This is a genomic window from Streptomyces sp. 12E (assembly GCF_055633275.1).
In genome coordinates this window covers 2,989,004-3,046,674 of the sequence record NZ_JBVNCJ010000001.1, presented here as the reverse complement: position 1 = coordinate 3,046,674, position 57,671 = coordinate 2,989,004, and the positions used below count along the sequence as shown (strand labels likewise).

The following is a 57,671-nucleotide window of genomic DNA, read 5'->3' as shown; positions in this document are numbered from 1 at the left end:
AGGCTTCGTACCGGCGGAGGACGAGACGGGGCGGGGGCCGCCCTTAACCTGGCTTTACGCCGCTGGGGGGCGGCGCGGTGCACCTGCGGGGGTGGGGTTTTCCCCAGTACAAGACTGCGCTGAACACCAGGGCGCGGGACCCCTGCCGGACGCCAGACTGAATCCCGTCGCACGAACACGCACGAAGCGGCCGCCGGGCACGCCGGGCGGGCGCCGGAACACCGCTTTCATCTGCTGACCGACATAGGAGACTTACCGTGACATCGGCTGTGACCATTCCCAGGCACGGGGGCGCTGGAGAAAGTACGGCCGTTGCCGCGCGGGCGCGGCAGGTCGTGAAGGCCTACGGGTCGGGCGAGACCCGTGTCGTCGCCCTCGACCACGTCGACGTGGACATCGCCCGCGGTCGGTTCACCGCGATCATGGGCCCCTCGGGGTCCGGCAAGTCCACGCTGATGCACTGCCTCGCCGGGCTCGACACCGTGACGTCCGGTCAGATCTACCTGGACGAGACCGAGATCACCGGTCTGAAGGACAAGAAGCTCACGCGGCTGCGCCGCGACCGGATCGGCTTCATCTTCCAGGCGTTCAACCTGCTGCCGACGCTGAACGCGATCGAGAACATCACGCTGCCCATGGACATCGCCGGCCGCAAGCCCGACAAGGAGTGGCTGGACCGGGTGGTGGAGACCGTCGGCCTCGCGGAGCGGCTGAAGCACCGGCCGACGCAGCTGTCCGGCGGCCAGCAGCAGCGGGTCGCGGTGGCGCGGGCGCTGGCGGCCCGGCCGGAGATCATCTTCGGTGACGAGCCGACCGGGAACCTCGACTCCCGCGCCGGCGCCGAGGTGCTCGGCTTCCTGCGCCGCTCGGTGGACGAGCTGGGCCAGACCATCGTGATGGTCACCCACGATCCCGTGGCCGCCTCCTACGCCGACCGGGTGCTGTACCTCGCCGACGGCCGCATCGTCGACGAGATGCACCAGCCGACCGCCGAGCAGGTCCTGGACCGCATGAAGGACTTCGACGCCCGGGGGCGCACGTCATGACCGTCCTGAAGACATCCCTGCGCAACTTCTTCGCGCACAAGGGGCGGATGGCGCTGTCCGCGGTGGCGGTGCTGCTGTCCGTGGCGTTCGTGTGCGGGACGCTGGTGTTCACGGACACCATGAACACGACGTTCGACAAGCTGTTCGCGGCCACCTCCTCGGACGTCACGGTCAGCTCCAAGGACGCCTCCGACAGCGGCGAGACGACCTCGGACAGCGGCAAGCCGCCGGTGATACCGGCCTCCGTCCTGGACGAGGTCAAGGGCGTGGACGGCGTGAAGTCGGCCGAGGGCACGGTGCACTCCACCTCGGTCACCGTCGTCGACGGCGACAAGGACAACCTCTCGCCGACCAGCGGCGGCCCGACCATCGTCGGCAGCTGGAACGACAACGACGCCCGCACCATGGAGATCACCTCCGGCGCCGCGCCCGAGAGCGCCGGCCAGGTCATGGTCGACGCCGACACCGCCGACAAGCACGAGCTGAAGCTCGGTGACGAGATCGCCGTCATCAGCGCGCTCGGCACGCACACCGCGAAGATCTCCGGCATCGCCGACTTCACCGTCACCAACCCCGGCGCCGCGCTGTTCTACCTGGACGTCAAGACCGCGCAGCAGACCCTGGTCGGCGAGGGCGGCGTCTACACCAACGTCAACGTCACCGCCGCGGCCGGCGTCAGCGACGCACAGCTGAAGAAGAACGTCGCGGCCGAACTCGGCGGCGACTACAAGGTGCTGACCGCAGAGGAGACCGCCGAGGCCAACCAGAAGAGCGTCGGCGAGTTCATGAACGTCATGAAGTACGCGATGCTCGGCTTCGCCGGGATCGCCTTCCTCGTCGGCATCTTCCTGATCATCAACACCTTCTCCATGCTGGTCGCCCAGCGCACCCGGGAGATCGGCCTGATGCGGGCGATCGGCTCGTCCCGCAAGCAGGTCAACCGCTCGGTGCTGGTCGAGGCGCTGCTGCTCGGCGTCTTCGGCTCGGTCCTCGGAGTGGGCGCGGGCGTCGGACTCGCGGTCGGCCTGATGAAGCTCATGGGCATGATGGGCATGGAGCTGTCCACGGACGACCTCACGGTGGCCTGGACGACCCCGGCACTCGGACTGCTCCTCGGCGTCGTCGTCACGGTCCTCGCCGCCTACCTGCCCGCCCGGCGGGCCGGGAAGATCTCCCCGATGGCCGCGCTGCGCGACGCCGGCACCCCGGCGGACGCCAAGGCCGGCTGGATACGCGGCGGGATCGGCCTGGTCCTCACCGGCGCCGGCGGCTTCGCCCTGTACCTGGCGGGCAGCGCGGACAAGGCGACGGACGGCTCGATGTGGCTGGGCCTGGGCGTGGTGCTGTCCCTGATCGGGTTCGTCGTCGTCGGCCCGGTGCTGGCGAGCGGTGTGGTGCGCGTCCTCGGCGCGGTCCTGCTGCGGGCCTTCGGCCCCGTGGGCCGCATGGCCGAGCGCAACGCCCTGCGCAACCCGCGCCGCACCGGCGCGACGGGTGCCGCGCTGATGATCGGCCTGGCGCTGGTGGCGTGCCTGTCGGTGGTCGGTTCCTCGATGGTGGCGTCCGCCACCGAAGAGCTCGACAAGACCGTCGGCACGGATTTCATCGTCCAGTCCGACACCGGCCAGCTGATCACCCCGCAGGCCGTCGAGGCCGCGAAGAAGGCGCCCGGGGTGGAGCGGGTCACCGAGTACAAGTGGACCGAGGCCGATTTCACCACGCCCGACGGCAGGACGTCGAAGGACACGGCGATCACGGCGGCCGACCCGACGTACGCGACCGACCTACGGGTCGAGACGGTCGCGGGGCAGCTCGGCGACGCCTACGAGCCCGGCTCGATGTCCGTCCACGAGGACTTCGCGAAGGACCACGGCATCAAGCTCGGCTCGAAGATCGAGGTCGCCTTCAAGGACGGTGAGACGGGCACGCTGACGGTGCGGGCGATCACCAGCAGCGAGGCCGTCATCGACGCGGGCGCGATGTACATCTCCATCGACACCCTCGCCACGTACGTCCCGGCCGACAGGATGCCGCTGGACACCCTGCTCTTCGCCTCGGCGAAGGACGGGCAGACCGACGCCGCGTACACGGCGCTGAAGGACGCGCTGCACGAATACCCGCAGTACAAGGTGCGCGACCAGACCGACTACAAGGAGGCGCTGAAGGACCAGATCGGCCAGCTGCTGAACATGATCTACGGTCTGCTGGCCCTGGCGATCGTCGTGGCGATCCTCGGTGTGGTGAACACCCTGGCCCTGTCGGTCGTGGAGCGCACCCGGGAGATCGGCCTGATGCGGGCCATCGGCCTCTCGCGCCGGCAGCTGCGGCGCATGATCCGCATGGAGTCGGTCGTGATCGCCCTCTTCGGCGCCCTGCTGGGCCTGGGACTGGGCATGGGCTGGGGCGCCACCGCCCAGCAGCTGCTCGCCCTGGAGGGCCTGAAGGTCCTCGACATCCCGTGGCCGACGATCACCGGGGTGTTCATCGGATCGGCCTTCGTGGGCCTGTTCGCCGCCCTGGTCCCGGCCTTCCGCGCCGGCCGGATGAACGTCCTGAACGCCATCGCCACCGACTAGCCACCGCACACGGGGGTTGCGGGGGTGCCACCCGGCGCCGGAAAGTCCGCCGAGGACTTTCCGGCGCCGGGCGCGTACGACCGGCCCGTCCGGCGTTCGAGGACGGTCCCCGTCCAGGGCCGGACGGGGGTCCGGGGGCGGAGCCCCCTGGACGGCTGAGCACCAGCACCGCTCACCGGTCGACGGGCGTTGTCCACAGCCCGGGCACCGGGGCGGCCCGGCGACGTACGCTGGACACCCCCGGCCCGCCGCGCGCGTCGGGCCCGACGTGTTGCACACCCCCGGACGGAAAGCGCCCCGAATGAGCCTGCACGGTCTGCTCGACGCCGTAGTCAAGGACACCGCTCTCGCGGAAGCGATCGCGGCCGCCGCGGACGGCAACCGCATGCACGTCGACCTGGTCGGCCCGCCCGCGGCCCGCCCCTTCACCGTCGCCGCCCTGGCCCGCGACACCGGCCGTCCCGTACTGGCGGTGACGGCCACGGGACGCGAGGCGGAGGACCTGGCCGCGGCCCTGCGCTCCCTGCTCCCACCCGAGGGAGTCGTGGAGTACCCCTCCTGGGAGACGCTGCCGCACGAGCGGCTCAGCCCCCGCAGCGACACCGTCGGCCGCCGCCTCGCCGTACTGCGCCGCCTGGCCCACCCCCGTGCGGACGACCCCGAGACCGGCCCGGTCTCCGTCGTCGTCGCCCCCGTGCGCTCGGTGCTCCAGCCGCAGGTCAAGGGGCTGGGCGACCTGGAGCCGGTCTCCTTGCGCACCGGCTCCAGCGCCGATCTGAACGAGACCGTCGAAGCCCTCGCCGCCGCCGCGTACGCGCGGGTGGAACTGGTCGAGAAGCGCGGCGAGTTCGCCGTGCGCGGCGGCATCCTCGACGTGTTCCCGCCCACCGAGGAACACCCCCTGCGCGTGGAGTTCTGGGGCGACGACGTCGAGGAGATCCGCTACTTCAAGGTCGCCGACCAGCGCTCCCTGGAGGTCGCCGAACACGGCCTGTGGGCCCCGCCGTGCCGCGAGCTGCTGCTCACCGAGGACGTGCGGGAACGTGCTCGGGTCCTCGCCGAGGCCCACCCGGAGCTGGGCGAACTGCTCGGCAAGATCGCCGAGGGGATCGCGGTGGAGGGCATGGAGTCCCTGGCCCCCGTCCTCGTCGACGACATGGAGCTGCTGCTGGACGTGCTGCCCAAGGGCGCGATGGCCGTCGTCTGCGACCCGGAGCGGGTGCGGACCCGGGCCGCCGACCTGGTGGCCACGAGCCAGGAGTTCCTGCAGGCGTCCTGGGCGGCCACCGCCGGCGGCGGGGAGGCGCCCATCGACGTCGGCGCGGCCTCCCTGTGGTCCATCGCGGACGTCCGCGACCGGGCCCGCGAGCTGGACATGATGTGGTGGTCGGTGTCGCCGTTCGCCGCCGACGAGGAGCTCGCCTCGGACACCCTCAAGCTCGGCATGCACGCCCCCGAGACCTACCGCGGCGACACCGCGCGGGCGCTCGCCGACACCAAGGGCTGGCTCGCCGACGGCTGGCGCACGGTGTTCGTCACCGAGGGCCACGGCCCGGCCGCCCGTACGGTCGAGGTGCTCGGCGGCGAGGGCATCGCCGCCCGCCTCGACGCGGACCTCGGCGAGATCACCCCGTCCGTCGTGCACGTCGCCTGCGGCTGCATCGACCACGGCTTCGTCGACCCGGCGCTCAAACTCGCCGTGCTCACCGAGACCGACCTGACCGGCCAGAAGGCCTCCGGCCGCGAGGGCGCCCGGATGCCGGCCCGGCGCCGCAAGACCATCGACCCGCTCACCCTGGAGCCGGGCGACCACATCGTCCACGAGCAGCACGGCGTGGGCCGCTACATCGAGATGGTGCAGCGCACCGTGCAGGGCGCCACTCGTGAGTACCTGGTCGTGGAGTACGCCCCCGCCAAGCGCGGCCAGCCCGGCGACCGGCTGTACATCCCCACCGACCAGCTGGAGCAGATCACCAAGTACGTCGGTGGCGAGGCCCCCACCCTGCACCGCCTGGGCGGCGCCGACTGGACCAAGACCAAGGCGCGCGCCAGGAAGGCCGTCAAGGAGATCGCCGCCGACCTGATCAAGCTGTACAGCGCCCGCATGGCCGCCCCCGGCCACGCCTTCGGCGCCGACTCGCCCTGGCAGCGCGAGCTGGAGGACGCCTTCCCCTACGCGGAGACCCCCGACCAGCTCACCACCATCGCCGAGGTCAAGGAGGACATGGAGAAGTCGGTCCCCATGGACCGCCTGATCTGCGGCGACGTCGGCTACGGCAAGACCGAGATCGCGGTGCGGGCCGCCTTCAAGGCCGTGCAGGACGGCAAGCAGGTCGCCGTGCTCGTCCCGACCACGCTGCTGGTGCAGCAGCACTTCGGGACGTTCAGCGAGCGGTACGCGCAGTTCCCGGTGGTCGTGAAGGCGCTGTCCCGCTTCCAGAGCGACACCGAGGCCAAGGCGGTCCTGGAAGGGTTGCGGGAGGGCTCGGTGGACGTCGTCATCGGCACCCACCGCCTGTTCTCCTCGGAGACCAAGTTCAAGGACCTGGGCCTGGTCATCGTCGACGAGGAGCAGCGCTTCGGCGTCGAGCACAAGGAGCAGCTGAAGAAGCTGCGCGCCAACGTCGACGTGCTGACCATGTCCGCCACGCCGATCCCGCGCACCCTGGAGATGGCGGTCACCGGCATCCGCGAGATGTCGACGATCACCACCCCGCCGGAGGAGCGGCACCCGGTGCTCACGTTCGTCGGGCCGTACGAGCAGAAGCAGATCGGCGCCGCGATTCGCCGCGAGCTGCTGCGCGAGGGCCAGGTCTTCTACATCCACAACCGGGTGGAGTCCATCGACCGTGCGGCGGCCCGGCTGAGGGAGATCGTGCCCGAGGCGCGCATCGCCACCGCCCACGGCCAGATGTCGGAGTCGGCGCTGGAGAAGGTCGTCGTCGACTTCTGGGAGAAGAAGTTCGACGTGCTGGTGTCGACGACGATCGTCGAGTCCGGCATCGACATCTCCAACGCCAACACCCTGATCGTCGAGCGTGGCGACAACTTCGGCCTCAGCCAGCTGCACCAGCTGCGCGGCCGGGTGGGGCGAGGCCGGGAGCGCGGGTACGCGTACTTCCTGTATCCGCCGGAGAAGCCGCTGACGGAGACCGCGCACGAGCGTCTCGCCACCATCGCCCAGCACACCGAGATGGGCGCGGGCATGTACGTGGCGATGAAGGACCTGGAGATCCGCGGCGCCGGAAACCTCCTCGGCGGCGAGCAGTCCGGCCACATCGCGGGCGTCGGCTTCGACCTGTACGTACGGATGGTGGGCGAGGCGGTCGCGGACTACCGGCGCCAGCTGGAGACCGGTGAGATCGAGGAGGAGCCGCCGCTCGAGGTGAAGATCGAGCTGCCCGTCGACGCGCACGTCCCGCACGACTACGCGCCCGGCGAGCGGCTGCGCCTCCAGGCGTACCGGGCGATCGCCTCCGCGAACTCGGAGGAGGACGTCAAGGCCGTGCGCGAGGAACTCGTCGACCGCTACGGCAAGTTGCCGGAGCCGGTGGAGAACCTGCTGCTGGTGGCGGGCCTGCGGATGCTGGCCCGCGCGTGCGGGGTCGGCGAGATCATGCTCCAGGGCAACAACATCCGCTTCGCGCCGGTGGAGTTGCGCGAGTCCCAGGAGCTGCGCCTGAAGCGCCTGTACCCCGGCACGGTCATCAAGGCGTCCGCGCACCAGGTGCTGGTCCCGCGCCCGAAGACCGCGAAGGTGGGCGGCAAGCCGCTGGTCGGACGGGACCTGCTGGGCTGGGTCGGGGAGTTCCTGACGTCGGTCCTGGGATCCTGACCCGCGGACGAGGAGCCGTCCACGGCGGGAGGCCGCCGTGGACGGCCCTGGCGGGGGCGCGACGCCTTACGGCCGGCCGGGGCGGCCGCGGTGGATGCCGAACCGGTGCTCGGCATGCTGCTGCCCGGTGTCGATCCGCTGCCTGTGCTTGCCGCCGGTCCTCTCGTTCATCTTCTTCTTCGCGGCGCCCGAGGCCTTGCCGGCCTTGTCGTGCGCCGACTTGCTGCTCTTGAACTTGTCGAGGATGCCCATGCGGGAACTCCTTCCGGAGGTGACTCGGAACCGACGATACGCGTGCTGTGCGATGAATGCCCGTGTAGTGCCGAATTGGTCTGAACCTGTCGCTCGTTACGGTGAAATCCGGCTCGACCCGCCCCCACCAGGGCAGAAATCAGATGAACGAAGGAGGGGCGCGGTGACGCGGAACAAGGGATGGGGCATACGGGCCCGGAGCGCGGGGCCCGCGGTGATCGTCGCTGCGGCTCTCCTCACCGGCTGCGAGGGTGTCCAGGACGCGGGGTCCCCGGCCGGTGACGAAAGCGGGAGCGCGGCCTTCGACGGACGCGCCGTCAGCCCGCTGGACAACCCCGACGGCACCCGGCCGGGTCTCGCGCCCGTGACCGGCGATCCGGACCGGGCCGAGGCGCGCGAGCTCATCGAGAGGGTGCCCACGAAGGGACGTGGCCCGAGGACGGGCTACGACCGGGACGAGTTCGGCTATGCGTGGATGGACACGGCGGACGGTGTGCCGCTGGCGCGGAACGGCTGTGACACGAGGAACGACGTGCTGAGACTCCACGGGCGCGACGTCGAGTTCCGCACCGGTTCCGACTGCGTGGTCGTGTCCATGGACCTGTACGACCCGTACACCGGCAAGGACGTCGCCTGGAAGAAGGCGGAGGCCGCCGAGGTGCAGATCGACCACGTCGTGCCGCTGTCCTACGCCTGGCAGATGGGCGCCGCCCGCTGGGACGAGGAGAAGCGGCAGCGGCTGGCCAACGACGTGCTGAACCTTCTGCCGGTCTCGGGCTCCGCGAACTCCGCCAAGAGGGACTCGGGGCCGGCATCGTGGCTGCCGCCCAACAAGGCGGTCCGCTGCTCGTACGCGGTGCGGTTCGCCCAGGTGGCGCTGGAGTACGACCTTCCGGTCACCGCGCCGGACCGGACCGCCATGCTGGAGCAGTGCGGGGCCTGAGCCCGCGCGGCGCGCCCCGAGCGACAGGACGGGGCCGGCCCGCTGGTGGTGCCGGCCCCGTCCGTGGTCACCGGGCGGGGGGTGCGGGGAGCTCGTGCTCCTCGAAGACGGGGGCGGGCTCGGCCTTGGCCCGGCTGCTGTCGCCGCGGAAGGCGGTGGTGGCGCTGGAGGCCGCGTAGACGCGGGTCTGGTTGGTGCCGGTGCGGTAGGAGAAGGCCCAGGTGGGTCCGGAGGCGTTGGTGTAGGTGAAGGCGGTGGGGTCGGTGGCCGCCGCTTCGTAGGTCTCCTGCTTCCAGGCGCGCCAGGTGCCGGAGCCCTGGGTCTGTTCGCCGGTGTTGTACAGGTGGCCGTCGTCGGCGCGGGCCATGATCTCGGTGATGCCGGTGAGGGGGCTGATGACGACGGAGGGGGAACCGGCGAAGGTCTTGTCGCCGACCTGGGACCAGGCGGCGGGGAAGGCGGCGCCCTCGGACGTCTGGGTGAGGCTGACGATGTGTCCGGTGGTGTCGCGGGCGAAGACGCCGAGGCGGTAGCCGGGGTAGGCGACGACGGAGGGGGCGCCGGTGATGGCCTGGTCGCCGAGGGTGGTCCAGGCGCCGACGCTGCCGTTGCTGAAGGTCGCGGTCCGCAGGGTGCCGCCCGCGTCGGTGCCGAAGAGCTGGATGCCGTCGCGTACGGTGACGGCGGTGAGCGGGCCGGCGAAGCCCTCACCGCTCAGCGGCATCCAGCCCATGAAGTCGACGTTGGCCCGCTGCTGGACGCGGTACCAGGGTTTGCCGTCGGCGTCCACCGCGAACTGCGCGAGCACCCCGGCGGTCGTCTTGGCGGTGACCGGGTGTTCGGCCATCGCACCGGCCAGGTTGATCCAGCCGCCCCAGTCGGGGCTGCTCGCGGCGTGGCGGCGCCACCAGATCTCGCTGTTGACGTTCTGCGCGGTCAGCGCCGTGCGGCCGTCCGGCTGCTCGGCGAGCTGCGGCTGTCCGGAGAAGGCTTCGTTGCCGGATACGGTCGTCCACTGCACGGAGTTGAAGTCCGTCGGGTCGGTCTGCCGGCCGTGGACCAGATACCCGATGTTGTCGGTGTAGGCGTACTCGATCTCACCGCTGGACACCTGGAGCACGCTGTTCGGCGTGAAGGACTCGGTGGGGATCTTCGGAGTGGCCGGGGTGTGGTTCGCGGCCAGGCGGCAGGCGTCCGGCGCGCCGGTCACGCTGGTGTAGCCGGACCACCACGTGCCGCTGCCGAGGAGCGCGTTGTAGGGGTCGAAGTTGCCCGCGTCCTCGCGGTAGCGGTACTGGCGGACCTCTCCGTTGGGCCTGACGCGCAGGATGGTGTCGCCGCCGAAGGAGGTGAGGTCCTCGGTGTCGCGCCAGTCCGCCCAGCTGACCGTGCGGTGCTGCTCGATCCACCGCTGGCTGGTGAAGTCGTAGCGGGAGCGGGTCAGATTGCCGGTGGCCGAGTCGACTCCGTAGACCACGCCCAGCTCGGTGGCGACGATGAAGCCGTAACGGCCCCAGCCGGAGGCGATCTTCTTGTTGCTGTCCGCGGTCCAGGTGTCGCTGGAGCTGATGTAGCGGGCGTAGCGCAGGTCGCCGTCGCCGTCGACGAACCAGAGGTTGCCGCCCCGGTCCGCGCTGATCTTGTTGCGGTTGGCGTCCAGGCGGTAACCGGTGTAGGAGTCGCTGATCTTGCGGTGGTGGACGTCCCAGGTGGAGGTCGACGAGTCGCGGTGGCTGAAGTACAGACCATCCGAGTTGATGCCGTAGAAGGTGGCTCCGTTGGCGGTCAGCACGCGCGGGTACCGGTTCCATCCGGTGTCGATGGTGCTCGCCGCGGGCAGGGCGCCGGTGGCGCCGGCCGGGTCGGTGACATTGCGCCGCAGCAGGTCTCCCGCGGTGGTGACCGAGTAGAGGGCGCCGGTCGACGTGCAGGTGATCTCGTCCGCGGCCTGGGCGGTGCCCGAGGTGGTGGTCATGGCCATGGGCAGCGCGGCGGCCGCGGTGGTGATGGCGATCGCCCGACGGCTGAGCCGTCCACGGGACAGGGGTCTCATCGGCATCCTTCCGGACTTCGTGTGGTCTGGCCGCCCCAGGGCGCGGGACGGCAGGAGGAACGGGACCGGCGAAGGTGTGGCGACGGCCCCGCGAGCGGTTCGTGGGGCCGGGGCTACTTCTCCGGCGGTACGGGGAGACGGCGCCCCTCGGGGGCCGGCGCGGACCCGGCCGCGTCGTCGCCGGTGATCGCCGCCATGCGCGTGACGTGGTCGGCGGCGTACGCGCGCGCTGTCGACATGGAGACGGCGGGGAGGGCGGCAGCCGCTGCCGCCGGCCACGCGACCAGACGAGGGCCGAGCCGTCTGCCAGATGCGGATCTCATGGACGTCCTTCCAGCTCAGTGCGGTGATTCCGAGCAGGAGGGCAGCGGTTCGACATGATCGCGCACTCCCGGCAGGGGGACGTTAGGCAGATCCCGGTTAACGCGGCAGCGGCGGGAAGGTGAACAGCTGATGCGTGTACATGACAACCCGATGGACAGTCGGTGATCGTCTGGACAGGATCTTCACGCAACTCACAGGATCCATAAGTCGATTCATGACCCACACGTGGTCCTGAGGGGGGAACTGTGCCTGGCTACCGGAGAGTCGCCCGAAGACTGCTGTCCAGCCGGCTGCGTCACAGCCGCTGGGGCATGGCCATCGGCATCCTCCTGGCGTCGGTGATCGCGGCCAGTTCCCTGGCGCTGTCCGGTACCGGCATCCCGCTCTTCCCCGGGGACCCCCAGGGCCGCTCGGCCCCCGACCAGCGGTGGGGGACCGCCGACGGCAAGGACCACCTGGTCGGCGAGAAGGACACCAACACCGAGCCGCCGCGGACCCTCCGGTCGAAGTACCCGACGACGGTGAGGAAGGGCAGTGTCGCCGCTGCCGAGAAGCAGGCCCGCAACAAGGCCGAGGTCGTCGCCTCGCCGACCACGGAGGTCACCGGCTTCGACCCCGAGCGCAGCGAGGAGCTGCCCGCCGAGCGCGACGGTTTCAGCCGTACCTACGCCAACGAGGACGGCACCCGGACCACCGAGGTGTCCCCGACGCCGGTCAACTACCGCGACGGGGAAGGGGACTGGCAGCCCATCGACACGGAGCTGCGGGCCGACGACGACGGCTGGCGCAACACCGCCGACGCGGTCGGCGTACGCATCGACCGACGGGCCGACTCCGCGCGCCTGGCCACCGTAGAACTGCCCGGCGGCCAGGTCCTGTCGTACGGCCTGAGCGGCGCGGCCGGCGTCCAGGGCCGCGCCGAGGGCGGCACCGTCACCTACGAGGGCGTCCTCCCGGACACCGATCTGACGCTGGAGTCCCAGGCCGGCGGCGTCAAGGAAACCCTCGTCCTGCACACGGCCGACGCCCCGACGACCTTCGACTTCCCCCTCGCCCTGGACGGGCTGACGGCGCGGACCGCCGACGGCGCCGTCGAACTGACCGACGCGAAGGGCCGCGTCGCCGGTGTCATCCCGGCCGGATTCATGGAGGACTCCGGGCGGGGCGGGGAGCAGGGCGCCCCCGCCCGCTCCGAGGACGTCGCCTACGACCTCGTCGAGGAGGCCGGCGGCGGCCAGACCCTGCGGATCACCGTCGACGCGGACTGGCTGCGCGATCCGGAACGGGTCTTCCCGGTCAAGGTCGACCCCTCCGTGGACACCTCGTCCGCCGAGACCAGCGTCTACGTCAAGAGCGGCGGCTCCGTCGTCGGCACCAGTGAACTCCAGGTCGGCAAGGGCGCCGACGGCGCGACCGCCACCTACCTCGGATTCCCCTCGCTCGACGAGGAACTGCGCCACCACAAGATCTTCGGCGCCCAGCTCCAGCTCACCAACTACGACTCCGCCTCCTGCAGGGCCCGCCCGGTGTCGGTCCACCCGGTCACCGAGTCCTGGTCCGCCGGCACCGGCCTCGGCTACCCCGGCCCCGCGGTCGGCGGCAGCCTCGCCTCCAAATCCTTCGCCTACGGCTACATCGCGACCGGCAAGTCCAAGTCCGCCTGCCCCGCCGCCTCGGAGCTGTTCGACCTCGGCAAGGCCGGCCGCGACCTCGTCCAGCGCTGGGTCGACGGCACCCAGGCCAACCACGGCCTGTCGGTACGGGCCTCGGCCACCGACTCCCTGGCCTGGAAGAAGTTCGCCGGGCACGGCACGGCCAATCCGCCCAAGCTGTACGTCACCCACTCGCCGTACAACGCGAGCTACTCCTTCACCCAGCCCGTCCCCGACCCGCCGGTCCTGCAGAACCAGGCCGGGCAGGTCAAGGTGGCCGTCACCAACAAGGGCGCGGGGACCTGGACGCCGGGCGCGTACTACCTGGCCTACCGGGCGTACGACAAGGACGGCAAGCTGGTCACCCAGCAGCGCGCCGCCAACCTGACCACCAACGTCGCGCACGGCGCCAGGACCACCTTCACCGCCACCATCAAGGCACTGCCGCCGGGCGCGTACATGCTGGACTTCTCCATGGTGAGGTCCGGCGGCCCGGTCTTCACGGACGAGCAGGTCGCCCCCGGCCGGCTCTCCCTCCAGGTCTTCGACATCGCTCCCGTGGTGCAGGAGCAGTACCCGCCCAACGGCTACCAGGCGCAGACGCTCAGCCCGCAGCTGTGGGCCAGTGCCGTGGACATCGACGCGCCCGCCGGGCAGACGCTCCAGTACAAGTTCGAGGTCTGTGAGCAGGGCGACGGCGACAAGCCCGTCAACTGCGTCACCTCGGCCTACCAGTCGAGCCCCGCCTACAGCGTTCCGGCGGGCCGGCTGTCCTGGAACAAGACCTACCTGTGGCGCGGCTTCGCCAAGGACGCGAGCAACGAGGTGCCCACGGCGCAGATCGCCCTGCTCACCTCGGTCCCGCAGCCGGAGATCACCTCCCGGCTGAGCGAGGGGCAGGACCTGGAGTTCGACCCGCAGGTCGGCAACTACGCGACCTCGGCGATCGACGCCTCACTGGCCGGCGTCGGCCCGGACATGACGCTGGTGCGGACCTACAACAGCCTCGACCCGCGTCGCGACCTCGCCTTCGGCACCGGCTGGACCACCCGCTACGACATCCGGCTCACCCCCGACAACGACGGCACCGGCAACGTCGTCATCCGCTACCCGGACGGCCGTGACGTCCGCTTCGGCAAGAACCCCGACGGCTCCTACGCGCCGCCGCCCGGCCGGTTCGCCAAGCTGACGCAGGACGCCACCGCCGGCACCTGGGCCCTCCAGGACAAGTCGGGCACGACGTACTCGTTCAGCAGGACCGGCCTGCTCGTCAAGATCACCGACGCCACCTCCAACGTCGTCAACTACACGTACTCCGGCGGCAAGCTCGCCAAGGCCGAGAACCCGCGCAGCAAGCGCTCCCTGACCTTCACCTGGACCGGTGACCACGTCACCCGGGTCGCCACCAACCCGGTCGACGGCGCCGCGCTGGCCTGGACGTACTCCTACACCGGTGACGTCCTGGACCGGGTCTGCGACCCCACGGGCGGCTGCACGGCCTACACCTACACCGCCGGCGGCCACTACGCGGCGGGCGTCCGTGACTCGCGTCCCGAGTCGTACTGGCGGCTCGGCGAGGAGACGGGCGCCACCTCGGCGGAGAGCGCCATCGAGGTCAACCTCGGCAAGGACCGCGGCACCTACACCGACGTCACCCTCGGCACCACGGGCGCGGCCGCCGGCGACCCCTCCACCGCCGCCACCTTCAACGGCACCACCTCCCGGGTCACCCTGCCCGGCGGCGCCCTGAAGGCGAGCCGGGACGCGGCCGTCGAGGTCTGGTTCAAGACCATCCCCGGCGGCACCGGCGGCCCGCTGATCGGCTACCAGGACAAGGCGTGGGGCACCGCCCCCGGCACCGGCGTGCCCACCCTGTACGTCGGCACCGACGGCAAGCTGCGCGGTCAGTTCTGGGACGGCACCGCCCACCCCATGACCGCCACCACCACCAACGTCAACGACGGCAGGTGGCACCACGCCGTGCTCTCCGTCTCCGGCGCCACCCAGACCCTCTACCTGGACGGCAAGCAGGCCGCCACCCTGGCCGGCGGCCAGATCCAGGCGCAGAACCTCACCCACAACCAGATCGGCGCGGCCCGGCCCAGTTCCCCGGCGAGCTGGCCCGGCTGGGGCGCGGCCCAGGCCCGTTCCTTCGCGGGCTCGATCGACGAGGTCGCCGTCTACCACCACCCGCTGGGCTCCCAGGCCGTCTCCGCCCACTACGCCCTGGGCACCGAGGCCGCCGACCTGCTCACCAGGACCACGCTGCCCAGCGGCCGGACCGCTGCCGAGGTCTCCTACGACATCGCCCGCGACCGGGTCAGCGAGTACACCGACGCCAACGGCGGCACCTGGGCGGTGGGCGCCCCCGCCGTCTTCGGCGACGAGGACGACCTGCGCCGCACCGTCGAGGTGCACGACCCGGTCGGCCAGCCGTACTTCTACGAGTACGACGGCATGACCTCCCAGCTGCTGCGCTACGGCGAACCCCTGGGCCTGGGCACGCGCGAGTACGACGAGACCCCCGAGCCGTCCCCGTCCACCTCCGCCCCGACGGAGGTGTGCTCGGAGCCCGACCCCGGCGACCCGATGTTCTGCACCACCCCGCCGGGCGACGACGACGGCAGCCCCGACTTCATCCGGCACCCCGTCGACGGTGTCGCGATCCGCAGCTACACCTACGACGACCGCGGCTACCAGACCGTCGTCACCAGCGAGACCGGCGACACCGTCACCCTCGGCTACGACGACCGGGGCAACGTCAACAGCCGGACCACCTGCCGGGCCAAGGGTGACTGCCACACCTCGTACACCACCTACCCGGCGGGCCTGGACGAGCTGGACCTGCGCGTCGACCTGCCCACCGAGACCCGCGACGCCCGCTCCACCAGCGCCACCGACGACCGCTACCTGACGACGTACAAGTACGACGCCAACGGCAACCTGCTCACCCAGAAGAACCCCGACGGCGGCTCGGTCGTCAACACCTACACCACCGGTGTGGAACCGGCCCGCGACGGCGGCAACACCCCCACCGGGCTGCTGAAGACCAGCACCGACCCGCGCGGCGCCGTCACCCGCTACGCCTACTACAACAGCGGCGACATCGCCGAGGTCACCGAGCCGTCCGGCCTCGTCACCCGCTACACCTACGACGCGATCGGCCGGCGGATCAGCGAGACCGAGATCTCCGACAGCCGGCCGGACGGGGTCACCACCACCTACCGGTACGACAAGCTGTCCCGCCTGATCTCCTCCACGGATCCGCAGGTCGGCGACGCCGTCACCGGGGCGCAGCACCAGCAGCGCACCACGACGACGTACGACCCCGACGGCGTGGTGACGGCCACCGAGATCGACGACGTCGTCGGCGCGGACCTGCCGCGTTCGATGACGTACGAACTCGACGACCACGGCCGCCCGGTGCGCGTCACCGACGCCGAGGGCAACGAGACCTCCTACGGCTACGACCCGTTCGGCAACCAGACCTTCATGGTCGACGGCAACGGCAACCGCTTCGAGTACGCCTACACCGCGCGCAACATGATCGCCGAGGTGCGCCTGGTCGACTGGGACGGCGACCCCGAGGACGCGGACGGTTCCGGCGAGGACCTGGTCCTGCAGTCCTACGCGTACGACATGGCCGGCCGCCTCGCCCAGCACACCGACGCCATGGGCCGCACCCTGGAATACCGGTACTACGGCGACGACCTGGTCAAGTCCATCACCCTGAAGGGGTTCCGCAACGCCGACGGCACCACCCGCGACATCGTCGTGGAGGCCAACGAGTACGACGGCGCCGGCAACGTCACCAAGGAGACCACCGACAACGGGCGGACGGTCACCAGGACCACCTACGACGCCGTCGGCCGGGTCGCCTCCACCGTGACCGACCCCGACGGCCTGGCCCGCTCCACCACCTACACCTACGACCGGGCCGGCAACGTCACCACGACGAGGAACAGCGGCAACCCGTCCCACGTGCCGTGGCCGGTGAGCGCCACCCCCGAGCAGGTCGACTACGTCTACGACCTCGCGGGCAACGCCACCAAGGAGATCACCCACAACGGCTCCGAGACGCTGACCACGACGTACGCCTACGACCAGCGCGGGCTGACGAAGAGCGTGACCGATCCCGCCGGGAACGTCACCGACTACGGCTACGACGCGCTGGGCCGCCAGATCTCCACGCTGGCCCCCGAGGTCGACACCGAGCGGAACGGCGGTGCCGTCCAGCGCACGCGTCCGCTGACCGTCGTCGGCCTGGACACCTACGGCGCCGCCACCTCCGTCCAGGACCCGCTGGGCAACGTCACCCGCACCGAGTACGACCGGCTGGGCCGGCGGATCAGCACCACGGGCGCCGCGTACACCGCGCCCGGCACGAGCACGCCCGTCACCCCCACCGCCCAGTACCGCTACGACGCGCTCGGCAACCTGGTCGAGGCGACCGACCCCCTCGACCAGGTCACCCGCTACAGCTACGACCGGCTGAACCGGGTCACCGTCCGCGACGAACCCACCGGCACCGGCGACGACCGCGCCCGGTGGACGTACACCTACACCCGCACCGGCGAGGTCCTCTCCGTCACCGGACCCACCGGCGCCCGCGCCGAGACGACCTACGACGACCTGGACCGCCCGGTCACCCGGACGCAGATCGACCGCAAGCCGTACCAGGACGCGTTCACCACCCGCTACGCCTACGACGACGCGGGCAACGTCACCGAGCAGACCGACCCCAGCGGTGCGAAGACGTCGTTCACCTACGACAGCCTCGGCCAGCTCACCCGCCTGACCGAGCCCAGCGGAACGGTCACCGAGTTCGGCTACGACCTGGCCGGCCGCGAGGTCCGCCGCTCCGACGGTCTCGGCCGCACCTCGTCGCTCCTCTACGACCAGGCCGGACGCCTCGTCTCCGAGTCCGACCTCGCCCCGGACAACAACTCCCTCCGGACCATCGGCTACGACTACGACGACGCGGGCAACCTCACCGCGTCGACCGACCCCCTCGGTCACACCACCCGCTACGCCTACGACGGGCTGGGCCGCCTGACCCGGCAGACCGAGCCGGTCACCGACACCGAGTCCATCACCACGTCCTTCGGCTACGACGCGGCAGGCAACCGCACCCGCTACACCGACGGCCGCGGCAACTCCACCTACTACACCTTCAACACCCTCGGACTCGCCGAGTCGGTGATCGAACCGGCCACCGAGACCGACCCGGCCGCCGCCGACCGCACCTGGACCACGGCCTACGACGCGGCGGGCCAGGCGGTACGGGCGACCGCCCCCGGCGGCGTCACACGGAACCGCGTCTACGACCACACCGGCCGGCTGATCGAGGAGACCGGCACCGGCGCCGAGACCGCCACCGCCGACCGCACCTACGGCTACGACGCGGCGGGCCGCCTGACCTCCGCCGGCACCCCCGACGGCGACAACACCTACACCTACAACGACCGCGGCCTGCTGCTGTCGGCGGAGGGCCCGTCCGGCGAGGCGAGCTACGAGTACGACGACGACGGCCTGCTGACCAGCCGCACCGACGACGCCGGCACATCGCTGTTCGCCTACACCAAGCAGCGGCTGTCCACCGCCAGGGACCCCCTGACCGGTACCAGCCAGAGCTACGCCTACGACACCTCCGGCATGCTCCGCCAGGTCTCCTACGGCGCCGGACAGAGCCGTACCTACGGCTACGACGACCTGGGCCGCATCGACACCGACACCCTGACCAACAGCGCCGGCCGGGCCGTCACCTCGATCGACTACGGCTACGACGACAACGACCACCTGACCTCGAAGAAGGTCACCGGAAGCAACGCGGCCGACAACACCTACGGCTACGACCAGGCCGGCCGCCTCACCTCCTGGACCGCCGACGGCGACACCACCGAGTACGCCTGGGACGCCTCCGGCAACCGCACCCGGGAGGGCGACAAGACCGCCGTCTACGACGAGCGCAACCGCGTCCGGTCCGACGGCGACTACACCTACACGTACACCGCGCGCGGCACCCTGGCCTCCCGCACCAGCTCCGGGCTGACCGAGGACTTCGCCTTCGACGCCTTCGACCGGCTCCTGCGGGCCGGAGACGTCTCCTACGACTACGACTCCCTGAACCGCGTCGACTCCCGCAACGGCACCGACTTCTCCTACGCGGGCCTCAGCCCCGACCCGGTCGGCGACGGCGCCTCCTCCTACGGCCGCGGCCCGATGGACGAGCTGATGTCGGTGTCGGAGAACGGCACGGCGCAGCTCGTGCTGACCGACTCCCACGGCGACGTGGTGGGCGACTTCGACGCGACCGACGGCGACCTGACGGAACTGGCGGGCTCCACGACGTACAGCCCGTTCGGCGAGGAGCTGGCGGACGAGGACACCAGCTCCGGAGTCTCCGGCGAGCTCGGCTACCAGGGCGACTACACGGACCCCGACACCGACCAGGTGAACATGGGCGCCCGCTGGTACAACCCCGGCACCGGCACCTTCGACTCCCGCGACTCGGTGAACTACGCGGGCGGCGCCTCCATCCTGGCCAACCGCTACACCTACGGCGCCGGCGCGCCGCTGGACTACGTCGACCCCGACGGCCACTGGCCGAGCTGCGGCTGGTGCAAGAAGGTCGCCTCCGGGGTGAAGAAGGTCGGCAGCGCCATCAAGAGCGGCGTCAAGAAGGTCGCCTCCGGGGTCAAGAAGGTCGTCAAGAAGACGTGGCGGGCCGCGGTCTCCGCGGTGAAGGCCGTGGGCCGGGTGATCAGCAACGCGGCCAAGTGGGTCTACAACAAGGCCAAGTCGGCCGTCCGCTGGGTCGCGCAGAAGGTGTCCTCGGCGGTCAGCTGGGTGGCGAGCAAGGCGACGTCGGCGGCGAAATCGGCGGTGGCGTGGGCCCGCGAGAAAGCGGCGGCGGTCAAGCGTGCCGCGGTGGCCCGCGCGAAGGAGGTCACCAGGAAGGCCAAGGCGGCCGTCTCCTACGCCATCAAGCACAGCCCGCTCCCGGAGATAGCGGCGGCGGTGAAACCGCTGATATCGGTGACGAAGGACATCGTCTCCGCGGCGGCGAACCTGCCCGCGGCGGTGGTGGACACCGCCCGCAACGTCATCGCGGACGCGGCGCAGGCCGCGGCCGATCTACGGGACGCGGTGGTCGCGGCGGCCGGTGAGGTCGTGGAGACGGTCTCCCACGCGGTCCAGGCCGCGACGGAGTTCGCCCGCGCGGCCGCCCCGATGATCCGGGACGGTCTGAAGGCCGGCCTGGAGTTCGCGGCCGAGGTCTCCGGCTTCAACGACTTCAAGAACTGCCTCACCAAGGGTGACATGGAGGCCTGCGCCTGGGCGGCGGCCACGGTGGCCGGTGTCGCCCTGGGCGGCGTGGGAGCCGGCGTGGTCCGCGCGGCCAAGGCGGGCCGGATGGCGACCAGCGCGGCGAAGTACGCGGACGACATCTCCGCGGCCGCCGACAAGCTGGACACGGCGGTGGAGTACACGTCCTGCGTCGCGGACGGAGCCAGCCTGCTGGCCTCGGCCAACAGCTTCACCGAAGGCACGTTGGTCCTGATGGCGGACGGCAGCCGCGAACCCATCGAGGACGTGGACGTCGGCGACGAGGTGCAGGCCACCGACCCGACGACGGGCGAGACCTCGTCCGAGAAGGTCACCGGCACGATCACCGGCGAGGGTGAGAAACACCTGGTCGACCTGACGATCGACACGGACGGCGCCGCAGGCGACGCGACGGCCGTCCTGACGGCGACGGAGGGCCACCCCTTCTGGGTCCCGGACCTGAGGGAATGGCTGGACGCCGGCGACCTGAAGCCGGGCCAGTGGCTGAGCACGGGCTCGGGCACGAAGGTCCAACTGACGGCGGTCCGGGCGTGGACCCAGAGCACGACGGTCCACAACCTGACGGTGGACCGGGCCCACACGTACCATGTGCTGGCGGGGGCCACACCGGTCCTGGTTCACAACTGCAATTCATCTCTTTCGGATCTTCCGATCCACGAGAGGCCGACGCGCTTTTACGCAAAGGCCAGTGAAATGCTAGATCGAATCCCCGGAAACCCGGCAACCCGCGAGCAAATGTATGGCAGTGCAGACGCAGGGCATGGCGGTGTGACATCTCTGTCCAATGAGGATCTCATTCGCTTCGGTGGACCGAATGGGCGTGAGCCCATTACCGGGTACCGGGAGTTCGCCCCGGAAGATGACATAAACCTTCCCGGGTCCCGACTGAGTATCGTCGACGGGAATAACAGGACCGAGGAGATAAGAAACCGTGTTTTGGATGGGCGGATGCATCCGGACACTCTCATTGAAATAATGATCGGAGGAAGTTAGTGGAGGCGTGGGCAGTTCGACTGGACTCACCTGTGCACTTTACTGCCTATGTCCTACGTGGGGACGCGGAAGTGTCCGCCAGGACCTGGGTCTGCCTCAGGGCTGCCGATTCCCTGCCTCCTGTCTCTTGGCTAGGTAGTTGGAGTTGCACCGCTGGCGCCGATGTGGATCAGGTGCGCCAGCTGCTGGAAGTCATCAGAGTATCGATTGGAGAACCGGTTGCGGTCGGTCCTTACGGGCCAATCGTCAAGGCCCCGGTTTACTTCGACCCATGGGAGTCTTGGGGCGGAGGCACGCCGCGTCCCCTTCTCGGGTTTCGGCCATGGGGAACTGATTTGCGAATCCGAGAAATCGATGCTGCATCCCTCGATTTTTCGAGTGGTGGCGTGAAGATTGAGATTTGACGGTTCCGGCGAAATGATCCCGTATATCTAGGAATCACTACTGCCCTGCAGAAGCAATCTTCTGCAGGGCAGTAGTAGCCTCGGAGAGGGCTTGGCGACAATAATGGCAACGCCGGCGGCAATGCGGACGCACAACGCGGGACTTCCATGCGCCCCCCATGGGTAGGTTGGAATTCGCTGACCAGCGCAAATGCAGGTGACGCCCGACCGGTGCGCAGATCACCGGAGAGGGCGAGAAGCACCCGGTCGACCTGACGATCGACACGGACGGCGCCGCAGGCGACGCGACCGCCGTCCTGACGGCGACGGAGGGCCACCCCTTCTGGGTCCCGGACCTGTCCGCGGATCGGTCCGGCTCGTCGACACCCCCGAACTGCTCGCGGCGGAGCTGGTCTTCCACGCCGTACGACATACCGAGGGGCTCGCTGTCCTTCGGCTGCGCTGGGCCGACGGGGTGCCGCGGATCGGGATGTGGGACACCGATTCCGAGTCGTCCTCGGTGCCCGGCCGGGCCTTCGACGAGTTGGAGGGCGGGCAAGGGCTGACCCCGGTGCGGGCCTGCGCCGGTCCGTGGGGTCGGCAGCCGCCGGCTGAAGGGAGTAACCGGGGTGAGTCGGTGTGGTGCGAGCCGGCGGTGGCCTGACGTCCTTGTCAGTCGTTTCATCGACAATTCAGCGGATCCGCACAGCGAAACACGAGCTGTTCCCCCGTACGACACTGCCTCGTTCACCGAGCGTTGCCTAACGTCCGGTGATCAAGAGCATCGGCTCCGTGAGGGAAGGACATCGATGAGAGAGACGACGCGAGGACGTGCCGGTCGCCGGCTCGCCGCATTCGTGACCGCCGCCGCCGCGCTGCCCGTCGTGACGCTCGCACCCGCCCCCGCCCAGGCGGCCGCCGCCGTCACCTGTGCCAGCACGGGACCGACGTACGCCGTCGACACGGCCGGGAACCTGCTGCGTCAGTCCATGCCCACCCCGCTCACCGGCGGCACGATGCCGTCGCCCAGCACGATCGACACCGGCTGGTCCGGCTACGGGCAGGTCATGGCCGGCCCGGACCAGGAGCTGTACGGAGTCAAGTCCGACGGCCTCTACCTGAGTCGGCGTACCAGCTCAGGCACCTGGGACATCCACCACAAGAAGATCAGCAACAACTTCGGCCGGTACCAGCAGGCCGCGAACCGCGACAAGATCACCGTCGACCGCGCCGGCCACATCTGGCGGCTCGACGAGAACGGCGCCCTGCGCTGGCACAGGTACTACGCGGACACCGGCTCCTGGTACCCCGGCGGCGACAAGGTCGTGGACGCGGGCTGGAGCCGCTACGACGCGATCGTCGCCGGGGACGAAGGAGTGGTCTACGGCCGGGAGGCCGCGACCGGGTCCCTCCACCGCTCCCGCTACGACTTCACCAGCCAGCGCTGGATCGAACGCCACGTACGGGTGAGCTACTCCGGCTGGAACACCGAGGGCGACCTGGCGTCGCTCGGCGGCGACACCCTGCTGCGCGTGATGCCGGACGGCGACCTGCGCTACTACCGCTACGACGAGGACACCGACACCTGGGCCGTCGCGGCCAAGGTCATCGGCTCCGGCCGCTGGGCCGGCTACCGCAACGTGACCGCCGCCCCCGACGCCTGCCGCATCGGCGCCGACCACACCCCGCCGTCCCCGCGGATCGAGGTGGAACCCCACAGCACCACCAGCATCCTCCAGGCCTCCGCCGGCACCGTGGAGTACGCCTACACGGACGGCATCGGCCGGCTCGTGCACGGACGCCAGCTCGACCCCACCGACTTCAACAGCGTCCAGTGGACCGTCCTCGACGACCAGGAGGGGCTCACCGGCCGGCCGTCGCTCGCCGAGCACCCCGACGGCCGCATGGCGCTGACCGCCCACAACCTGAACGGCGACATCTGGACGCGCAACCAGGCCGCCCGGTCGAGCGCCGACTGGTCGAACTGGGTCGACCTGGCCGGGGCGATGGCCCAGCACGCCACCACCGCGAAGCTGCCCGACGGCCGTCTCGTCCAGTTCGCCGTCGACGCGGAGGGCAGGCCCTGGTACCGCGCCGAGCAGGAGGCCAACGGCTACTTCATGAGCTGGCTGCCCCTGAGCGGCGGCAGCCACACCCGGCCGCTGACCGCCGTCACGGTGCGCGACGGCATCCAGCTCTTCGGCGTCAACGCCTCCGGCACCGTGACCACCGCCCACTTCAGCGACGGCACCCTCTCGGCCTGGACCAACCTCGCCGGCACGGGCTTCACCGGCACGCCGGCGGTCGTGGTCTACCCGGGCTACCGGCTCGCCGTCTTCGCCCGTGACGCCGACGGGCACATAGCCACCATGGGTCAGGACACCGAGGGCGGTGCCTTCCCCGCCGCCTGGTCCCAGGTCGGCGACAAGACCTTCGCCGGATCCCCCTCCGTCGTCATCAGCCCCCTCACCGGCATCACCGAGATCATGGCCCGCGCCGACGACGGCCACCTGTACAACACCGGCGAACAGACCCAGGGCTCCGGCACCTGGCGCGCCTGGAAGCAGGAGACCTACGAAGCGGCGGCCACCGACCCCACCGCCTTCACCTACACCAACGCCTCCGGACCCACCTGGGCCTTCTCCTACCGCACCGGCACCAACCAGACCCGCGTCTACGCGGCCTCCAGCGCCACCACCGCCTTCCGCGGCGACAGCAGCCGGGCCAAGGCCGAGCCCGCCCCCGTCTTCGAGGAGCACGAGCTCCCCGCACCGGCGGACGAGCGGTCCCGCTAGTCCCGTACCCGCACGTTCCGGCCGGCGCGGTGCGGCGGTGCCCGACGTCCCGGCGAATCGTTGGTCGAATGGGTTGGCCAGAGCCCGGCCACTGCCTACCATCGATCACCGCAAGACTTTGTGCACCGCCGCACAAGCTCTCCTCAGGAGGTCTCCTTGCACCGCCGCCGTCGCACCGCGCTCCTCCTCACCGCCGCGATCGCCGCGGCGGCGCCCCTGCTCACCGCCTGCGGGAACGACGCGCACCCCGGTGCGGCGGCCGTCGTCGGCGGTGAGCGGATCACCGTGTCGCAGCTGGAGAACCGGGTCGACGAGGTCCGCGCGGCCCAGCGGGCGGCCGTACCGGACGACGCCCAGTACCAGCAGGCCATCGCCCGCACCGGCAGCCTCACCCGCGACACCCTGCACGGCATGGTCCTGGACCGGGTCCTGGAGCGCGCCGCGCGGGACGCCGGCGTGACGGTCACGGACCGCGAGGTCCAGCGGATGCGGACCGGTCTGGAGCAGCAGGCCGGCGGCGCCGAGGCGCTGGAGGCGGCCTGGCTGCAGCAGTACGGCATCCCGCCGCAGCGCCTCGACGCCAACCTCCGCCTCCAGATCCAGGCCCAGAAGCTCGCCCAGCGGCTCGGCACCGACACCGGCCGGCCCGAGTTCTGGCAGGCGCTGTCCGAGGCGGGCAAGGAGCTCGACGTCGACCTCAACCCGCGCTACGGCGACTGGGACGTCGAGAAGAGCAGCCGCGTCGACGCCAGGACGCCGTGGGTACGGGACGTCACGGCGACCGGGACGCCGCAGGCGCTCTGACCCGCCGACTGTGGACAACCGGTCCGTGGACGACCTGCCTGTGGGTGACGGACCTGTGGACGACTCGGGGGCTGTCGGCAGGGTGGGCTAGTTTCGGAGCGTGAACGCAAACAGCCCCGCACCGAGCTCCGAGGCCGCCCCCGGCCGTGTCGTCCTGCTCACCACCAGCCACCGTGTCGCGCCCGGCCTGCTGTCCTGGCAGGCCTGGCAGGCCCTGCACACGGCCGACAGGGTGCTGTGCGCGGACGGCGCCCACCCGCAGCTGCCGTATCTGCGGGAGGCCGGGATACCGGTCGAGGAGGCGTCACCGACCGCCGAGGAGATCGTCGACGCCTGCGTGGGCGGGCGGACGGTGGCGGTCGTGGCGACGGGGGAGGGTGAGCCCGCGCTGACCGACGGGCTGGCGCGGCTGGCCGGGAGCGGCCGGGTCCGGATGCCCGAGCTGGAGCTGCTGCCCGCCTCCTACGACCTGCCGGGCGCCCGGCTGCTCGACCTCGTGCAGGTCATGGACCGCATTCGCGCGGAGTGCCCGTGGTCGTCCCGGCAGACCCACGAGGGTCTGGCGAAGTACGGCATCGAGGAGGCGTACGAGCTCGTCGAGGCCATCGAGGAGGGCGACCGGGACGAGCTGCGCGAGGAGTTGGGGGACGTGCTGCTCCAGGTCGTCTTCCACGCCCGGATCGCCGAGGAGCACCCTCAGGAGCCGTTCTCCGTCGACGACGTGGCGGGGGGCATCGTGGCCAAGCTGATCCACCGGCACCCGCACGTCTTCGGCGAGGAGACGGCGGAGACGCCGGAGGACGTCAAGGAGCACTGGCTGCGGACCAAGGCGGAGGAGAAGCGGCGCAGCTCGGTGACGGAGGGGGTGCCGCTCGGACAGCCCGGACTGGCGCTGGCGGCGAAGCTGGGGTCGCGGGCGCGGACGGCGGGGCTGGACGTGCCGGTGCCGGTGGGGGAGGGGGTCGGTTACGAGCTGCTGGCGCTGGCGGTGCGGGCGGAGGCCGCGGGGGTCGATCCGGAGGCGGCGCTGCGGGCGGCGGCGCGGGTGTACCGGGACGCGATACGGGCCGCGGAGGGCGGCCGGGGCGAGGGCTGAGCGAGGGGCGCGGGCAGCAGGGTTCTCGCCCCGCCGCCCCTTCCCGTCCCCGAGGCCCCGAACCCCCGTGCGCGCGGTTCCCCGCGCCCCTGAGGGGCGCGGGCCGCCCGTTAGGGTCGCCGCATGGATGACCAGCCTGCCGCCTCCGCCCCGCGGGGTCCCGTTCCCGAGCTGTTCAGCTGGGAGTTCGCCGCCGATCCGTACCCCGCCTACGCCTGGCTCCGTGAGCATTCGCCGGTGCACTGGACGAAGCTCCCCAGCGGCGTGGAAGCCTGGCTCGTCACCCGTTACGCCGACGCCAAGCAGGCCCTCGCCGACCAGCGCCTGAGCAAAAACCCGGTGCACCATGCGGAAGACGCCGTGGGGAAGAGCAAGACGGGCATCCCCGGCGAACGCAGCGCGAATCTCATGACACACCTGCTGAACATCGACCCGCCGGACCACACCCGGCTGCGCCGGCTGGTCAGCAAGGCGTTCACCCCGCGCCGGGTCGCCGAGTTCGCCCCCCGCGTACAGGAGCTGACCGACGGCCTCATCGACGCCTTCGCCGGCCGGGGCGGAGCCGACCTCATCCACGACTTCGCCTTCCCCCTTCCCATCTACGCCATCTGCGACCTGCTCGGCGTACCGAAGGAAGACCAGGACGACCTTCGAGACTGGGCGGGAATGATGATCCGCCACGGCGGAGGCCCCCGCGGCGGGGTCGCCCGGTCCGTGAAGAGGATCCGCGGCTACCTCGCCGAGCTGATCCACCGTAAACGCAGCGATCTCGGCGACGACCTGATTTCCGGCCTCATCCGGGCGAGCGACCACGGCGAGCACCTGACCGAAGACGAAGCCGCCGCCATGTGCTTCGTGCTTCTGTTCGCCGGCTTCGAGACGACCATCAACTTGATCGGTAACGGCACGCACGCCTTGCTCCAGAACCCTGAACAGCGCGCTCTTCTCCAGCGGGCCCTCGCCGAAGACGATGACCGCCTCGTGACGACCGCGGTGGAGGAGCTGCTGCGATTCGACGGCCCGGTGGAGCTGGCGACCTGGCGGTACGCGACCCAGCCTCTCGAAATCGGCGGCACGCCCATTTCCCAAGGCGATCCCGTTCTGGTCGTGCTCGCCGCCGCCAACCGTGACCCCGCACGTTTCGACGCGCCGGGCACGCTCGATCTGACGCGCAGGGACAACCAGCATCTGGGGTACGGCCACGGCATTCACTACTGCCTGGGCGCTCCGCTGGCCCGGCTGGAAGGTCACGTAGCGTTGTCGACGCTGCTGCGCCGTCTGCCGGACCTGCGGCTCGCGGTGGAACCGGCCGAACTCCGCTGGCGGGGCGGGCTCATCATGCGCGGACTGCGCACGCTTCCGGTGGAGTTCACCCCGCCGCGGAACGGTCCGCGGAAGTGACGGACCGGGCCGCCGACCGCAGTGCCCCCGAGTGGGCCAGCGCAAACATGACACGCTCTCAACTCTGTGATCTTCACGTGATCTGCGCGGCATGAACTTGTGACAAGTGATCGTCTCCGGATACGTTCACCCATCAAGTGCGGTGCCCGGGGCTTCCCTCACCGCGCCTGTCATTGCTGTTCTGCGAAAGGTCTCCGCATGCTCTCCGGGAACGGTCGGCACCGTCGCCCCCGCCAGGCTCCGGCTCTCCTCGTCGCGGCCGGAGTGACCGGCTCCGCCATCGCGATCCCGCTCCTCGGAGCCGGCAGCGCCAGCGCGGCCGACGGCGCGACCTGGGACCGGGTCGCCGAATGCGAAAGCGGTGGCTCCTGGAGCCAGAACACCGGCAACGGCTACTACGGCGGCCTGCAGTTGACCCAGGACGACTGGGAGCGGTACGGCGGCCTGGACTACGCGACCAGCCCCGACCAGGCCAGCCGCGGCCAGCAGATAGCCGTGGCCGAGAGAATCCTCGCCGACCAGGGGGTCGGCGCGTGGCGCACCTGCGGACTGACGGCGGGCCTCGGACAGGACTCGACGTCGGCCGGCGTCGACACGGGTGTGGCGGAGGACTCGACCTCGGACACGTCCGGCTCCACGGACCCGTCCGGCTCCTCCGACTCCACTGACTCGTCCGGATCGTCGGACTCCGGTGATTCGTCCGCTTCGTCCTCCCCGTCGGCCGCAGCCGGCGCGGAGGGGTCGGCGAACGGTGAGGGCGCGGCCGGTGAGGGCGCGGCCGGTGAATCGGCCAAGTCCGACGGGTCGGGTGGCTCGGAGAAGGATTCGGACAGCGGCTCCGGCGACGGATCCGGCGCCTCCCCCTCCGCCTCGGCCACCCCCAGGAGTGATGAGTCGGACAAGTCGGGGCAGACCACCGGCTCTTCCGAACTCACCGGCACCGAAGGCACGGGCGCCGGCCGCCATCGTGGCGTCAGTGCCGAGGAGGGCGAGGTGGAGGACCGTGCGTCGGACCCGTCCGGCCGGCACGCCTCGCGCAGCGCCGACGCCTCGCGCGCCGCCGCCGACGGCTCGTACACCGTGCGCACCGGCGACAGCCTCTCGTCCATCGCCGACTCCCTTGAGCTCGACGGCGGATGGCGGTCGCTCTACGCGAAGAACGAGCAGGTCGTCGGTGCCGACCCGGACCTCATCCTGCCGGGTCAGGAGCTCGAGGTCGGGATCGAACCGGGCGAGAAGTGACACCCGAAAGGGTGTAGAGCTGGCGGCAGTTGACGTCACGTTTCGCGGTTAATGTCCGATTTAAAGACTGTGAGAGATAGGTCTCAGAAGCCCTGATCGTCTTTGAAATTCCGCGGACCGCGTGCTTACGGTCGTGATCGCTCGCCACCGCGGGCCCCGACTGCCGCCACGCCGAATCCTGCCGGCGGCAGCACGGGAACAGTCGTCGCATCATGCGCCGTAGGCAGGAGCGGGGGACCCAAGGTAAGCGCCCCTTCCGGTGATTGACACCGGATCGGGCTTGGGGTGGAGCCGCGTCCCGTGAGGGACGCGGCCGGGCAACTCAACCGGCCCGAACCCGACAGCTCACCTCGCAGGCGTCGGTGAGGGGATCCATCCATGCTGTTTTCCGGCAAGGGCAAGCACCGTCGTCCGTCCAAGGCCACCCGCGCGATCGCCGTCGCCGGTGTCGCCTCCGCCGCCGTCGCCGCTCCGCTGATGGCGGCCGGCAACGCCTCCGCCGCCACCGCCTCCGAGTGGGACACCGTCGCCCAGTGCGAGTCCGGCGGCAACTGGTCCATCAACACCGGCAACGGTTACTACGGCGGTCTGCAGTTCTCCGCCTCCACCTGGGCCGCGTACGGCGGCACGCAGTACGCCTCCACCGCCGACCGGGCCAGCAAGGCCCAGCAGATCGAGATCGCCGAGAAGGTCCTCGCGGGCCAGGGCAAGGGCGCCTGGCCGGTCTGCGGCACGGGCCTGTCCAACGCCGCCTACACCGGCTCCTCCGCGAACGGCACCTCGAACGGCTCCTCGGCCGGCTCCTCGCAGGGCACCGGTTCCACCGGGACCCGCGAGACCGGGCAGAAGGCCTCCCGCTCCGCCGAGCGCCCGGCCGCCGAGCAGAGGACCGAGCGGAAGGCCGAGCGGAAGGCCGAGGAGAAGACCGTCACCACCCCGACCGGCGAGAAGGTCGAGAAGGGCGACGGCGAGTACAAGGTCGTCAAGGGCGACACCCTCAGCTCCATCGCCGCCGAGCACGACGTCGAGGGCGGCTGGGCCCAGCTGTTCGAGCTGAACGACGACATCGTCGACGTCGCCGACCTCATCTACCCGGGCCAGCAGCTGCACCTGAAGTAAGCGGCCGTCCCCCCTGCTCCCCGCCCCGGTGCGTCGTCCCCCGTACGCGCCGGGGCGGGGTTTTTGCGGCCGGGTTTCCGGAAACGGCTTTGTTCCGTTCGGAAACAATTTACTCTCGGTTCTGTCCACGGGGCGGGCGGCCGGATGGCCGATCGCCCGGAGCCGGTTAGGCTCGGTCTCGCAAGACCCTCCGGGGTCCTGCCCACCCGCGTCACATCCAAGAAGGAGATGCTCGTGCCGTCCATCGACGTCGTCGTAGCCCGGGAAATCCTGGACTCCCGAGGCAACCCCACGGTCGAGGTCGAGGTCGGCCTCGACGACGGCAGCACGGGTCGTGCCGCCGTCCCGTCCGGCGCCTCCACCGGCGCCTTCGAGGCCATCGAACTCCGTGACGGCGATGCCAACCGTTACCTGGGCAAGGGCGTCGAGAAGGCCGTCCTGGCCGTCATCGAGCAGATCGGCCCGGAGCTCGTCGGTTACGACGCCACCGAGCAGCGCCTGATCGACCAGGCGATGTTCGACCTGGACGCCACCGACAACAAGGGCTCCCTCGGCGCCAACGCCATCCTCGGCGTCTCGCTCGCCGTCGCCCACGCCGCCTCCGAGGCCAGCGACCTCCCGCTCTTCCGCTACCTGGGCGGCCCCAACGCGCACCTGCTGCCGGTGCCGATGATGAACATCCTGAACGGCGGCTCGCACGCCGACTCCAACGTGGACATCCAGGAGTTCATGATCGCCCCGATCGGCGCGGAGTCCTTCTCCGAGGCCCTGCGCTGGGGCGCCGAGATCTACCACACCCTGAAGAAGGTCCTGAAGAGCAAGGGCCTGGCCACCGGCCTCGGTGACGAGGGCGGCTTCGCCCCGAACCTCGGCTCCAACCGCGAGGCCCTCGACCTCATCCTCGAGGCCATCAAGGAGGCCGGCTACACCCCGGGCGAGCAGATCGCCCTGGCGCTCGACGTCGCCGCGTCCGAGTTCTACAAGGACGGCTCCTACACCTTCGAGGGCAAGGAGCGCTCCGCCGCCGAGATGACCGAGTACTACGCCGAGCTCGTCGACGCGTACCCGCTCGTCTCCATCGAGGACCCGCTGTTCGAGGACGACTGGGAGGGCTGGAAGACCATCACCGCCAAGCTCGGTGACAAGGTCCAGCTCGTCGGCGACGACCTGTTCGTCACCAACCCCGAGCGCCTCGCCCGCGGCATCGAGGAGGGCGCCGCCAACGCCCTGCTGGTCAAGGTCAACCAGATCGGCTCGCTGACCGAGACCCTGGACGCCGTCGAGCTGGCCCAGCGCAACGGCTTCAAGTGCATGATGTCCCACCGCTCCGGCGAGACCGAGGACGTCACCATCGCCGACCTGGCCGTCGCCACCAACTGCGGCCAGATCAAGACCGGCGCCCCGGCCCGCTCCGAGCGCGTCGCCAAGTACAACCAGCTGCTGCGCATCGAGGAGATCCTCGACGACGCCGCGGTGTACGCCGGCCGCTCCGCCTTCCCCCGTTTCAAGGGCTGAGCTCCCCGCCCGTAGGCGGCGTCGTACGTACGTCCCCGTACCCGGTCCCGTACCGTGTGCGGGGACGTACGCACGTATGAACACGCATGAAGGCGAACCGGAGGCGGAACATGGCGGTCAAGGACCGGGACCGTTTCTCCACCGCGACCAGGATCCGGCTGATCGGTGAGCAGACCGCGGCCCGGGTCTACCGCTCGCAGACCAAGCGCCAGGCCCGCCGCTCCCGGCTGACCGGACGGGCGGCGCTGCTCGCCCTGGTGGTCTGCTCCATGATCGTCGCCCTCGCCTACCCCATGCGGCAGTACGTCTCCCAGCGCGCGGACATCGCCGACCTCCAGCAGGAGCAGGACGAGACCCGTCGGCGGGTCGAACGGCTGCGCGACCTGAAGGCCCGCTGGCAGGACGACGCCTACGCCGAGCAGGAGATCCGCCGGCGGCTGCACTACGTCATGCCCGGCGAGACCGGCTACATCGTCATCGACCCGGGTGCGGCGAAGCAGTCCCGTACGGATCTCGAAGCCGCTGACCGCCCCTGGTACGCGAACGTCTGGGACGGCGTCGACAAGGCCGACGCCGCCGACCAGTGACCCCCTGTTGGAAGCCGCAGAAAGACACGTATGGAAACGCCCCCGCCCACGACCCCGCGCACCGAGCCCACCGACGCGGACGTCGAGGCCTTCAAGCAACAGCTCGGCCGGCCCCCGCGCGGGCTGCGCGCCATCGCGCACCGCTGCCCCTGCGGGCAGCCGGACGTCGTGGAGACCGCGCCGAGGCTGCCCGACGGCACCCCCTTCCCGACGCTGTACTACCTCACCTGCCCGAAGGCGAACTCCGCGATCGGGACGCTGGAGGCAGGCGGCGTGATGAAGGAGATGACGGAGCGGCTGGCCGCGGACCCCGAGCTGGCGGCCGCGTACCGCGCGGCGCACGAGGACTACGTCCGGCGCCGCGACGAGATCGAGGAGCTCAAGAACTTCCCCAGCGCGGGCGGCATGCCGGACCGCGTGAAGTGCCTGCACGTGCTGGTCGCCCACTCGCTGGCCGCGGGACCCGGGGTCAACCCGCTGGGCGACGAGGCGCTGGCGATGCTGCCCCAGTGGTGGCGCAAGGGCGCCTGCGTGGCGCTTCCCGTGAAGGAGGAGGGCCAGTGACCCGGGTCGCCGCCATCGACTGCGGTACGAACTCCATCCGGCTCCTGGTGGCCGACGCGGATCCACGGACCGGTGAACTCACCGACCTGGACCGGCGGATGACGATCGTGCGGCTCGGCCAGGGCGTCGACCGCACGGGCCGGCTGGCGCCCGAGGCGCTGGAGCGGACGTTCGCCGCCTGCCGCGAGTACGCGGAGGTCGTCAAGGAGCACGGTGCGGAGCACCTGCGCTTCGTCGCCACCTCCGCCTCCCGCGACGCCGAGAACCGCGATGTCTTCGTGCGCGGGGTGCTGGACATCCTGGGCGTGGAGCCCGAGGTCATCACCGGCGACCAGGAGGCCGAGTTCTCCTTCACCGGGGCCACCAAGGAGCTGACGGGCCGGACCGACCTGCACCGCCCGTTCCTGGTCGTGGACATCGGCGGCGGCTCGACCGAGTTCGTCGTGGGCGACGATCACGTCCGCGCCGCCCGGTCCGTGGACGTCGGCTGCGTACGGATGACCGAGCGGCACCTGGTGCGGGACGGGGCCGTCACGGACCCGCCGACCGAGGAGCAGATCGCGGCGATGCGCGCCGACATCGAGGCCGCCCTCGACCGCGCCGAGGAGACGGTCCCGCTGCGCGAGGCGCGCACCCTGGTCGGCCTGGCCGGCTCGGTCACCACCGTGTCGGCGATCGCCCAGGAGCTCCCCGAGTACGACTCCGGGGCCATCCACCACTCCCGCGTCTCCCGCGACCGCGTCCGCGAGATCACCGAGTGGCTGCTGCGCTCCACCCACGCCGAGCGCGCGGCGGTGCCCTCCATGCATCCGGGCCGGGTCGACGTGATCGGAGCCGGGGCCCTGGTGCTGTTGTCGATCATGGAGCGGATCGGCGCGGAGGAGGTCGTGGTCTCGGAGCACGACATCCTCGACGGCATCGCCTGGTCCGCGGCCTGACTCTCCTTCACTACTGGCCGGTAGTACTCCGCTGAGCAGTCGGTATGGCGTTTGAGCGGTGTCCGGGGGGCCCTTTCGGGTCCCTCGGCGGGGCTCCGCCGGGAAAGTTCGTGAAGTTCTTCACAAGGAATTGGCCCCGGGGGGACGAAGAACTGAACCCGGTTGACCCGTTCGGACCCTCAACGCCCCTTTGAACACGTTCAGAAGGCGGCTACGAGTGTCTTGCCGGGGTGTGACGCGACGACTGGCCGGTCGGCCTCACAGCGCCTTCCGGCGGACAGAGAGGCAGCTCACGCGGCATTGACAACGTCCCGCGCGGGATGCTGGTTCCCGTTTCGCGCTGTGATCTGGATCAAGAAGCGGGGGATGGTAACACAGGCACTGTCGAAGCTTGTGAAGGGGCGCACGAGATACCCCCCTGAGGCGGGTGGATACTCGATGGCATGAGCACCACGGAGCGTCCCAGGATCCTCGTAGTAGGCGGTGGGTACGTAGGCCTGTACGCAGCTCGGCGCATCCAGAAGAAGATGCGTTACGGCGAGGCGACCGTCACCGTCGTCGACCCGCGGTCGTACATGACCTACCAGCCCTTCCTCCCCGAAACCGCCGCCGGCAACATCTCCCCGCGCCATGTCGTCGTCCCGTTGCGACGCGTGCTGCCCAAGGCGGAGGTCCTCACCGGCCGGGTCACCACCATCGACCAGGACCGCAAGGTCGCGCGCGTAGCCCCGCTGGTCGGCGAGGCGTACGAGCTGCCCTTCGACTACCTGGTGATCGCGCTCGGCGCGGTCTCCCGCACCTTCCCGATCCCCGGCCTCGCCGAACAGGGCATCGGCATGAAGGGCGTCGAGGAGGCCATCGGCCTGCGCAACCACGTCCTCGAGCAGCTCGACAAGGCCGACTCCACCACGGACGAGGAGATCCGGCGCAAGGCGCTCACCTTCGTCTTCATCGGCGGCGGCTTCGCCGGCGCGGAGACGATCGGCGAGGTCGAGGACATGGCCCGGGACGCGGCCAAGTACTACAAGACGGTGTCCCGCGAGGACATGCGCTTCATCCTGGTCGACGCCGCCGACAAGATCCTCCCCGAGGTCGGGCCCAAGCTCGGTGCGTACGGCAAGAAGCACCTGGAGAGCCGCGGCGTCGAGGTCTACCTGTCCACGTCGATGGACTCCTGCGTCGACGGCCACGTGGTGCTGAAGAACGGCCTCGAGGTCGACTCCAACACGATCGTGTGGACGGCGGGCGTCAAGCCGAACCCGGCGCTGTCCCGCTTCGGCCTGCCGCTGGGTCCGCGCGGTCACGTCGACACCGAGCCGACCCTCCAGGTCAAGGGCACCGACTACATCTGGGCCGCGGGCGACAACGCACAGGTCCCGGACCTCGTGGGCCGCAAGGCCGGCAACGAGAACGCCTGGTGCCCGCCGAACGCCCAGCACGCGCTGCGCCAGGCCAAGGTCCTCGGCGACAACGTGGTCTCCGGCATGCGGGGCTTCCCGCAGAAGGAGTACAGCCACGCCAACAAGGGCGCGGTGGCGGGCCTCGGCCTGCACAAGGGCGTGGCGATGATCGTCATGGGCAAGATGAAGATCAAGCTCAAGGGCCGTCTCGCCTGGTACATGCACCGTGGCTACCACGGCATGGCGATGCCGACCTGGAACCGCAAGATCCGCGTCTTCGCCGACTGGACCCTCGGTATGTTCCTCAAGCGCGAGGTCGTGTCCCTGGGCGCGATCGAGTCGCCGCGCGACGAGTTCTACGAGGCGGCGAAGCCGGCGCCGGCGGCCGCCCAGCAGGAGCCGAAGAAGACCGAGGCCAAGGCCTCCTGACCTCCGGTCACCCCGAAGGGGCCGCCCGCCATCCGTGGTGCGGGCGGCCCCTTCGGCGTTCCCACGGGCCCGCCGGGCGTGCGTTCCCCGCTCCCGATCCGGGTGGCGCAGGGGCACAGGCCGCGCGGGGTCCAGGGGGCGAGCGCGTCAAGGGGCGCCTCCTCCGGTCTCCCGGGCGGAGCCCATGAGGCGCCGCCGCGCGTGCGATCCGGTGTCCTGCCGGGAGACGGCGCGTGCCGGGGACTGCCGACCCGTGCCCCGGGTGTCCACGTGGTGACCACGTTCCGGGATTCCCCGTCACGGAGGTGCACACCACGCCAGACGCCGCCGCGCGGCTGAAAGGCCACGTCGAACAGCTGACCGGCGCCCCCGGTCCTCGCCGTCAGGACCCCCGGTTCCGGCGCCTCCGGCCTCCCCCGCGCGCCCGCACCTGGAACTGACCCGCACACGACGGCGGGCCCCGCTCCGTCCGGAACGGGGCCCGCGTCATGAGCCGTGCGCTACTCGGCCTTGATCGCCTGCAGCATGTTGAGCCGGGCCGCCCGCCGCGCCGGCCACAGCGCCGCCAGCACGCCCACCACCGCGGCCAGCAGCAGGAAGATCCCCATCCGGCCCCACGGCAGGACCAGTTCGTACGTCGCCATCCTCGACCCCACCAGCTCACCGGCCGCCCAGCCGAAGAACACGCCCAGGCCGAGGCCGAGCACCGCGCCGAACAGCGAGATCACCAGGGACTCCAGCCGGACCATCCGCTTGACGCCCTTGCGGTCCAGGCCGATCGCCCGCAGCATGCCGATCTCCTGGGAGCGCTCGAACACCGACATCGCCAGGGTGTTGACGACGCCGAGGACCGCCACGATCACCGCCATCGCCAGCAGGCCGTAGACCATGTTCAGGATCAGGGTGAACATCTTCGCGATCTCGTTGGAGAGGTCCTGCTTGTCCTGGACCGAGATCGCCGGGTTGGCGCCGAGGGCCTTCTCCAGCGCGTCCTTCGCCGCGTCGGACGTACCGTCGGCGGTCTTCACCATGACCATCATGTCGGCCGGTTCCGACTCGTGCGGCTCGAGGGTCGCGATGTCGAGCATGATGCCGCTCATCATCTCGTTGGCCTGGTAGACGCCGGAGACCGTGAGCTTCTGCTTCTCGTCGTCCTCGTAGACGATGGTGAAGTCCGAACCGGCCTTCCAGCCGTACGACTTCGCGGTGTCCTCGTCCACGACGACCCGTGCGCCGCCGATCTCGAAGGCGCCCTGCACCACCGTGAAATCGGTCAGCTCGCCGAACGTGGCGCCGTTCACGCCGGTCAGGTACTCGTATTCGCCGTCGACGCGGGCGTACGCGTTGCGCGTCGAGCTGGTGGCGGTGACGCCGTCGGCACGCTTCAGCTCCTTCTCGACGTCCGGCGACAGCGGGCGCCCGTTCACCATGGACACCATGTAGTCCGCCTCGATCGCGGAGGCCGCCATCTTGTCGATGGACTTCTGCAGACTGCCGGCCATCACCGTCATACCGGTGATCAGGGTGAGCCCGATCATCAGCGCGGACGCGGTGGCGGCGGTACGGCGCGGGTTGCGCACCGAGTTCTGCCGGGCCAGCTTGCCGGCTACCCCGAAGGCACGCAGCACCGGGGCCGCGGCGGCGATCAGCGGACGGGACAGCAGCGGGGTCAGGACGAAGACGCCGATGATCAGCAGTACGGCGCCGAGCCCCATGGGGGCCTGGCCGTCGTTGCCCTCCATCGTGGTGGCCGCGAGGACCACCGCGACACCGGCCGCCGAGATCAGCCCGCCCAGCGTGTTGCGCAGCACCAGCGACTTGGTGGTCGCCTGGGCGTGCAGCGCGCTCATCGCCGCCACCGGCGGGATCTTCGCGGCCCGGCGGCCGGGCAGCCACGCGGCGAGCATGGTCACCAGGATGCCGACCGCGAACGCGGAGGCGACCGTGCCCGGGCTGACCACCAGGGGCCCGTCGGGCATGGGCGCGTCCAGCATCCCCATCAGGGAGCGCAGCCCCGCGCCGATGCCGACGCCGGCGACGAGACCGACGACGGCGGCGACCGCGCCGACCACGAACGCCTCGATCAGCACCGACCGCGTGACCTGACGCCGGGAGGCGCCGACCGCGCGCATCAGGGCCAGCTCCTTGGTGCGCTGGGCGACCAGCATGGTGAAGGTGTTGGCGATGATGAACGTACCGACGAACAGCGAGATCCCGGCGAACACCAGCAGGCCCTGCTTCAGGCCGCTCATCGAGGAGGCGATCGCCTCCGCCTGCTCGTCGGCGAGCTGCGTGCCCGTCGTGGTCTCCACGACGTCGGACGGCAGCGCCTTCTCCAGCTGGGCCCGCAGCGCGGTGTCGCTGACGCCGTCCTTCGCCTCGACGGCGATCTCGTCGAAGGTGCCCGCCTTGCCGAACAGCTTCTGCGCGCTCGCCGTGTCGAACAGCGTGAGGCTGCCGCCGGCCGCGACGTTGCCGTCGTCGGTGGTGAAGACGCCGGTGACCTCCGGCTCCAGGACGGGACCGTCGACCGACATCCGCACCGTGTCGCCGACCTCGTAGCCGGCCCGCTCCGCGGTCCTGGAATCGATGAGGATCTCGCCCTCACCCTTCGGCGCGCGCCCGCTGACCAGCGGGTACCGGGGATCCTCGGCGCCCCAGTAGTTGCCGCCCTGCGACTGGAAGCCGTCGCCGATCAGCTTGCCGTCCTTGTCGGCGAGCGCGGTGAAGCCCTGGACGGTGCCGACGGCCCGCGCGGCGCCGGGCACGGCGGCACTGGCGTCGACCAGTTCGCGGGTCAGCTCCTGGTACTCGCCGACCTTGCCGCCCTCGCCCTCCTTCCACTGGGGGGTGACGGCGACGTCGACGTGGTCGAAGCCCTTGGCGGACTGCTTCTGCAGGGCGTCGGAGAGGCTGTTGGTGAAGACCAGGGTCCCCGAGACGAACGCCACGCCGAGCATGACGGCGAGCACGGTCATCAGGAGCCTGGCCTTGTGCGCGGAGACGTTGCGCAAGGCGGTACGGAGCATGGGAGTCTTCTCGAGTCCAGACGTACGGAGGAGGGGGGGCGGGCCGAGGAGCGGGCGGGGGAGTCAGCTGGTGCGGCCCTTGGCGTCGAACCGCTTCATGCGGTCGAGCACCGAGTCGGCCGTCGGCCCGTACATCTCGTCCACGATCCGGCCGTCCGCGAGGAAGACCACCCGGTCCGCGTAGGCGGCGGCGACCGGGTCGTGCGTCACCATGACCACCGTCTGCCCCAGCTCGCGCACGGAGTTGCGCAGGAAGCCCAGCACCTCGGCGCCGGAACGGGAGTCGAGGTTTCCGGTGGGCTCGTCACCGAAGATGATGTCGGGCCGGGAGGCCAGCGCCCGCGCCACGGCGACCCGCTGCTGCTGACCGCCGGACAGCTGTGAGGGCCGGTGGCTCAGCCGGTCCGAGAGGCCGACCATCCGGATCACGGTGTCCAGCCACTCCTTGTCCGGCTTGCGGCCCGCGATGTCCATCGGGAGCGTGATGTTCTCCAGCGCGGACAGGGTCGGCAGCAGGTTGAAGGCCTGGAAGATGAAACCGATCTTGTCCCGGCGCAGCCTGGTCAGCTGCTTGTCCTTCAGCGAGCCCAGCTCGGTCTCACCGATGCGCACGGACCCGGAGGAGAAGGTGTCGAGGCCGGCCACGCAGTGCATCAACGTGGACTTGCCGGATCCGGAGGGACCCATGATCGCGGTGAACTCGGCCTGCTGGAAGGCGATGGAGACCCGGTCCAGGGCGACCACCTGGGTCTCGCCCTGGCCGTAGATCTTCGAAAGCTCCGTGGCGCGCGCGGCCACGGCGGTGGTCCGGTCGGCGAGGGATGCGGTGGTCACGGGATGGACGCTCCTGTCGGGACGGCGTGTGCTCGGGGACGTCGTCCATCGTTCCGCCGCTGCGCCGCCGTGTAGTCACCCGCTGCTCCGGTTCCGGGGGGCGACTCGGGAGGGACCACCGGGAGCGGTGTCATACCTGGGGATGACGGCCGCCCCTGAACCGGGGGCGTGCAGAACAGGTGGAGCGCCCCTGTTCCGACGGTGAAATTCCGTCATTCCGCATGCGTGACGGATCGTCACACGCAAGGCTGTTGGCACGTGCTGACGGCGACTTCGGAGTCCTGATGCCTCATCAAGCGCCAATAAAATAAGACAAGATCGGCCCCTCCGGTCGCGTTGAGCGGGAGGGGCACCGATAGGCTCGGAACCGCGACGCGGAGCCCATGGCCTGCCCGGATGGTGGAATGCAGACACGGCGAGCTTAAACCTCGCTGCCCCTGAGCGGGCGTGCCGGTTCGAGTCCGGCTCCGGGCACCACTACGTATGCCGCTCCTCCCTCTCCCCCCGCACCACGGGCCCGGCCGGCGGCGCGAGGCTCCCGACCGGTGCGCGTCACGCGTGTGACGGGCCGCGGCCGCCCCGCGGTACGTCGGGTGAGGAGAGGTCGCCCGAGGAGTCCGACACGTCGTGCACCGGCGGACCCGCCGGGGTGGAAGCCCCGTGGGCGGCGGCTCCCCGGCGCGTCGCCCCGGTCGTGCGCGACGCCCCCTCCGGCCGCTCGCGCGCGCGCCGAGTGCCCGTACCCGGAGGCGGTCGGCGAGGTCGAGCAGCAGCGCGCTTTCCGGCCGTGGCGCGTGATCGGCACCGTGGAGGGGCGAAAGGCCCGCTTCGTCGGCGGGGGTGTCGTATGGCCGGCGGTTTCCGTTGCGGGCGGTGGTCGCGGGAGCCGTCGTGGCGTCGCCGGGCGGGTGCGGCAAGGCGGATCCGGCCGTGCTCGAGGCGCCGGCGTGCCCGGAGGGGGACTCCGCGCGACCCGTCCGGGTGAACGGGACTGCCCGAGATCCGCCGGATCCCGGCCCACGGGTTCACCGGCTACGCCATCGACGCCTCCGGCGGGCTGTGGGCCTGGGGCCCCGGGCTCACCCCCGGCGACCACGCCTCGCGGTCCGCCCGCCCGGTGCGCGTCCCGCCGCCCGGGCCCGCCCTGGACGCCTCCGGTCACCGCTCGATCCTCCGGGCGGGACGAACGGATGATCTCCGGCCGGTTCCGGGGAGGTACCGGGTCGGTCATGGTTCGGTCTCCCGCGATGAGGGGAATCACCCGGCCGCGTAGCGTGTTGTGCGGCACAACGAGGGAAAGATCCTCCCCAAGCATTAGGGTCATTCCTTTGCCTACCTATTACTCTTGAGCCAAGGCCGCGCCGCGCGGCCATGGAGGAGTGAAATGAGGAGCAGTAACCCGGTCTTCTCGCGACGGGGGTTCGGCCGCGACAACGGCTACGCGGGCTTCAACACCGCGCCGCAGGCCGGGGGTCCCGCTGTCGCCACGCAGGCCAACCCGTACGCGCAGCCGACGGGCAACCCGTACGCCCAGAACCCCTACGCGCAGGCGGACCAGCAGTACGGCGCACCGCCGCAGGCGCCGGCCACCACCGGCCGGATGACCATCGACGACGTCGTCATGCGCACGGGCACCACGCTCGGCGTGCTGATCGTCACCGCCGCGCTCTCCTGGGCGCTGCTGCCGGTCGACGACGCCAACATCAGCCGGTCCTACGGCATCGGCATCGGCGCCGCGCTGATCGGCATGGTCCTGGCGTTCGTGCAGTCCTTCAAGCGCAAGGCCTCGCCGGCGCTGATCCTGACGTACGCCGCGTTCGAGGGCGTCTTCCTCGGCGTCATCTCCAGCATCGTCGACAACCGCATCGCCGACGGTGCGGCCATGCAGGCCGTGATCGGCACCATGGCGGTCTTCGCCGGTGTGCTGGTGGCCTACAAGGCCGGCTGGATCCGCGTCAACCGCCGCTTCTACGGCTTCGTGATGGCGGCCGCGCTCGGCTTCATCCTGCTGATGGCCGTGAACCTGCTGTTCGCGGTGTTCGGCGGCGGTGACGGCCTCGGCTTCCGCAGCGGCGCGCTCGGTGTCGTCTTCGGCGTCGTCGGCATCATCCTCGGCGCCTGCTTCCTCGCCCTGGACTTCAAGCAGGTCGAGGACGGCATCGCCTACGGCGCCCCGCGCGAGGAGGCCTGGCTCGCCGCCTTCGGCCTCACGCTGACGCTGGTGTGGATCTACATGGAGTTCCTGAGGCTCATCTCGATCCTCAACAGCAGCGACTAGTACCCGAGCACGGTACGGACGAAGGGCCCCGGGTTCCCACCCGGGGCCCTTCGTCGTGTCCGCGCGCGTCAGAGCAGTTTGCGCGCGGCCCTCCTCAGGTCGTACTCGTGGACGATCGCCTTGGCGTGGCCGTACGCCAGGTCGTACTCGTGCCGGAGCCAGCTGACCTTCTCCTCGAAGCGGAGGAGCGCCGGGCCCTCTTCGACGGTGCGCAGCCAGTCGGAGATCTCACGACCGGTGCAGCGCGGGATGCGGGCGAGCAGGTTGCGATGGGTCTCTGCGGAGAAGACTTGGGACATCGGCGCCTCCGTACGGATGGGGTGTGAGCCGGTCCTTCAGGTCACCGTGCCCGAGCGTCCGCCCGTTGGCAACAGTCCTGCCGCGCCGCGTACGCTCGCCGCGTGGTTGATACGACGCCCTTCACCCGTGCCGTGGATCATTTCGCCGACCGCCTGCGGGCCGCGCCGCAGAGCAGGCTGCAGCGGGGCGGAGCCGCCGAGGCGCTCGCCCTGGCCAGGGAGCTGGCGCGGCGCACCCAGCTCGTCGAGGAGCCGGGCACCGAGCCCCGGGAGATGCCCGACGCGGGCATGTTCGCCGCCGCCGACCAGATCACCGTCGCCGGACACGACCTGGCCCTCGTGCTGAGGAGCGAGGACGAGGTGCGGGAGGCCGTGCGACTGGTGGAGGAGGCGCGCGGGCGCGCGGGTGTGTAGCCGCCGTCCCTAGAGGGAGGCGATGACGCGGTCCGCCAGGATGTAGACGTTCTCCTCGCCGCAGGAGAACGTCAGCGCGTACGCGCCCGAGACGCCGGAGCCGCCCAGCAGGAAGGGCGTCTCGCCCGCGCGCAGGGCCGCGGCCAGGCGCTCGGCGGTCTCGCGGTGGCCCGGCGTCATGCACAGCGTCGTCCCGTCGGCGAAGACGTAGACGTCGAGGGTGCCCAGCGGGCCCGGACGGACGTCGGTCAGCTCGGTGCGGGCGGCGGCCAGCTCCTCCAGGGCGGCCACCGTGCGCTCGTGGTCGTTCACGACCGGCGAGGGGTTCGGGACGAAGTCCGGGTGCGAGGGGTGACGGCGGCGGGCCGCGGCCAGCTCCGGGGAGTCCCCGGAGTGCTCCTCGGCGTCCGCGCCCGGCTCACCCACCGGCTCCAGACCCACGAAATCGGCCTGCCGGGGCAGGAACAGCTCGCTGTCGGCCAGACCCAGCAGGGACGGCGCGTCGGACGCGTCACGCGCCTCCTGGGCGGCCCAGAAGGCCCGCGCCTCGGCGAGCTCGCGCTCCCGCTCCTCGGCGAGCGCCTCCGTCACGGCGGCGCGTATCTCGTCGGCGCCGGCCGTACGGGCGGACGGCACGTGCGCGCGCGTGGTCGCGGCGCGGCTCTCGGCCAGCGCGGTGTGCAGGGCCGCGACCTGTCGGCGCAGCACCATGATGCTGCGCAGGACCGCGACGCCCACGGCGCCGGTGGCGGCCGTGGTGATCAGCAGGGCGATCGGCATGGCGCTCACTGACGTACTCCCGGTTCAAAGGCGTCCCCCGACTTCCTACATCAGCTTGAAGGGTGGACTAACCATCTGTCAGTGCGTAACGTCACGAAACGGACGGGTCCTTGAGGGCGCACCCGGCAGGGACCCCGCCCTGACCTGCGTGAATCCCCGCTATCGGGGAGATAGGTCACATCCTGGGGGAGATTGGATCACGGATCGGCCCGGCCCCCGGAAGGTCCGGAGGTCCGGGCCATGGCCTCACGGAACGTACCGCCATGACTACGGTACGCCCGCACTCCGGGGGTCAGCTGAGGCGCTCGATGACCATCGCCATGCCCTGGCCGCCGCCGACGCACATCGTCTCCAGGCCGAACTGCTTGTCGTGGAACTGGAGGGAGTTGATGAGCGTGCCGGTGATGCGGGCGCCGGTCATGCCGAAGGGGTGGCCGACGGCGATGGCGCCGCCGTTGACGTTCAGCTTCTCCAGCGGGATGCCGAGGTCGCGGTAGGAGGGGATCACCTGGGCGGCGAACGCCTCGTTGATCTCGACCAGGTCGATGTCGTCGATGGTGAGGCCGGCGCGGCCCAGTGCCTGCTTGCTCGCCTCGACCGGGCCGAGGCCCATGATCTCGGGGGAGAGGCCGGAGACGCCGGTGGAGACGATGCGGGCGAGCGGGGTCAGGCCCAGTTCGCGGGCCTTGGTGTCGCTCATGATGACGAGCGCGGCGGCGCCGTCGTTGAGGGGGCAGCAGTTGCCGGCGGTGACGAGCCCGTCCGGGCGGAAGACCGGCTTGAGTCCCTGGACGCCCTCCATGGTGACGCCGGCGCGGGGACCGTCGTCCTTGGCGACCACCGTGCCGTCGGGGAGCGTCACCGGGGTGATCTCGCGCTCCCAGAAGCCGTTCCTGATGGCCTCCTCGGCGAGGTTCTGCGAGCGGACGCCGAACTCGTCCATGTCCTGGCGGGTGACGCCCTTGAGGCGGGCCAGGTTCTCCGCCGTCTGGCCCATCGCGATGTACGGGTCGGGCACCAGGCCGTCCTCGCGCGGGTCGTGCCAGGAGGAGCCCTCCGACTCGGCGACGGCGGCGGTACGGGCCTCCGCCTCGGCGAACAGCGGGTTGTGGGTGTCCGGGAGGCTGTCGGAGTTGCCCTTGGTGAAGCGGGACACCGTCTCGACGCCGGCCGAGATGAACACGTCGCCCTCGCCGGCCTTGATGGCGTGCAGGGCCATGCGGGAGGTCTGCAGCGAGGACGAGCAGTAGCGGGTGATGGTGCAGCCGGGGAGGTGGTCCATCCCCATCTGCACGGCGACCACGCGGCCGAGGTTGTTGCCCTGCTCGCCGCCGGGGAGTCCGCAGCCGAGCATCAGGTCGTCGATGTCCCTCGGGTCCAGCTCGGGGACCTTGGCGAGGGCGGCCTGGATGATCGTGGCGGTCAGGTCGTCCGGGCGCAGGTCCTTCAGGGACCCCTTGAAGGCGCGGCCGATGGGGGAACGGGCGGCTGAGACGATCACGGCTTCGGGCATCACGGCTCCAGAGGTGAGGGGTGGCGCGTGGCGCGCCTCGTCGAGGGGCGGTGGACGAACGACGGGAGGGCGTACCGGAGGGTCGGTGCGGGACTTCCTGGGAAGTTACCCGGCCGTACGGGCGGGGTCACGGGTGACGCGATGTGACATGGACCGCAACTGTCTAAGCGCTTGCTTTTTGCGCGACCGCCCGCGGTGACGACGCCCGCACCCGCCCCCTACGACGGCTGGGCCGACCGCTCCGGCTCCGTTTCCGCGACCCGCCGGCGCCTGCGGCGTTTCAGGAGGGCCCACGGCCCCCGCGAACCCGCCGGCATCGCCGCGGTGACCTCCGTGCCCGCCTCCTCCGCCGCCTCCGCCGCCGCCCGGGCCACCGGCAGGAACCCCTCGCGGCGGGCGGCGTCCGGCCGCTCCTCCTCCGCCGGCCACAGCCCCAGCGCCGCGCACACCGTCGGCAGCACCGCCATCGCGGCAGTGGCGTACCCCTCCACCGAGGGGTGGTAGCTGTCCGGCCCGAACAGCTCGCGCGGGTTCGCCGCGAACTCGGGCCCCAGCAGATCGCCCAGCGACACCGTGCGCCCGCCCTGCCCGACGGCCCCGATCGTCTGCGCCGCCGCCAGTTGCCGGGAGGCCCGGCGGGCCAGCCAGCGCAGCGGCTGCCGTACCGGCTCGAGCGTGCCGAGATCGGGGCAGGTGCCGACGACCACCTCCGCACCGGCCGTCCGCAGCCGTCGTACCGCCGCGGACAGATGGCGTACGGACCGGGCGGGCGGCATGCGGTGGGTGACGTCGTTGGCGCCGATCATGATCACGCAGATGTCGGGCACCCGGGACGGATCCGCCAGTGCTCTCGTCACCTGCCGCTCCAGGTCGTCGGAACAGGCCCCGGGCACCGCGACCGTGCTCAGCCCCACCGGACGCTCCGCGAGCGCCGCGAGGCCCGACGCCAGCAGCGCGCCCGGCGTCTGCCCGGCCCGGTGCACGCCCTGCCCGGCCGCCGTGGAGTCGCCCAGCATCGTCAGCCGCAGCGCCGGCTCACCCGGCACCGTGTGCGCCGCGCCGTACAACCCGTCCGCGTTCGGCACGTGAGGGGACGTGCCGTTGCCCACGCGGCGTCGCGCCAGCTGGGCCTCGGCCATCAGGAGCCCCACGGTGGCCGCCCCGGCCAGACCGATCCCCCCGCCGCCGTACGCCGCGCCGGCCGCGATCCGCCGGGCCACCCTCGCCCTCGACAAGCCCGTCATGCCTCGCCGCCACCTCCTCGAACCCGTACACCCAGTGCTTGCCCCGTACGGACCGTGCTCCAATCCTCACGCGGAGTGAACGACCCGGCCGGGTTCGGACCGGCGAGGGCCTAGGCTGGCAGGACCACCACGACCACCCCTTTTGCAGCATCCGGAGACAACGGTGCAATTCCACGACTCGATGATCAGCCTCGTCGGCAACACCCCGCTGGTGCGGCTCAACAACGTGACCCAGGGCATCAGGGCGACCGTCCTGGCCAAGGTGGAGTACTTCAACCCGGGCGGTTCCGTGAAGGACCGCATCGCCCTGCGCATGATCGAGGCGGCGGAGCGGAGCGGGGAGCTGAGGCCCGGCGGCACCATCGTCGAGCCGACCAGCGGAAACACCGGGGTCGGGCTCGCCATCGTGGCCCAGCAGAAGGGCTACAAGTGCATCTTCGTCTGCCCGGACAAGGTGTCCACGGACAAGATCAACGTACTGCGGGCCTACGGGGCCGAGGTCGTCGTCTGCCCGACCGCCGTGGCGCCCGAGCACCCCGACTCCTACTACAACGTCTCCGACCGGCTGGTGCGCGAGACGCCGGGGGCCTGGAAGCCCGACCAGTACTCCAACCCCCACAACCCCCTCTCCCACTACCACTCCACCGGCCCCGAGCTGTGGGAGCAGACCGAGGGGCGGATCACCCACTTCGTGGCCGGCGTCGGCACCGGCGGCACCATCTCCGGGACCGGGCGCTACCTGAAGGAGGCCAGTGACGGCCGGGTGAAGGTGATCGGCGCCGACCCCGAGGGCTCCGTGTACTCCGGTGGTTCCGGGCGGCCGTACCTGGTCGAGGGCGTCGGCGAGGACTTCTGGCCGACCGCGTACGACCGTGACGTCGCGGACGAGATCGTCGCCGTCTCCGACAAGGACTCCTTCCAGATGACCCGCCGCCTCGCCAAGGAGGAGGGCCTGCTGGTCGGCGGCTCCTGCGGCATGGCGGTCGTGGCGGCGCTGGAGGTGGCCTCGAGGCTCGGCGAGGACGACGTGGTCGTCGTCCTGCTGCCGGACAGCGGGCGCGGCTACCTCAGCAAGATCTTCAACGACGAGTGGATGGCCGACTACGGCTTCCTGGAGGACGCCGGCCCCAGCGCCCGCGTCGCCGACGTCCTGAACGACAAGGAGGGCGGCCACATCCCCTCCCTCGTCCACATGCACCCCGACGAGACGGTCGGCCAGGCCATCGAGGTGCTGCGCGAGTACGGCGTCTCGCAGATGCCGGTGGTCAAGCCGGGCGCCGGTCACCCGGACGTGATGGCCGCCGAGGTCGTCGGCTCGGTGGTGGAGCGGGAGCTGCTGGACGCGCTGTTCAGCAAGAGCGCCTCGCTCGACGACCCGCTGGAGAAGCACATGTCCGCGCCGCTGCCGCAGGTCGGCTCGGGTGAGCCCGTCGCGGACCTGATGGCCGTCCTGGGCAAGGCGGACGCGGCGATCGTCCTCGTCGAGGGCAAGCCGACCGGTGTGGTCAGCCGCCAGGACCTGCTGTCCTTCCTCGCCGAGACCGGGAAGTGACGGGGCGCCGGGCGAACCGCCGGCGAACCCGGCGAACCCGGCGTGAGCGGCCGGGCGCCGGCCCGCTGACGATCTTCGTGGACTTCGCGGAAGTGGTACGAGGGCGTCACGTCCGCGCAGCACTCGCTTAACACGGGTCCGGCACATTGGTGGGTGTCGGCAGGGACGGCGGGGGTACCACCCAGGCTTTGAGCACTGGGGAGGCTCCCCGTTCCGGCCGGCGACCGAACGGCGTCGAAGGACCTCCGGAGCGGCTCCCGGACCTCCATGGACGCCTCGGACGCGCGACCTGCCTCAACGGGCGCGCGTCCCCCGCGGGGACCGCCGTCGTCCCGCCCCCCGGCTACGGGGGTGCGGCGGTCCCCGCGCAACTCGGCCTCAGTCGTCCCAGTCGCCGTCCCGGGCCGGCCCGCGGCGGCCGAACAGGCCCGGGTTGGTGCGGACGGCCTGGACGACGTTGACGCCGACGATGCCCAGCCAGGCGGCCACCAGACCGGGCAGGTTGCCCACGCCTCCGCCGATCGCGGACAGCGGCACCGCCAGGACCAGCGAGACGATGCCGAAGCCGAAGCGCTCGCCCCAGGTGTCCGTGGCCTTCGGCGACCGCGAGTCCCGGGCCGCCGTCATCTGCTGCTCGGCGAACTGCCGGCGCACCCGGCGCTCCACCGCGCCGTCGATGCGCTGATCGACCTTCTCCAGGAACGAGTCGACCAGCGCGGACTCGTACTCCTCGCCCAGCTCCCTGCGGGCCCGCAGGGAGGCGTCCAGATCCTTCTTCAGCTCGGTGTCCCGCGCGTCCATTCCGGTCATGCGCCCCACGGTAGGGAGGCGCGGGGCCGGTGGCACTGGGGGTAACCCCCCTCTCGCCCTCGGGTTCGCCGGGCCGTCACTTCTTGCACATCTTCTCGTCGGCCCGGGACTGCGCGACGTCGACCTTCTTCGGCGGGGCGATGGGGACGCCGGCCTCCGTGAAGTCGGGGCCGAGGGTGAGCGTCATCGGGGTCGTCGCGTCGGCGTCCTTCGTGCCGGGCTTCATGGCGGAGGCGGGCAGGCCCATCAGGTCGGCGAGCCTGCGGGCCTGGCCGGCCTGGTTCGGCGCGTACTCCAGCCGGGTCTTGTCGACCTCGGCCGGGGCGTTGCCCCGGTTGGTGGACCTGCCCACGCCCTCGCCGGTCTGCAGCCAGGCGAGGGTGTCCTGTGCGGCGCCGTCCGGGCCGCCGCCGTTGAAGACGTCGACGCGGATCTCGGACGTCTCGGCCCGTGCGCCCTCCAGCAGCTCGGCCTGCTTGTCCTTGGCCTTCTTCTCCTTCTTCTTCACCTCGGTGAAGGAGACGTCGTTCTGCAGCATGCTGAAGACCTTCGGGGCCTTGGCCGGGTCCAGTACGACGGTGACGGGCGTGGGCTCGGCCGGGTTGTCCTTCACCGGCAGGGTCATCATGGTGATGTTCTTCAGGTCGATCTTGCCGAGTTCCCTGGCGAGGGTGAGCAGCTTGCCGGGGCTGCCTATGCCCTTGTCCACGGTGAGGGACTTGGTGGCCGCGTCGGCGACGTCGAGCATCTTCGACGGGCTGCCCAGCGTGTCCTCCTTCAGCTGGCGGAGCATCGACGCGACGAACTTCTGCTGCATCTCGATCCGGTCCAGGTCGCTCTCGTTCTTCAGACCGTGCCGGTTGCGGAGGAAGGAGAGCGCCTCCTCGCCCTGGATCCTGCTCTCCCCTGCCGGAAGGTCGAGCCCGGAACCGCCGTCCAGGTCCTTGAGGGGTTTCTCCAGGCACACCTCGACGCCGCCGACCGCGGTGGACATCGTCTTGACCGCGTTGAAGTCGAACATCATGAAGTGGTCGACCTCGAGGCCGGTGATCTCCTCGACCGTGAGCATGGTGCAGCCCGGATCGCGGCCGTTCACGCCGTAGGACTCGTTGAACCGGGTGGCGACCGCCGAGCCGGGGATCTTCCTGGTGGAACCGTCGGACTGTATGGACTCGCAGTCCGGGATCCTGATCACCAGGTCGCGGGGGATGCTCACCACGGTCGCGTTGGTGCGGTCCTCGGCCACGTGGAAGAGGAGCGTGGTGTCGGCGTGGCCGGTGACGTTGGTCCGGTTGCCGTAGGCCTCGTTGCCCTCGCCGGTGCGGACGTCGTTGCCGATGACCAGGATGTTGACCGGACCGTCCGCCAGGACCTTGTCACTGCCCACGCCACCGATGTCGACGGTGTCGATGTTGCCGGAGAGGCGGTCGTACCAGTAGTACGCGAACGCCGAACCGCCGACGAGGACCAGCCCGAGGGCGCCCCCCGTCCACATCAGCGCCTTCCTCTTGCGGCTCCTCCCCGGCTTGCGCTTGCGGCGGCCGGGATCGGGCGTGTCCTCCGCGGCGGGTGCGGCGCGGCGGCCGCGCTGGCCGGGGACGCGGGCGGGCGCGGCAGGGCCGGGGCGCGGGGCGCTGCGGGGGCGGGGCGCCCCCGGCCGCTCCGCGGGATCGTCCAGCCGCAGTTCGTATTCGCCGGTCTCCGGGTTGAGTACCCACTGGTCGGCAGGATCGGTTCCGTCCGCCTGCCCACGACTTCGCGCGTCCACGCCTGTACCAGTCCTCCGTCGGGTGCCACATGGGTCGCCTGCGTCCCAAGGCGCTCTGTTGTTCGATGAGTTACGCTATCCGGCCCGTTCGGGATGCGGTGACGTCGTAACAAAATCGTCGAGTTCCGGATCTGTCGCCGAAACGGGCACAGTGTGCGATCTCCGTCCATCGCGACGCGCGGCCGGTGCGTCCCCGTGTGTGCCTGTATAACGGTATGCAGGAATTTTGGCGGGTGAATAGTCCGAGGCGTCGAGGGGGAGTCAGGTCATGAGCGGCACCGAAAGCCCCGCCGCGCGCCTCCAGGCGCTCTTCGAGGGGCATCGGCTGACGCCGACCCAGCGGCGCATCGCGCACAGCATGGTGCGGCGCGCCGCCGACGTGCCGTTCCTGTCCAGCGTGGAGCTGGCCGAGCTGGCCGGGGTCAGCCAGCCGTCCGTGACCCGGTTCGCCGTCGCCCTCGGCTTCGACGGCTATCCCGCCCTGCGGCGGCATCTGCGCGAGGTCGCGCCCGCCGGGACGGCGCCGGGGGCCGACTCGTACAACGCGTACCAGCAGGCCGTCGAGGCCGAGATCGAGAACCTGCGGCACCTGGCGGAGGTGCTGGCCGATCCCCGGCCGGTGCGGCAGGCGGGCCGGGTGCTGGCCGGGAGCCGGCCGCTGCCCGTGCTGGGGCTGCGGGCCGCGGCGGCCCAGGCGTACGGGTTCGCCTACTTCGCCGCCAAGGTCCATCCGGACGTACGGCTGCTCAACGAGGGCGGCACGATGCTCCACGACCGGATCGACGCCGCCGCGCGGGCGGGGGCGAGCGCCCTGCTGTGCTTCGCGCTGCCCCGGCATCCCCGCGAGGTCGTCGACGCCCTCGCCCGCGCCAGGGAGACGGGGCTGACCGTGGTCACCGTCGCCGACTCCCCGTTCGCGCCGGTCGCAGGGGTGTCCGACCTGATGCTGCCCGCCGCCGTCGGCACCGGGCTGGCCTTCGACACGGCGTGCGCGCCGATGCTGCTGGGCCGGGTGCTGCTGGAGGCGATGTGCGACGACCTGCCCGACGCGCAGGCGCGGCTGGAGGAGTTCGACGTGAGGGCGGCGGCGCGCGGGCTGTTCGTCGACTGACGGCACGCGGGACGGCGGGCAGGTCCGCCCGCGTTCTCAGACTCGTCTCACTTTGCTTCGCTAGCGTCGGTCCCCCAGGACATGCACAGGCAATCGGAGGACGGGAGGCCGGACATGACGCGTGGAGGACAGGGGCTGGCCCGGGTGGCCGTCGTCGTACGGGCCGGAGCCGCGCCGCTGTGGTGGCTGGGGGTGGTCGCGGCGGGCGCCGGGGTGCTGGTGCCGGGGCTGACGGGGCGCCGGATCGGGGTGCTGGCGGGCGCCGCGCTGTTCCTCGTGGCGGCGGCCGTCGTGGCGTGCGCACGGCGGGGGCGGTATCGCGCGGCGGCCCGTGCGACGGCCCGTGCGGGCCGGTACGACGTGCTCCAGGACCGGGCGGTGACCGTCCGCAACTGGCGTCGTGGACACCGCTGGTGGCTGCTGCTCGCCTTCCTCGCCGCGCTGGGCACGGCGTTCGCGGTACCCGCCGCCGGCGGTCTGCTGCTCGCCGGGTGCGGGGTGGGGCTCTGGCTGAAGGCGGCCTGGATCGGGCGGCTGGAGCGGGCGGACGAGGTCCTGCTGTGGGTACGCGTCGACTGGCTCCGTGCGGGGGTGGGGCGGCCGGCCGGCAAGGCGGTCAAGGGGTACCGGACGACCGGCATCGCGGCGGGCGACGCGTCGCCGGGCGGTGCGCGCCGGCGGACGCCGGCCCTCGTCTGAGGCCGGTCTCCCCCGGAGGGCTGTGCCGGCTCGCGGCGGGGCCGCGAGCCGGCACGACCCCTAAGGGACCAGGGCGTCGGTGTGGGCGGCGCCCGACTCGGCCAGGATCTCCTCGGTCGTCTGGGGAGCGCGCACCGTCGCGAAGGCGACGCCTCCCGCCCCGTCCGGGGCGAAACCGTGGACGCCGGGGCGGGGGAGCGAGTTGTAGGCGTAGTGGTGGGCGAAGTAGTACGCGCCCGTGTCCAGTGCCGCCGCGTAGTCGCCCTGTTCCAGCAACGGCAGTGACTGCGCCCGGGCGAGCAGGTCGCCCGCGAAGCAGGCCGGTCCCGCCACGTCCTGCACGACCTCCGGGCCCTCCTTGGGCCGCCCCTGCGCGTCGTACGCGGCGATCCGCAGCGGCCACGACTCCGGCGCGTACACCGTCCGCGTCGCCACCTGCACGCCCGCGTGCGTCACCGCGACCGGACGCCCGCCGGCGTTCTTGGCGTACTCCACGCGCGCGACCACCGTGCCGTGCTTGGCCAGCAGCGACCGGCCGAACTCGGTGACCAGCCCGTACCGCCCGTCGAACAGCCCCGGCACCGTCTCGCGCAGCAGCCGCGCGTACCGCCCGTACGTCGGTGTGATCGCCTCGGAGGCGAAGTTCACCGGCAGCCCGCCGCCGATGTCGACGGTGTCGACCTGCCGGCGTCCGGCGCGCCGGTTGATCTCCTCCGCCAGTTCGTACGTCTGGGCCACCCCCCGCGCCATCATCGTCAGCGCGATGCCCTGGGAGCCCGTGTGCGCGTGCAGCCGGGTCAGCCACGGCCGGTCCAGATACGCCCGTACGACCCATTCCCGAGCGCCCTCGTCGCACAGCGCCACCCCGAACTTCGAGGTCGCCGTGGCGGTGGACAGTGCTTCGATGGAGCCGCCGCCGATCTGCGGGTTCACCCGGATGCCGACGGGCGAGCGGGAGCCGGACCCCGCCATCAGGGCGTCGAGGCGGGCCAGTTCCTGCGGATTGTCCGCGTTGACGGCGATACCCAGCGCGAGCGCCTCCCGCAGTTCGGCGGGCGTCTTGGCGGGCGAGTCGAGGACCGTCCGCTCCGGCTCCACCCCCGCCGCCCGCGCCAGCGCCAGCTCACCGGGGCTGGCCACCTCCGCACCGATGCCCTCCGCCCGCAGCAGCCGCAGCACCGGCACCAGCGGGCACGCCTTCACCGCGAAGGCGTGCAGCACGGGCGTGCCGGGCGCCGTCACCGCGTCGAACGCCGCCCGCAGGCCGGCCGCCGACTCCCGGATGCCGGTCACGTCGAGCAGGGCCGCCAAGGGGGTGTCGGCGTCGACCAGCCCCTGCTCCACGGCGGCCCGCACCGCCTCGTTCCGCCGGGCCACCCGCCCTTCGGCGTACGCGTCCACCTCGTCCGCCCGGCCGTCGTCGTGGGCCACCGCGTCCCCCGTCCCTTCGGCGTTCTCCATGTTCGCGCGCATGGACCCAGCCAAACACCCCCCGTGCGGCCGCGCCGACCCGCCCCTGTATTGACTAGCTCTATTCAGCTCGCGAGGATGTGAATATCCGCAGTAGTCATCCGCAGCTGAGGAGGCAGACATGTCAGGACCCCGGCCCGTCCGGGCGCCCCGCGGCACCGAACCGAGCGCCCTGGGATGGCAGCAGGAGGCCGCCCTGCGGATGCTGCAGAACAACCTCGACCCGGAGGTCGCCGAGCACCCCGACAAGCTCGTCGTCTACGGCGGCACGGGCAAGGCGGCCCGGGACTGGCGCTCCTTCGACGCCATGGTCCGTACGCTGAAGACCCTCGGGCAGGACGAGACGATGCTCGTCCAGTCCGGCCGCCCGGTCGGCGTCATGCAGACCCACGAGTGGGCGCCGCGCGTCCTCATCGCCAACTCCAACCTCGTCGGCGACTGGGCCGACTGGGAGGAGTTCCGCCGTCTGGAGGCCCTCGGCCTCACCATGTACGGGCAGATGACCGCCGGTTCCTGGATCTACATCGGCACCCAGGGCATCCTCCAGGGCACCTACGAGACCTTCGCCGCCGTCGCCGCGAAGAAGTTCGGCGGCACCCTCGCCGGGACCATCACCCTCACCGCCGGACTCGGCGGCATGGGCGGCGCCCAGCCGCTCGCCGTCACCATGAACGACGGCGTGGCGATCTGCGTCGACTGCGACCCCCGCGCGATCGAGCGCCGCATCGAGCACCGCTACCTGGACGTCAGGGCGGACTCGCTCGACCACGCCCTCCGGCTGGCCGTCGAGGCCCGCGACCGGCGCAGGCCCCTGTCCGTCGGCGTCCTCGGCAACGCCGCCGAGCTGCTCCCGAAGCTGCTCGCCATGGGCGCGCCCGTCGACATCGTCACCGATCAGACCTCCGCCCACGATCCGCTGGCGTACCTGCCCGTCGGGACCGCCTTCGAGGACATGGCGGACGCCGCCGCGAAGGACCCGGCCGGCTTCACCACCCGCGCGCGTGAGTCCATGGCCCGGCACGTCGAGGCGATGGTCGGCTTCCAGGACGCCGGTGCGGAGGTGTTCGACTACGGCAACTCCATCCGTGGTGAGGCGAAGCTCGCCGGGTACGAGCGCGCGTTCGCCTTCCCGGGGTTCGTGCCGGCGTACATCCGGCCGCTGTTCTGCGAGGGCAAGGGGCCCTTCCGGTGGGCCGCGCTGTCGGGCGACCCCGCCGACATCGCCAGGACCGACAAGGCGGTCCTGGAGCTGTTCCCGGAGAACGAGTCCCTGGCCCGGTGGATCAGGATGGCGGGGGAGCGGGTGCACTTCCAGGGGCTGCCCGCGCGTATCTGCTGGCTGGGCTACGGGGAGCGGGACAGGGCCGGTGAGCGGTTCAACGACATGGTCGCGAGCGGGGAGCTGACCGCGCCGGTCGTGATCGGGCGCGATCACCTCGACTGCGGGTCGGTGGCCTCCCCCTACCGGGAGACCGAGGCGATGCTGGACGGGTCCGACGCGATCGCCGACTGGCCGTTGCTGAACGCGATGGTGAACGTGGCTTCCGGGGCGTCGTGGGTGTCGATCCACCACGGCGGGGGCGTCGGCATGGGGCGGTCGATCCACGCCGGGCAGGTGACGGTGGCCGACGGGACCGCGCTGGCGGGGGAGAAGATCCGCCGGGTGCTCACGAACGACCCCGCAACGGGGGTGATCCGGCACGTCGACGCCGGGTACGACATCGCGGAGTCGGTGGCGGACTCGCGGGGTGTGCGGGTGCCGATGCGTGAGGGTGATCCGGCGTGAGGGACGGCGACCCCCCGGTGGGGGCGAAGGCGTCGTCGCCGCCCGCGGGTCCGGCTGTGCCCGCCCTCCCCCAGGGCACGGAAGGCACGGGCGGCACCCCCGGCGCCCTGCGGAACGACGGCCCGCAGCCCGGTGGCCGTCAGCCCGCACCGCCCTCTTTCCACGAGATGTGGCGGCAGTTGCTGCCCATCGGACGCGACGCCGCCTCCGGCGGCTACCGGCGGTTCGCCTGGACCCGGGCCGACTCCGAGTGCCGGAGGTGGTTCGAGGAGCAGGCCCGTGCTCGAGGGCTGGCCTACGAGGTCGACCGCAACGGGAACCAGTGGGCCTGGCTGGGCGAGCCCGCGCGGGGGGACGCCGTCGTCACCGGGTCGCACCTCGACTCCGTGCCCGACGGCGGGGCCTTCGACGGGCCCCTCGGGGTCGTGTCCGCCTTCGCCTCGCTCGACGAACTGCGCCGACGCGGCGCGCGGTTCGCCAAACCGCTCGGCATCGTCAACTTCGGGGACGAGGAGGGCGCCCGCTTCGGGCTCGCCTGCACCGGCTCCCGGCTCACCGCGGGCGCGCTCACCGTCGAGCAGGCCCACCGGCTCACCGACGGGGACGGCATCACGCTCCCGCAGGCCATGGAGGCCGCCGGACACGACCCGGGCGCCCTCGGCCCCGACCCCGAACGGCTCGACCGCATCGGCGCCTTCGTGGAACTCCACGTCGAGCAGGGCCGCGCCCTCGACCTGTCCGGCGACCGCATCGGCGTCGCGTCCGCCATCTGGCCGCACGGCCGCTGGCGGTTCGACTTCCGGGGCGAGGCCAACCACGCCGGCACCACCCGGCTCGCCGACCGGCGCGACCCCATGCTGTCGTACGCCGGGACCGTCCTCGCCGCCCGCCGGGAGGCCGAACTCGCGGGCGCCGTCGCCACCTTCGGCAAGGTCGCCGTCGAGCCCAACGGCGTCAACGCCGTCCCCTCCCTGGTGCGCGGCTGGCTCGACTCACGCGCCGCCGACCAGAAGAGCCTGGACGCCGTCGTGGACGGCGTGCGGCGGGCGGCCCGCGCCCACGCACGGGAGCACGGCGTCACCCTCGACGTCGAACGCGAGTCCTTCACCCCCGTCGTCGAGTTCGACCACGCCCTGCGCGACGAGCTCGCCCGCATCCTCGGCAGCGGCACCGGCCCCAGGGTGCCCGTCCTCGGCACCGGCGCCGGACACGACGCCGGAATCCTCTCCGGACACGTGCCGACCGCCATGCTGTTCGTGCGCAACCCCACCGGCGTCTCGCACTCCCCGGCCGAGTCCGCCGACGAGGACGACTGCGTGGCCGGGGTCCTCGCCCTCGCCGACGTACTGGAAGGACTGGCCTGCACGTGACTGCCACCCTGCGGACGTACTGGCTGGAGCACGCCTGGCTCGGCACCCACGTCGAGCCGGGCGTGACCGTGACGGTGTCCATCGGCGGCTCCGCCGCGGGCCAGGACGGCCGCATCACCGCCGTCCGCCCGGACACCCCCGCCCCGCCGCCCGGCGCCGAGATCCTGCGCGGACTGACCCTGCCGGGACTGGCGAACGCGCACAGCCACGCCTTCCACCGCGCCCTGCGCTCCACCGTCCAGGTGGGCTCCGGCACCTTCTGGACCTGGCGCGAGATCATGTACGCCACGGCCGGCCGGCTCACCCCGGACACCTACCACGCCCTCGCCCGGGCCGTGTACGCCGAGATGGCGCTGGCGGGCATCACGGCGGTCGGCGAGTTCCACTACGTCCACCACGCCCCCGGCGGCACGCCCTACGCCGACCCCAACGCCATGGGGGAGGCGCTCGTCGAGGCCGCCGCCGAGGCCGGCATCCGCATCACCCTCCTCGACACCGCCTACCTCTCCTCCGGTTTCGGACAGCCGCCCACCGCCCACCAGCTCCGCTTCTCCGACGGCGACGCGGACGCCTGGGCCCGGCGCTGTTCCGCCCTCGAGGAGCGGGACCACGCACGGATCGGAGCGGCGATCCACTCCGTCCGGGCCGTACCGGCCGAGCAGTTGGCGACCGTGGCGCGATGGGCCGAGGAACGGCGGGCCCCGCTCCACGTGCACCTGTCCGAGCAGACCGCGGAGAACGACGCCTGCCGGGAGATCCACGGCTGCACCCCGGCGCAGCTCCTGGCCCTGCACGGAGTCCTCGGACCGCGCACCACCGGTGTCCACAACACCCACCTCACCGCCGAGGACATCACCCTCATCGGCGGCAGCGGCACCGGCACCTGCATGTGCCCGACGACCGAACGCGACCTCGCCGACGGGATCGGTCCCGCCGCCGCCCTGCAGAACGAGGGCTCCCCGCTCTCCCTCGGCTCCGACAGCCACGCCGTGATCGACCTGCTCGAGGAGGCCCGCGCGGTGGAGCTCGACGAGCGCCTGCGCACCCGCACCCGCGGCCACTGGACGGCCGCCGCGCTGCTGCGGGCCGCCACCGCGGACGGACACGCCGCCCTCGGCTGGGACGACACCGGCCGCATCGAAGCCGGGGCGCGCGCCGACCTCACCACCCTCGGGCTCGACTCGGTCAGAACAGCGGGGCCGCCGCCCCGGCTCGGCGCCGAGACGGCCGTATTCGCGGCGACAGCGGCGGACGTGCGGCACACGGTCGTGGCGGGCCGGCACGTCGTACGCGACGGGGCGCACACGCTCGTGCCCGACGTACCCGGAGCCCTCGCGCGGGCCGTCGAGGCACTGCGCGCCTGACGACCACCCATGAGGACACCATGAGCAGCACCGTCATCAGCAACATCGCCGCG

At 71.3% G+C, this 57,671-nt stretch carries 37 protein-coding genes, 1 tRNA gene and 1 riboswitch (1 of these 39 cut by a window edge); of the genes, 26 read left to right on the top strand and 12 right to left on the bottom strand.

Annotated features, from left to right (window positions below; translation table 11 throughout):
• The first annotated feature begins 257 nt into the window (after window positions 1-257).
• The 3 genes from ACZ8ZB_RS14085 (at window position 258) to mfd (ending at window position 7,457) form a co-directional block, all read left to right on the top strand.
• Complete coding sequence (locus ACZ8ZB_RS14085; RefSeq protein ID WP_470738062.1) at window positions 258-1,046, top strand: ABC transporter ATP-binding protein; 789 nt, start codon at window positions 258-260, stop codon at window positions 1,044-1,046.
• Window positions 1,043-3,622, top strand: a complete 2,580-nt coding sequence (locus ACZ8ZB_RS14080; protein WP_470738061.1) for an ABC transporter permease — start codon at window positions 1,043-1,045, stop codon at window positions 3,620-3,622. The genes ACZ8ZB_RS14085 and ACZ8ZB_RS14080 overlap by 4 nt, the downstream gene beginning before the upstream one ends.
• A 301-nt stretch (window positions 3,623-3,923) precedes the next feature.
• Window positions 3,924-7,457, top strand: coding sequence for a transcription-repair coupling factor (mfd, locus tag ACZ8ZB_RS14075; protein ID WP_470738060.1), 3,534 nt, complete (start codon window positions 3,924-3,926; stop codon window positions 7,455-7,457).
• A 66-nt stretch (window positions 7,458-7,523) separates the two neighbouring features.
• On the opposite strand, the gene ACZ8ZB_RS14070 is transcribed toward mfd, so the two are convergent.
• Window positions 7,524-7,709, bottom strand: coding sequence for an Rv0909 family putative TA system antitoxin (locus ACZ8ZB_RS14070; RefSeq protein ID WP_470738059.1), 186 nt, complete (start codon window positions 7,707-7,709; stop codon window positions 7,524-7,526).
• Window positions 7,710-7,872: 163 nt separating this feature from the next.
• On the opposite strand from ACZ8ZB_RS14070, the gene ACZ8ZB_RS14065 reads away from it, so the two are divergent.
• The gene (locus ACZ8ZB_RS14065; protein WP_470738058.1) at window positions 7,873-8,652 is read left to right on the top strand and encodes an HNH endonuclease family protein; all 780 of its coding nucleotides are present in this window, start codon (window positions 7,873-7,875) and stop codon (window positions 8,650-8,652) included.
• A 67-nt stretch (window positions 8,653-8,719) separates the two neighbouring features.
• Here the strand turns inward: ACZ8ZB_RS14065 and ACZ8ZB_RS14060 are convergent, their stop codons facing one another.
• Entirely contained in the window at window positions 8,720-10,705 is a 1,986-nt protein-coding gene (locus ACZ8ZB_RS14060; protein WP_470738057.1) for a tachylectin-related carbohydrate-binding protein, read from the bottom strand.
• Between the two features lie 113 nt (window positions 10,706-10,818).
• The gene (locus tag ACZ8ZB_RS14055) at window positions 10,819-11,028 is read right to left on the bottom strand and encodes a hypothetical protein (RefSeq protein ID WP_470738056.1); all 210 of its coding nucleotides are present in this window, start codon (window positions 11,026-11,028) and stop codon (window positions 10,819-10,821) included.
• A gap of 246 nt (window positions 11,029-11,274) precedes the next feature.
• Between ACZ8ZB_RS14055 and ACZ8ZB_RS14050 the strand changes: the two genes are divergently transcribed.
• From ACZ8ZB_RS14050 to ACZ8ZB_RS13995, 12 genes are all read left to right on the top strand, one after another.
• A complete protein-coding gene (locus tag ACZ8ZB_RS14050; RefSeq protein WP_470738055.1) occupies window positions 11,275-21,024 on the top strand; it encodes a LamG-like jellyroll fold domain-containing protein in 9,750 nt (3,249 codons plus the stop codon).
• Window positions 21,025-22,216: 1,192 nt separating this feature from the next.
• A complete protein-coding gene (locus tag ACZ8ZB_RS14045) occupies window positions 22,217-24,202 on the top strand; it encodes a tachylectin-related carbohydrate-binding protein (RefSeq protein WP_470738054.1) in 1,986 nt (661 codons plus the stop codon).
• Between the two features lie 156 nt (window positions 24,203-24,358).
• Complete coding sequence (locus tag ACZ8ZB_RS14040; protein WP_470738053.1) at window positions 24,359-25,006, top strand: SurA N-terminal domain-containing protein; 648 nt, start codon at window positions 24,359-24,361, stop codon at window positions 25,004-25,006.
• A 100-nt stretch (window positions 25,007-25,106) separates the two neighbouring features.
• Entirely contained in the window at window positions 25,107-26,102 is a 996-nt protein-coding gene (locus ACZ8ZB_RS14035; protein WP_470738052.1) for a nucleoside triphosphate pyrophosphohydrolase, read from the top strand.
• A gap of 123 nt (window positions 26,103-26,225) precedes the next feature.
• A complete protein-coding gene (locus tag ACZ8ZB_RS14030; protein WP_470738051.1) occupies window positions 26,226-27,503 on the top strand; it encodes a cytochrome P450 family protein in 1,278 nt (425 codons plus the stop codon).
• A 198-nt stretch (window positions 27,504-27,701) separates the two neighbouring features.
• Complete coding sequence (locus tag ACZ8ZB_RS14025) at window positions 27,702-28,745, top strand: transglycosylase family protein (RefSeq protein WP_470738050.1); 1,044 nt, start codon at window positions 27,702-27,704, stop codon at window positions 28,743-28,745.
• 205 nt (window positions 28,746-28,950) lie between these two features.
• A riboswitch (cyclic di-AMP (ydaO/yuaA leader) is annotated at window positions 28,951-29,119 on the top strand.
• Between the two features lie 4 nt (window positions 29,120-29,123).
• Window positions 29,124-29,864, top strand: a complete 741-nt coding sequence (locus tag ACZ8ZB_RS14020; RefSeq protein ID WP_470738049.1) for a transglycosylase family protein — start codon at window positions 29,124-29,126, stop codon at window positions 29,862-29,864.
• A 234-nt stretch (window positions 29,865-30,098) separates the two neighbouring features.
• On the top strand, window positions 30,099-31,379 hold the full coding sequence (eno, locus tag ACZ8ZB_RS14015; RefSeq protein WP_470738048.1) for a phosphopyruvate hydratase: 1,281 nt from the start codon (window positions 30,099-30,101) through the stop codon (window positions 31,377-31,379).
• Window positions 31,380-31,489: 110 nt separating this feature from the next.
• Window positions 31,490-31,966: an FtsB family cell division protein gene (locus tag ACZ8ZB_RS14010; protein WP_470738047.1), complete on the top strand. Its 477-nt coding sequence runs from the start codon at window positions 31,490-31,492 to the stop codon at window positions 31,964-31,966.
• 30 nt (window positions 31,967-31,996) lie between these two features.
• Window positions 31,997-32,530 (top strand): DUF501 domain-containing protein, encoded by a 534-nt coding sequence (locus ACZ8ZB_RS14005; protein WP_470738046.1) that lies wholly within the window; start codon window positions 31,997-31,999, stop codon window positions 32,528-32,530.
• Window positions 32,527-33,468: a Ppx/GppA phosphatase family protein gene (locus ACZ8ZB_RS14000; RefSeq protein WP_470738045.1), complete on the top strand. Its 942-nt coding sequence runs from the start codon at window positions 32,527-32,529 to the stop codon at window positions 33,466-33,468. Before ACZ8ZB_RS14005 ends, ACZ8ZB_RS14000 begins: the two co-directional genes overlap by 4 nt.
• Before the next feature lie 443 nt (window positions 33,469-33,911).
• The gene (locus ACZ8ZB_RS13995; RefSeq protein WP_470738044.1) at window positions 33,912-35,297 is read left to right on the top strand and encodes an NAD(P)/FAD-dependent oxidoreductase; all 1,386 of its coding nucleotides are present in this window, start codon (window positions 33,912-33,914) and stop codon (window positions 35,295-35,297) included.
• Between the two features lie 500 nt (window positions 35,298-35,797).
• On the opposite strand, the gene ACZ8ZB_RS13990 is transcribed toward ACZ8ZB_RS13995, so the two are convergent.
• Complete coding sequence (locus ACZ8ZB_RS13990; protein ID WP_470738043.1) at window positions 35,798-38,326, bottom strand: ABC transporter permease; 2,529 nt, start codon at window positions 38,324-38,326, stop codon at window positions 35,798-35,800.
• 63 nt (window positions 38,327-38,389) lie between these two features.
• Window positions 38,390-39,160, bottom strand: a complete 771-nt coding sequence (locus ACZ8ZB_RS13985) for an ABC transporter ATP-binding protein (RefSeq protein WP_470738042.1) — start codon at window positions 39,158-39,160, stop codon at window positions 38,390-38,392.
• 390 nt (window positions 39,161-39,550) lie between these two features.
• Between ACZ8ZB_RS13985 and ACZ8ZB_RS13980 the strand changes: the two genes are divergently transcribed.
• A tRNA-Leu gene (locus ACZ8ZB_RS13980) sits at window positions 39,551-39,637 on the top strand.
• A gap of 907 nt (window positions 39,638-40,544) precedes the next feature.
• Entirely contained in the window at window positions 40,545-41,438 is an 894-nt protein-coding gene (locus ACZ8ZB_RS13975) for a Bax inhibitor-1/YccA family protein (RefSeq protein WP_470738041.1), read from the top strand.
• 68 nt (window positions 41,439-41,506) lie between these two features.
• Here ACZ8ZB_RS13975 and ACZ8ZB_RS13970 read toward each other — a convergent pair whose 3' ends face one another.
• Window positions 41,507-41,737 carry a DUF4287 domain-containing protein gene (locus tag ACZ8ZB_RS13970; RefSeq protein ID WP_470738040.1) on the bottom strand — a complete coding sequence of 77 codons (231 nt, stop codon included), beginning with the start codon at window positions 41,735-41,737 and terminating at the stop codon, window positions 41,507-41,509.
• Between the two features lie 102 nt (window positions 41,738-41,839).
• On the opposite strand from ACZ8ZB_RS13970, the gene ACZ8ZB_RS13965 reads away from it, so the two are divergent.
• The gene (locus ACZ8ZB_RS13965) at window positions 41,840-42,151 is read left to right on the top strand and encodes a hypothetical protein (RefSeq protein WP_470738039.1); all 312 of its coding nucleotides are present in this window, start codon (window positions 41,840-41,842) and stop codon (window positions 42,149-42,151) included.
• 9 nt (window positions 42,152-42,160) lie between these two features.
• Here the strand turns inward: ACZ8ZB_RS13965 and ACZ8ZB_RS13960 are convergent, their stop codons facing one another.
• The 3 genes from ACZ8ZB_RS13960 to ACZ8ZB_RS13950 all read right to left on the bottom strand — a co-directional run bounded on the left by ACZ8ZB_RS13960 (window position 42,161) and on the right by ACZ8ZB_RS13950 (window position 45,688).
• Complete coding sequence (locus ACZ8ZB_RS13960; RefSeq protein ID WP_470738038.1) at window positions 42,161-42,940, bottom strand: hypothetical protein; 780 nt, start codon at window positions 42,938-42,940, stop codon at window positions 42,161-42,163.
• Window positions 42,941-43,223: 283 nt separating this feature from the next.
• On the bottom strand, window positions 43,224-44,444 hold the full coding sequence (locus tag ACZ8ZB_RS13955) for an acetyl-CoA C-acetyltransferase (protein ID WP_470738037.1): 1,221 nt from the start codon (window positions 44,442-44,444) through the stop codon (window positions 43,224-43,226).
• A 218-nt stretch (window positions 44,445-44,662) separates the two neighbouring features.
• Window positions 44,663-45,688, bottom strand: a complete 1,026-nt coding sequence (locus ACZ8ZB_RS13950) for an SGNH/GDSL hydrolase family protein (RefSeq protein WP_470738036.1) — start codon at window positions 45,686-45,688, stop codon at window positions 44,663-44,665.
• 163 nt (window positions 45,689-45,851) lie between these two features.
• Here ACZ8ZB_RS13950 and ACZ8ZB_RS13945 point away from each other — a divergent pair, with 163 nt between their 5' ends.
• Window positions 45,852-47,240, top strand: coding sequence for a cystathionine beta-synthase (locus ACZ8ZB_RS13945; RefSeq protein ID WP_470738035.1), 1,389 nt, complete (start codon window positions 45,852-45,854; stop codon window positions 47,238-47,240).
• Window positions 47,241-47,618: 378 nt separating this feature from the next.
• Here ACZ8ZB_RS13945 and ACZ8ZB_RS13940 read toward each other — a convergent pair whose 3' ends face one another.
• Complete coding sequence (locus tag ACZ8ZB_RS13940) at window positions 47,619-48,041, bottom strand: hypothetical protein (RefSeq protein ID WP_470741478.1); 423 nt, start codon at window positions 48,039-48,041, stop codon at window positions 47,619-47,621.
• Between the two features lie 85 nt (window positions 48,042-48,126).
• On the bottom strand, window positions 48,127-49,818 hold the full coding sequence (locus ACZ8ZB_RS13935) for an LCP family protein (protein ID WP_470738034.1): 1,692 nt from the start codon (window positions 49,816-49,818) through the stop codon (window positions 48,127-48,129).
• Between the two features lie 268 nt (window positions 49,819-50,086).
• Between ACZ8ZB_RS13935 and ACZ8ZB_RS13930 the strand changes: the two genes are divergently transcribed.
• Both ACZ8ZB_RS13930 and ACZ8ZB_RS13925 read left to right on the top strand, forming a co-directional pair.
• Window positions 50,087-50,929 (top strand): MurR/RpiR family transcriptional regulator, encoded by an 843-nt coding sequence (locus tag ACZ8ZB_RS13930; RefSeq protein ID WP_470738033.1) that lies wholly within the window; start codon window positions 50,087-50,089, stop codon window positions 50,927-50,929.
• Window positions 50,930-51,043: 114 nt separating this feature from the next.
• Window positions 51,044-51,628, top strand: coding sequence for a hypothetical protein (locus tag ACZ8ZB_RS13925; protein WP_470738032.1), 585 nt, complete (start codon window positions 51,044-51,046; stop codon window positions 51,626-51,628).
• A 60-nt stretch (window positions 51,629-51,688) separates the two neighbouring features.
• Here the strand turns inward: ACZ8ZB_RS13925 and ACZ8ZB_RS13920 are convergent, their stop codons facing one another.
• Window positions 51,689-53,101, bottom strand: a complete 1,413-nt coding sequence (locus tag ACZ8ZB_RS13920; RefSeq protein WP_470738031.1) for a type III PLP-dependent enzyme domain-containing protein — start codon at window positions 53,099-53,101, stop codon at window positions 51,689-51,691.
• 118 nt (window positions 53,102-53,219) lie between these two features.
• Here ACZ8ZB_RS13920 and hutU point away from each other — a divergent pair, with 118 nt between their 5' ends.
• The 4 genes from hutU to hutI all read left to right on the top strand — a co-directional run.
• Window positions 53,220-54,884, top strand: coding sequence for a urocanate hydratase (gene hutU, locus ACZ8ZB_RS13915; protein WP_470738030.1), 1,665 nt, complete (start codon window positions 53,220-53,222; stop codon window positions 54,882-54,884).
• A 167-nt stretch (window positions 54,885-55,051) separates the two neighbouring features.
• On the top strand, window positions 55,052-56,254 hold the full coding sequence (locus tag ACZ8ZB_RS13910) for an allantoate amidohydrolase (RefSeq protein ID WP_470741477.1): 1,203 nt from the start codon (window positions 55,052-55,054) through the stop codon (window positions 56,252-56,254).
• Window positions 56,251-57,618, top strand: coding sequence for a formimidoylglutamate deiminase (locus ACZ8ZB_RS13905; RefSeq protein WP_470738029.1), 1,368 nt, complete (start codon window positions 56,251-56,253; stop codon window positions 57,616-57,618). Before ACZ8ZB_RS13910 ends, ACZ8ZB_RS13905 begins: the two co-directional genes overlap by 4 nt.
• A gap of 20 nt (window positions 57,619-57,638) precedes the next feature.
• Window positions 57,639-57,671, top strand: the 5' portion of a protein-coding gene (gene hutI / locus ACZ8ZB_RS13900; protein ID WP_470738028.1) for an imidazolonepropionase. The gene runs 1,140 nt beyond the window's last position; 33 of the gene's 1,173 nt are visible here — the first part of the coding sequence; it begins with the start codon at window positions 57,639-57,641; its stop codon lies off the right edge, out of view.

What these genes read in the sequence shown, in the direction of transcription:
- ACZ8ZB_RS14080 (WP_470738061.1), top strand. Translation starts at nt 1,043, where the DNA reads ATGACCGTCCTGAAGACATCCCTGCGCAACTTCTTCGCGCACAAGGGG.
- mfd (WP_470738060.1), top strand. Translation starts at nt 3,924, where the DNA reads ATGAGCCTGCACGGTCTGCTCGACGCCGTAGTCAAGGACACCGCTCTC.
- ACZ8ZB_RS14070 (WP_470738059.1), bottom strand. Translation starts at nt 7,709, where the DNA reads ATGGGCATCCTCGACAAGTTCAAGAGCAGCAAGTCGGCGCACGACAAG.
- ACZ8ZB_RS14060 (WP_470738057.1), bottom strand. Translation starts at nt 10,705, where the DNA reads ATGAGACCCCTGTCCCGTGGACGGCTCAGCCGTCGGGCGATCGCCATC.
- ACZ8ZB_RS14055 (WP_470738056.1), bottom strand. Translation starts at nt 11,028, where the DNA reads ATGAGATCCGCATCTGGCAGACGGCTCGGCCCTCGTCTGGTCGCGTGG.
- ACZ8ZB_RS14045 (WP_470738054.1), top strand. Translation starts at nt 22,217, where the DNA reads ATGAGAGAGACGACGCGAGGACGTGCCGGTCGCCGGCTCGCCGCATTC.
- ACZ8ZB_RS14030 (WP_470738051.1), top strand. Translation starts at nt 26,226, where the DNA reads ATGGATGACCAGCCTGCCGCCTCCGCCCCGCGGGGTCCCGTTCCCGAG.
- ACZ8ZB_RS14025 (WP_470738050.1), top strand. Translation starts at nt 27,702, where the DNA reads ATGCTCTCCGGGAACGGTCGGCACCGTCGCCCCCGCCAGGCTCCGGCT.
- ACZ8ZB_RS14020 (WP_470738049.1), top strand. Translation starts at nt 29,124, where the DNA reads ATGCTGTTTTCCGGCAAGGGCAAGCACCGTCGTCCGTCCAAGGCCACC.
- ACZ8ZB_RS14010 (WP_470738047.1), top strand. Translation starts at nt 31,490, where the DNA reads ATGGCGGTCAAGGACCGGGACCGTTTCTCCACCGCGACCAGGATCCGG.
- ACZ8ZB_RS14005 (WP_470738046.1), top strand. Translation starts at nt 31,997, where the DNA reads ATGGAAACGCCCCCGCCCACGACCCCGCGCACCGAGCCCACCGACGCG.
- ACZ8ZB_RS13995 (WP_470738044.1), top strand. Translation starts at nt 33,912, where the DNA reads ATGAGCACCACGGAGCGTCCCAGGATCCTCGTAGTAGGCGGTGGGTAC.
- ACZ8ZB_RS13990 (WP_470738043.1), bottom strand. Translation starts at nt 38,326, where the DNA reads ATGCTCCGTACCGCCTTGCGCAACGTCTCCGCGCACAAGGCCAGGCTC.
- ACZ8ZB_RS13975 (WP_470738041.1), top strand. Translation starts at nt 40,545, where the DNA reads ATGAGGAGCAGTAACCCGGTCTTCTCGCGACGGGGGTTCGGCCGCGAC.
- ACZ8ZB_RS13970 (WP_470738040.1), bottom strand. Translation starts at nt 41,737, where the DNA reads ATGTCCCAAGTCTTCTCCGCAGAGACCCATCGCAACCTGCTCGCCCGC.
- ACZ8ZB_RS13955 (WP_470738037.1), bottom strand. Translation starts at nt 44,444, where the DNA reads ATGCCCGAAGCCGTGATCGTCTCAGCCGCCCGTTCCCCCATCGGCCGC.
- ACZ8ZB_RS13950 (WP_470738036.1), bottom strand. Translation starts at nt 45,688, where the DNA reads ATGACGGGCTTGTCGAGGGCGAGGGTGGCCCGGCGGATCGCGGCCGGC.
- ACZ8ZB_RS13940 (WP_470741478.1), bottom strand. Translation starts at nt 48,041, where the DNA reads ATGGACGCGCGGGACACCGAGCTGAAGAAGGATCTGGACGCCTCCCTG.
- ACZ8ZB_RS13930 (WP_470738033.1), top strand. Translation starts at nt 50,087, where the DNA reads ATGAGCGGCACCGAAAGCCCCGCCGCGCGCCTCCAGGCGCTCTTCGAG.
- ACZ8ZB_RS13925 (WP_470738032.1), top strand. Translation starts at nt 51,044, where the DNA reads ATGACGCGTGGAGGACAGGGGCTGGCCCGGGTGGCCGTCGTCGTACGG.
- ACZ8ZB_RS13920 (WP_470738031.1), bottom strand. Translation starts at nt 53,101, where the DNA reads ATGCGCGCGAACATGGAGAACGCCGAAGGGACGGGGGACGCGGTGGCC.
- hutU (WP_470738030.1), top strand. Translation starts at nt 53,220, where the DNA reads ATGTCAGGACCCCGGCCCGTCCGGGCGCCCCGCGGCACCGAACCGAGC.
- ACZ8ZB_RS13910 (WP_470741477.1), top strand. Translation starts at nt 55,052, where the DNA reads ATGTGGCGGCAGTTGCTGCCCATCGGACGCGACGCCGCCTCCGGCGGC.